Here is a 57671-nt window from a genome sequence, read left to right as displayed (position 1 = left end):
TGCGGGACATCCTGCGCTTCAACAAAGAAGCCCAACGCGACCTCGAAGAACAACGGATCGCCGCCGACACCACCCTCGATCAATACCTGAAGGCCGGCGGCTATGGCGAGCGCTTTATCCTGCATTACATCGTGCCGATGGGCGCGGCGATCTGGTCGATGTCCATGGCCGACATGCTCGGTTTCCCGTTGCAGTTCTTCATCCGGTTTTTCAAAAATCACGGCTTGCTGTCCGTCAGCAATCGTCCGCAATGGAGTGTGATCGAGGGGGGTTCAAGCGCTTATGTCGCACCTCTGACCGCGTCTTTTAAAGACAAGATCCGCCTCAATTGCCCGGTGACCCGCGTTGAACGCGATGAAGACGGCGTCGTTATCCACAGCGCCGCCGGCAGCGAGCGTTTCGACAAAGTGGTGTTCGCCTGCCACAGCGATCAGGCCCTCAAACTGCTGGCCAAACCGAGCGGCGCCGAACAGTCGATCCTCGGTGCCCTGCCCTACGCCGACAACGAAGTGGTGTTGCACACCGACACGCGCTTGCTGCCGGTGCGAAAACTTGCCTGGGCAAGCTGGAATTATCGCCTCGGTGGTCCCGGTCACACGCTGGCCGCCGTCACTTACGACATGAACATTCTGCAAGGCATCCAGAGCGACACCACGTTTTGCGTCAGCCTCAATCAGAGCGCAGGCATCACCCCGAACAAAGTGCTCGCCACATTCACCTACGCCCATCCGCAATACAGCCTGGCTGCCGTCGCCGCGCAAGCGCGTTGGGATGAATTGGACGGCGCGCAGCACACCTGGTTTTGCGGCGCTTATTGGGCCAGTGGTTTCCATGAAGACGGTGTGGTCAGTGCGCTGCGGGTTGCTCGCTCGCTGGGAGAAGTGTTGTGAACAGCGCCCTTTATAGCGGCTGGATCGCCCATCGGCGGTTTGCCCCGCGGCGCCATGAATTCCGTTACCGGATCGGTCTGCTGTACCTGGACCTCGACGAACAGGACGCGGTGCTCGGCTTGTCGCCGCTGTCGGGCACCAGCCGTTTCGCGCCGTTTTCGTTTCGCGAAACCGATTACATGAAAGCCTTCACTGGCAGTGGCATGCGTTTGATCGACGCGGTACGCCAGCAAGTCGCCGAGGTAATCGGCCATGTGCCAAACGGCTCGATCTGCCTCCTGACCCAGGCCCGCAGTTGGGGCTTGTCGTTCAACCCGGTGAGTTTTTTCTACTGCCATGAGGCCGACGGCCAACTGGCGGCGATTCTCTGCGAAGTCACCAATACGCCGTGGCGCGAGCGTTACCACTACGTGTTGCCGGCCAAGGCACCGACGAACGTGCAGGACTTCCACCAGCATTTCGCCGTGGCCAAGGCGTTTCATGTGTCGCCGTTTCTGCCGCGCGATATTGAATACCGCATGAGCTTCAGCCCCGCCGCGCAAAAACTCGGCGTGCACATGGCGGACTGGCAAGGCGAACTGAAACTGTTCGACGCCACGCTCAACCTGCAATGCGAAGCCCTCACCCGCGGCAGCCTGCACCGTTACTTGCGGCGCTTTCCGTGGATGACCGCGAAAACCTGTCTGGCGATTTATTGGCAGGCCGTGCGCTTGCTACTGAAACGCGCACCGATATTTGCTCATCCGGCTGCCGATGGCAGATTTCAGACCACCATTGTTCCCCCCAAGGATCGCCGCCATGAAATCCTCTAGTGTCTCGGCCAAAACCAGCCTGTTAAGTACCAACAGCCTGACCGGATCGTTGCTGCGCCGTGGTGTGTTGCGGCAGATGGCGCAGCTCAAACACGGGCAACTGGTGGTCTTCGAAGACGGCGAACGGCACGTCTTCGGTACCGCCGGCAGCCATCCCTTGGGCGAAATCCATATCCTCGACGCCGCGGCCTGGGGACTGGTGGCGAGTAACGGCTCGATTGGCGCGGGCGAAGCGTTTATCCACGGCTACTGGAGTTCGCCGGATTTGACGGCAGTGGTGCGTGTCTTCGTCAGCAACCTTGACGTGCTGGATGCACTGGAAGGTGGACTGGCAAAACTGAGCCGCCCGTTCGTGCAGAGCCTGCACTGGCTCAATCGCAACACGCGCAAGGGCTCGCAGAAAAACATCGCTGCACATTACGACCTCGGCAATGACTTGTTCGAGCAGTTTCTCGACCCGACCATGATGTATTCCGCCGCGCAGTTCCTCACCCCTGAAGACACCCTGGAACAGGCGCAACTGAACAAGCTCGAACGTATCTGCCAGAAACTCGCGCTGCAACCCAGCGATCACCTGCTGGAAATCGGCACCGGCTGGGGCAGCATGGCGCTTTACGCCGCCCAGAATTACGGCTGCAAAGTCACCACCACCACGCTGTCGAAAAAGCAGTACGCCTTCACCGCGCAACGGATCGAAGCCCTGGGTTTGCAGGACCAGGTCACACTGCTGCTGTCCGATTATCGCGACCTGAGCGGGCAGTACGACAAACTGGTGTCGATCGAGATGATCGAGGCGGTTGGTCATCGCTTCCTGCCGACCTACTTCAAGCAATGCGCGCAGCTGCTCAAGAGCAACGGCTTGATGCTGTTGCAAGCGATCACCATCCGCGAGCAACGCTACGAACAAGCCAAGAGCAATGTCGATTTCATCCAGCGTTACATCTTCCCCGGCGGCGCCCTGCCCTGCGTGCAGAAAATGCTGGAGATTGTCAGCCGTGACACCGACATGAACCTGCTGCACATGGAGGATTTCGGCCTGCACTACGCCCAAACCTTGCGCCTGTGGCATGAGAATTTTCGCCGCGCCCACGGTCGCTTGAGCGAAATGGGCTACGACGACTATTTCCTGCGGCTGTGGGAATTTTATCTGTGCTACTGCGAAGGTGGTTTCCTGGAACGCACCATCGGCACGGCGCAATTGCTGCTGGCCAAACCCGCCGCGATGCCGGCGCCGCTGCTCGGCCGATTCGATGCTTGAACGTTTGGCAAATGCCGCGCTGTTTCAGATCGGCTGGTTTGCCTGCGTGATCGGAGGCAGTGGTCTGTGGTTGCTGGTGGCGTTGGCGGTGCTGGTGATTCATCTGTTGTGGATAAGTCGCTGGGCCGATGAAGGCCGACTGATCCTCAGCGTGGTGCTGCTGGGAACGACGGTCGACAGTTCGTTGCGCTGGCTTGGGGTGTTCGACTTCAACGATGTCTCCCCGCTGATTCCGCCGTGGCTGATGCTGTTGTGGGCGTTGCTGGCAACCACTTTGCGCCATTGCCTGCAATGGACCGCCAATCCCTGGTGGCTCGGCAGCCTACTGGGCGCCGTCGGTGGGCCGCTGTCGTATTACGCGGGAGGACAATTGGCCGGGGTGCAATTTCCCTTCGGGCAATCGCCGACACTGATCGGCATCGGATTACTGTGGGCGCTGCTGTTTCCCACGCTGCATTTCATGGCTCAGCGGCTGGCATCCGACACCCACAGCTGAGCGTCCGTCAGGCCTTTCACACAGCCCCGGCCCAGTGCCTTACACTGCGAGCCATGAAAACCATTCCCCACACGCAAATCGTCGAACCGGTGGTCACTTGCTCGACCTGCGCAGCTTGCTGCTGTCAGCTCGAAGTCATGCTGATCACCGACACAGGCGTGCCCGAACGTTTTATCGATACTGATGACTGGGGTGGGGAAGTCATGTTGCGTCTGGATGACGGTTGGTGTGCTGCGCTGGATCGCAACAGCATGATGTGCACCATCTATGAAAAACGCCCGTTGATTTGCCGGGAGTTCGAGATGGGCGCACCGGAATGCATCGACGAACGCCAGGGTATTACTACGGCGTATCGGTAATTGAAGATGTGTTGTTAGAGCTGACGCCTTCGCGGGCAAGCCTCGCTCCTACAGGTCAGGTGGTTTTCTGTAGGAGCGAGCGGTGCGGCGACCCGACTTGCCCGCGAAGCTTTTGACCTTACAACGGCATCGTGTAATGCAACGCGTAACTTTCTACGCCATCGTTCTTACTGCTAATCCCGGCATTGGAATAGTGCGTTGCACGAATCCCGACGTCATGTCCGCCCGCAAAGCGCAGACCAAACCCGAAACGATCTTCGAACTGAAAGGCATTGCCGAGATTGTTGTTTTCGACTTCGGTATTGGCGAACACCGCCACGCCAACCCCCAACTCCAGGTAGGGTTTGACGGTTTGACCGGCAAACTCGTAAACCAGCACCGGCGAGAACGACAGGCTGTGGTTGCTGGAGGTTTTGTCGCCTTCCCAATAGGTGTAGGCACCGCTCCAGTAACCGGTCAAACGACCGACATCACTCTGCAACCAGCTTTTGTCCCAATCGAATTGCATGCCCAATCGGTAGGTCATGGTCGACTCGCTGGTCTCGCCGACCGCGAACTCCACGCCTGCCGCCTGTGCGGTAAAACTGTGCCCCATCAGTGCGGCCGCAATCGCGGCCAAGCAGAATAGTCGCTTCATTAGAAACATCCTTTTCCGAACGATTTCGTATGGTTTTTTTGTTGCTTGACGCTATAGAAGTCGACGCTTAATCAGAACTTCACCCCAGCTACTCGCTTGCCCCTGGCTTTAACTTACCCTTTGAAGCTTTGCACAACGCCAGCGGTATTCCACAGCATCGGCAAGATATTTCTGAAATGTTCCGGATCGGAACTCGTCCAGAACTTTGCGGCACGAGCAGGCCCTTCGGCGAGCAATTCACGCTTGGCCAACAGACGCTGAAGTTGCCGCGCTACCGCAGCGCCGGTGTCGATCAGGCTGATGCCTTCAGGGATCATCTGCCTAAGCAACGGCTTTAGGAAGGGGTAATGCGTGCAGCCGAGAATTATTGTGTCGCACCCGGCGCCGAGCAGCGGTTCGACATACCTGGCAAGCAATTGGCGCAGGGCAGGACTGTGCAGATCGCCGTTTTCAATCAGCTCCACCAGGCCGGGGCACGGCTGAGTGAGGACGCGCACATCGGTGGCGAAACGGTCGAGCAAAGCGGCGAACTTGGCACTTTGCAAGGTGCCGGTGGTGGCGAGTACGCCGACCACTCCGCTGCGGGTGGCGGCAGCGGCCGGTTTGACCGCCGGCTCCATGCCGACGATGGGCCACTCGGGATAATCGCGCCGCAAGTCTGCAACGCCAGCGACAGTCGCCGTGTTACAGGCCAGCACCAAAGCCTTGGCGCCTTGCAGCTGAAAAAAACCGGCCATCACGCTGCAACGATGACGGATGAATTCCGGAGTTTTCTCACCGTAGGGAATATTCCCGCAATCGGCGACGTACAACAGTGACTCGTTGGGCAGCAAACGCTGGATCTCGGCCAGCACCGAAAGCCCACCGACGCCGGAGTCGAACACGCCAATCGGCGCTTCACGCATGCTTCGAGCCACAGACGCTGCAGCCCGGATCACGCTTGACCCTTAATTCGCGAAAGCGCGAGCCCAAGGCATCGATCAACAACAGGCGCCCCACCAGGGGCTCGCCGAAACCCACCAGCAATTTCATGGCTTCCAGCGCCTGGAGGCTGCCAACCAACCCAACCAAAGGCCCCACGACGCCGGCTTCGCTGCACGTCAGTTCGGCTTCGCTGCCGTGACCGTATAAACAGTGGTAGCACGGACTCTCCGGACGACGCGGGTCGAACACCGACAACTGCCCTTCCAGCCGAATCGCAGCGCCACTGACCAGAGGTTTGCGAGCGGCGACACACGCAGCGTTGACCGCTTCGCGGGTGGAGAAATTATCGGAACAGTCCAGCACCAGATCCACCGCGGCCACGGCGGCGGCCAGGGAATCTTCGTCCAGTGCGGTGCGATGGGCGATCAACTGAATCTGGGGATTGATCGCGCTCAGTCGGCGAATGGCCGAATCAACCTTGCTCAGGCCGACACTGTCGGTGTCGTGAACAATCTGGCGTTGCAGATTGGTCAGGTCGACGGTGTCGAAGTCTGCCAAATGCAGCTCACCGACGCCTGCCGCTGCCAGATACAGCGCAACAGGGGAGCCGAGACCGCCGAGACCGACGATCAACACCCGGCTTTCCTTCAGTCGCAACTGGCCGTCGATGTCGACGTGCTGCAATAGAATCTGCCGACTGTAGCGCAACAATTCCTGATCATTCAGCACGGCAGGCGCCCCAGGCTGATACGTTCGTGACCGCCCAGATCGGTGCGGCTGTGGACTTCTTCAAAGCCGCGGGCCAGTAGCAAATCGCGTACTGCATGGGCTTGATCGTAACCGTGTTCGAGCATCAACCAACCGCCCGCCTCAAGGTAATCGGGCGCCTGGGCGACGATCAGACGCAGATCGTCGAGCCCGTCGACCCCGGCCACCAAGGCACTGGCCGGTTCGAAGCGCACATCACCTTCCACCAGATGCGGGTCGGCGGAGGCGATGTAAGGCGGGTTGCTGATGATCAGTTGAAAACGCTGGCCTTCCAGGGCACTGAACCAATGACTGCTCAGCACGGTGGCGTTGTTCAGGTGCAAGCGCTGGCGATTGCGCTCGGCCAGGGCCACGGCTTCGAGCACGCGATCCACGGCGGTCACCTTCCAGGCCGGACGCTCGCTGGCCAGGGCCAGGGCAATGGCGCCGCTGCCGGTGCCGAGGTCGAGGACCTTGGCAGGTGTGGCTGGCAGGCGTTCAAGCGCCGCTTCCACCAACAGCTCGGTGTCCGGGCGCGGGATCAGTGTGTGTGGCGCAACTTCCAGATCAAGCTTCCAGAAACCTTGCTGGCCGAGGATGTAGGCCACCGGCTCACCGCCACGGCGGCGTTGCAGGTACTCGGCAAACTTCAGCGCCGCTTCGCTCGGAACGATGCGCTCGGGCCAGGTGTGCAGAAAACTGCGGGACTTGCCCAACGCAGCGGCCAGCAACAATTCGGCATCCAGGCGCGCGGAGGGCGAATCCGGCAGGTCGGCGGCGCGTAACAAACTGGCAATGATCGTCATTTACTCACCTATCGCTGCCAATTGGTCAGCCTGGTATTCGGCCAGCAACGGCTCGATCACCGCGTCGACACCTCCCGCGAGGATTTCGTCGAGGGAATACAGCGTCAGGTTGACCCGGTGGTCGGTGACCCGGCCCTGGGCAAAGTTGTAGGTGCGGATCCGCTCGGAGCGATCGCCCGAACCCACCAGCAATTTACGCTCGCTGGCGATGGCATTGGCGGCGGCGCTGGTCTGCTGGTCGTTGAGCTTGGCCGACAGCCAGGACATCGCCCGCGCGCGGTTCTTGTGCTGGGAACGTTCTTCCTGGCACTCGACGACAATACCGGACGGCAAGTGCGTGATGCGGATCGCCGAGTCGGTCTTGTTGACGTGCTGACCACCGGCACCGGAGGATTTGTAGGTATCGATCCGCAAATCCGAAGGGTTGATCTCGATCGCTTCCTGTTCGTCCGGCTCGGGCAACACCGCCACCGTGCAGGCCGAGGTGTGGATACGACCCTGGGACTCAGTGGCCGGAACCCGTTGCACGCGGTGCGCACCGGATTCGAATTTCAGCTTGCCGTAGACACTGTCGCCTTCGACCCGGGCGATGACTTCTTTATAGCCGCCGTGCTCGCCGATGTTCTCCGAGAGGATCTCCACCCGCCAACCGCGACGCTCGGCGTAACGCGAATACATGCGGAACAGGTCGCCGGAGAAAATCGCCGCCTCATCACCGCCGGTGCCGGCGCGGATTTCGAGGAACACGTTGCGCCCGTCATTCGGATCCTTGGGCAGCAGCATGCGTTGCAGGCTGGCTTCGATGTCGATCAGTTGCTCCTTGGCTTCGCGGACTTCTTCCACGGCCATTTCGCGCATGTCCGGATCGCTGTCCTTGAGCAGCGCCTGGGCGCCTTCAAGGTCGCTTTGCACTTTGAGCAACTGTTTATAGGCATCGACAATCGGCTCGACTTCCGCGTATTCCTTGGAATAGGTGCGGAATTTGTTCTGATCGGAAATGACTTCGCCATCGCCAAGCAAGGCAGTCAATTCCTCGAAACGGTCCTGGAGGATGTCCAGCTTATTGAGCAGTGACGCTTTCATTGCGGTTTCTTATCCGAAAAGCTATCCGATGAGCCCTCATTCAGGGCAAAGAGTTCCTGGGCCATGGCCAGCGCATCGAGGCGACCTTCGGCAGAGAGCTTTTTCAACTGCACGCTCGGTGCGTGCAAGAGTTTATTAGTCAGGCCCCGCGCCAGTTGCACCAGCACGTCTTCGGCGCTGCTGCCGTTGGCCAGCATGCGCTGGGCCTTTTGCAATTCTTCGTCGCGCATGCGCTCGCTTTGTTGGCGATAGGCCTTGAGCACATCCACCGCCGCCAGTTCACGCAGGCGGACCATGAAATCTTCGGCACCGATCGAGACCATCTCTTCTGCCGCTTGGGCTGCGCCCTGGCGGCTCTTGAGGTTCTCGGCGACCACTTCGTGGAGATCGTCGACGCTATAGAGATAAACGTCGTCCAGTTCGCCAACTTCCGGCTCGATATCCCGGGGGACGGCGATGTCTACCATGAAGATCGGCTTGTGCTTGCGCAGTTTCAAGGCGCTTTCCACCGCGCCCTTGCCAAGGATCGGCAACTGGCTGGCGGTGGAACTGATAACGATGTCGCTGCGCACCAGCTCGGCCGGGATCTCCGAGAGCAACACCGCATGGGCGCCGAACTGCTCGGCCAGAATGCTCGCGCGCTCCAGGGTGCGGTTCGCGACCACGATGCGCTTCACACCCAATTCGTGCAGATGGCGGGCGACCAGGGTGATGGTCTCACCGGCGCCGATCAGCAAGGCCTGACTGCGTTGCAGGTCACTGAAAATCTGTTTCGCCAGGCTGACCGCGGCAAACGCCACGGACACCGGGTTCTCGCCGATGGCGGTGTCGGTGCGCACCTGTTTCGCGGCATTGAACGTCGCCTGGAACAATCGCCCGAGCAACGGACCGATGGTGCCGGCTTCGCGGGCCACGGCGTACGCCGATTTCATCTGACCGAGAATCTGCGGTTCGCCCAACACCAGCGAATCGAGCCCCGAGGCCACCCGCATCATGTGACGAACTGCCGCATCATCTTCGTGCACATAAGCGCTCGCGCGCAGTTCTTCGAGGCTCAAATGATGATAATCGGCCAGCCAGCGCAGGATGACGTCCGCCGAAAGGTGATCCTGTTCTATATAGAGTTCACTGCGATTGCAGGTGGAGAGGATCGCAGCTTCGCGGCTGTCGGTGAGTCGGCAGAGCTGCTGCAAGGCCTCCACCAGCTGCTCAGGGGTAAAGGCCACGCGCTCGCGGACGTCTACTGAAGCAGTCTTGTGGTTAATACCGAGTGCAAGGAAGGCCATTCATGGTCGCTGATGGTGACGTGAAGCCGGCAATTGTCCTACTTCGACAGAGCCAGAACAACTACTGCTGACTATTGTCCCAATGACCTGCCCCTATAAAGGCATCAACTGAGACTCGGTTATGTTTGGCCGAAGGCTTGTGTCATGATGATCCGACCGCAGGTTAGTCGTCCTCTTCCTATATGAATAGATCTTCCGCGTTGCTCCTCGCTTTTGTCTTCCTCAGCGGCTGCCAGGCCTTGGCACCCGTTTCGTCGGACGGTACGCCGCCGGTCGAAGACAGCACTCCGGCCCCTGAAAAGCCCAAGGTATACAGCTCATTCAGTGAAGAAACCGTCTTCAGCCTGCTGAGCGCCGAACTGGCGGGCCAGCGCAATCGTTTCGACATTGCCCTGGACAACTACGTCACCCAGGCTATTAACACCCAGGATCCGGGCATCTCCGAACGGGCATTTCGCATCGCCGAGTACCTGGGCGCCGATCAGGCCGCCCTGGATACTGCGCTGATCTGGGCGAAAAACGCCCCGGACGACCTCGAGGCGCAACGAGCTGCTGCTGTGCAACTGGCTCGCGCCGGGCGTTATGACGACTCTATGGTTTATATGGAGAAAGTCCTGCAAGGCAAGGGCGACACGCATTTCGACTTCCTCGCCCTGTCTGCGGCCGATACCGACCAGGACACGCGCAACGGTTTGATGAAAAGTTTTGACCGATTGTTGCAGCGCCATCCAAACAACGGCCAACTGATTTTCGGCAAGGCCCTGTTGATGCAACAGGACGGCGACGCCAAAGGCGCACTGACGTTGCTGGAAGACAATCCACCGGACGATGGCGAAATCGCTCCGATCCTGCTGCGCGCACGCTTGCTGCAAACGCTCAACCGTGGCAACGAAGCGTTGCCGCTGCTGCAAAAAAGCATCAAGAAGTACCCGGACGACAAACGCCTGCGCCTGACTTACGCGCGCATGCTGGTTGAACAGGATCGCATGGACGATGCCAAAGTCGAGTTCTCGAGCCTGGTTCAGCAATACCCGGAAGACGACGAACTGCGTTACTCCCTGGCGCTGGTCTGCCTGGAAGCCAAGGCGTGGAATGAGGCCAAGGGCTATCTGGAAGACCTGATCGCCCGTGAAAGCCACGTCGATTCGGCGCACCTGAACCTCGGACGTATCGCTGAAGAACGTAACGACCCCCAAGGCGCACTGATCGAGTACGCCCAGGTCGGCGCGGGCAACGATTACCTGCCGGCGCAATTGCGTCAGGCCGATATCCTGATGAACAACGGCAAGACCGCCGAGGCCCAAAGCCGTCTGGCGGCGGAACGCGACGAGCAGCCCGATTACGCGATTCAGTTGTACCTGATCGAAGCCGAAACCTTGTCCGCCAATAAACAGCCCGACAAGGCCTGGAATGTACTGCAACAAGCCTTGCAGAAGTCCCCGGACGATCTGAATCTGCTATACACCCGCGCCATGCAAGCGGAAAAACGCAATGACCTGGCGCAGATGGAAAAAGACCTGCGGCTGATCATCAAGCGCGACCCGGACAACGCGATGGCGTTGAACGCCCTCGGTTACACCTTGTCCGATCGTACGACGCGCTACGCCGAAGCCAAGACCTTGATCGAACAGGCGCACCAGATCAATCCGGAAGACCCGGCGGTACTCGACAGCCTCGGCTGGGTGAATTTCCGCCTGGGCAATCTCGATGAGGCCGAACGTTACTTGCGCCAGGCCCTGGAGCGCTTCCCCGATCAGGAAGTCGCCGCGCACCTGGGCGAAGTCCTGTGGGCCAATGGCAAGCAACGGGAAGCCAAGAAAATCTGGGGCAAGTTCCTCAAGGAGCAACCCGACAGCCCTATCCTGCGCAGTACCATCAAGCGCCTGACCGGATCAGAGACTCTTTAAGATTATGTTTTTGCGCCACCTCATTGTTTTCAGCTTTATCGCCCTGCTCGCCGGTTGCGCAGGCTTCGGTGCCCGCGAATCGGTCCAGGGTCAAGGCAACCCGGCCCAATGGCGCGAGTACAAACAGCAACTGACCCGTCTCGACGGCTGGCAGATCAACGGCAAGATCGGCATTCGCGCCCCGAAAGACTCGGGCAGCGGCACGTTGTTCTGGCTGCAGCGACAGGATTATTACGACATTCGCCTCTCCGGCCCCCTGGGTCGCGGCGCAGCACGCTTGACCGGTCGCCCCGGCAAAGTCTCGCTGGAAGTCGCAAACCAGGGCCGCTATGAAGCGCCGACGCCTGAAGTGCTGGTCGAAGAACAACTGGGCTGGAAGTTGCCGGTGTCCAATCTGGCCTGGTGGGTTCGCGGGCTCCCGGCCCCGGACAGCAAAAGCCGTCTGACGCTCGATGCCGACAGCCGGCTGGCCAATCTGGAGCAGGATGGCTGGCAAGTCGAATACCTCAGCTATGCCGAGCAAAACGGCTTTTGGCTGCCCGAGCGGATCAAACTGCACGGCACCGACCTTGACGTCACGCTGGTGATCAAGGAATGGCAACCTCGCGAACTGGGGCAGTGAACATGACGGCTCCTCGCTTGACGCTGCCCTCCCCGGCCAAACTCAATCTGATGCTGCACATCCTCGGTCGCCGCGAAGACGGTTACCACGAACTGCAGACGATTTTTCAGTTTCTCGATTACGGCGATGAAATCACCTTCGCCGTTCGTGATGACGGCGTGATTCGATTGCACACTGAATTCGATGGCGTTCCTCACGACAGTAATTTAATCGTCAAGGCCGCAAAAAAACTTCAGGAGCAATCCGGTTGTTCGCTCGGGATTGATATCTGGATCGAAAAAATTCTGCCCATGGGCGGTGGCATCGGTGGTGGCAGCTCAAATGCCGCGACCAGTTTGCTGGGCCTCAATCATCTCTGGCAACTGGGTTGGGATGAGGATCGGCTGGCCACTTTAGGCCTGACGCTTGGCGCGGACGTCCCGGTTTTCGTGCGTGGGCACGCGGCTTTCGCCGAGGGCGTGGGGGAGAAACTGACCCCTGTTTACCCCATCGAGCCGTGGTATCTCGTGCTCGTGCCGCAAGTCTCTGTAAGTACAGCAGAAATTTTTTCAGATCCGTTGTTGACACGTAACTCTTCTCCCATTAAAGTGCGCCCCGTTCCCAAGGGAAACAGTCGAAATGACTGCTTACCGGTGGTAGCAAGGCGCTATCCAGATGTACGTAACGCTTTGAATTTGTTAGGTAAATTTACCGAAGCAAAACTCACCGGAACTGGAAGTTGTGTGTTTGGGGGCTTCCCAAGCAAAGCTGAAGCTGATAAAGTCTCGGCCCTTCTTACAGAGACCCTTACAGGGTTTGTAGCAAAAGGAAGCAACGTTTCGATGTTGCATCGCAAGCTGCAAAGTCTGCTCTAAAAGGAACCGAGTACTGGGTACTCGTTGCAACAGATACAGGGGCGTCGCCAAGCGGTAAGGCAGCAGGTTTTGATCCTGCCATGCGTTGGTTCGAATCCAGCCGCCCCTGCCATTTTCCTATACTCATCCAGGTTACCCTCAGCCTTCAGGTACTGCGCGTGTCCAAGATGATGGTCTTTACGGGGAACGCCAACCCCGATCTGGCTCGGCGTGTTGTACGTCAGCTGCATATCCCTCTCGGTGACATCTCTGTCGGTAAATTTTCCGACGGCGAAATTACTGCCGAGATCAATGAAAACGTCCGCGGTAAAGATGTCTTCATTATTCAGCCGACTTGCGCTCCGACCAACGATAACCTGATGGAACTGGTAGTGATGGCTGATGCCTTCCGCCGCTCCTCGGCTACTCGTATCACTGCTGTAATTCCTTACTTTGGTTATGCCCGTCAGGATCGCCGTCCGCGTTCCGCACGTGTGGCTATCAGCGCGAAAGTCGTGGCTGACATGCTTACCGTAGTCGGCATCGACCGTGTTCTCACGGTTGATCTGCATGCTGACCAAATTCAGGGCTTCTTCGATATTCCGGTAGATAACATCTACGGCTCCCCGGTATTGGTGGATGACATTGAAGATCAGCGCTTCGAAAACCTGATGATCGTGTCCCCGGACATTGGTGGCGTCGTGCGTGCACGTGCTGTTGCCAAATCCCTGGGCGTGGATCTCGGGATCATCGACAAACGCCGTGAGAAAGCCAATCACTCTGAAGTGATGCATATCATCGGTGATGTCGAAGGGCGTACCTGTATTCTGGTCGATGACATGGTCGATACCGCCGGCACTCTGTGCCACGCGGCCAAGGCCCTGAAAGAGCATGGCGCTGCCAAGGTTTTCGCCTACTGCACACACCCGGTGCTGTCCGGTCGGGCGATCGAAAACATTGAAAATTCCATGCTGGACGAACTGGTGGTGACTAACACCATCCCGTTGTCCGCTGCTGCTCAAGCCTGCTCGCGTATCCGCCAACTGGATATCGCGCCGGTAGTTGCCGAAGCGGTTCGCCGCATCAGCAATGAAGAATCGATCAGCGCGATGTTCCGTTAAGGGCCCTGCCCTTCTCGAACATTTCGTTGACGAAAAGCGCCCCGCCCCGGCATTCCTGTCGGGGCGGGGCTTTTTTGCCCATATCGCCTTTAGCGCTGGTCGCAAACGCTGGGGCGAATGTGGTTATTTTGGAGATACAACATGAACGATTTTACTCTGAATGCTGAAGTGCGTTCCGACCTGGGGAAAGGTGCGAGCCGCCGCCTGCGTCGTCTCGCAAGCCTGGTACCTGCTGTAGTTTACGGTGGCGAAAAAGCCCCTGAATCCATCAGCATGCTGGCTAAAGAAGTTGCCAAACTGCTCGAAAACGAAGCGGCTTACAGCCACATCATCGAGCTGAACGTTGGCGGCACCAAGCAAAACGTAATCATCAAAGCTCTGCAGCGTCACCCGGCCAAAGGCCACGTGATGCACGCTGACTTCGTACGCGTTGTAGCTGGCCAGAAACTGACCGCTATCGTGCCTGTACACTTTGTTGGTGAAGAAGCTCCGATCAAGAAAGGCGGCGAAATTTCGCACGTTGTTTCGGACATCGAAGTGACCTGCCTGCCGAAAGACCTGCCTGAATTCATCGAAGTCGACCTGGCTAACGCCGAAATCGGCTCGATCATTCACCTGTCCGACCTCAAAGCCCCTAAAGGCGTTGAGTTTGTTGCTCTGGCACACGGTGATGACAAGGCTGTTGCCAACGTTCACGCTCCACGTGTTGCTCCAGAAGCTACTGAAGAAGAAGGCGCAGCAGAGTAATTTCACTCTGTTCGCCGGAGTGACCGGAAACATCGCGGACTAGAGCGTAGCGAGAAAGCGGGCGAGAACGCGGAGTTTACATAATGGTAAATGAGCACTTGTCGTCCACTTTCGCCGCACTCCCTGAATGCCGCGATGTTATCCACCACTCCAAGGAAGGGCCCCTATCGTGACTGCCATCAAACTGATCGTTGGCCTGGGAAATCCAGGCGCTGAATACGAACAGACCCGGCATAACGCAGGGGCCCTTTTTGTTGAGCGCATCGCGAACGCACAAGGCGTAAACCTTGTGGCGGATCGCAAATATTTCGGCCTGACCGGGCGCTATTCGCATCAGGGTCAGGATGTTCGTCTGCTGATTCCCACCACCTACATGAACCGCAGCGGCCAGGCCGTCGCGGCACTTGCCGGCTTCTTTCGCATCAAGCCGGAAGAAATTCTGGTGGCGCATGACGAACTCGACCTGCCACCGGGCGTTGCCAAACTCAAACAGGGCGGCGGCCATGGCGGTCACAACGGGTTGCGCGACATCATCGCGCAACTGGGCAATCAGAATACCTTCTACCGCTTGCGGCTTGGCATTGGCCACCCGGGCGTTGCCAGTATGGTTTCAAATTTCGTCCTGGGTCGTGCGCCACGCGCCGAACAGGAAAAACTCGATGCAAGCATCGACTTTGCCCTCGGCGTGCTGCCGGATATCCTCGCCGGGGAATGGAACCGCGCGATGAAAAACCTGCACAGCCAGAAGGCCTGACTCTTATCCGAGGGGAAACACAATGGGATTCAATTGCGGCATCGTCGGCCTGCCTAACGTCGGCAAGTCCACCCTGTTCAACGCCCTGACCAAATCCGGGATCGCGGCCGAGAACTTCCCCTTCTGTACCATCGAACCGAACACCGGTATCGTGCCGATGCCGGACAGCCGTCTGGAAGCCCTGGCGGCCATCGTCAATCCCAAGCGCATCCTGCCGACCACCATGGAATTCGTCGACATCGCAGGCCTGGTGGCTGGCGCCTCGAAAGGTGAAGGCCTGGGCAACAAGTTCCTCGCCAACATCCGTGAAACCGATGCCATCGCGCACGTAGTCCGCTGCTTCGAAGACGAGAACGTGATTCACGTCTCCAACAGCGTCGACCCGAAACGCGACATCGAAATCATCGACCTGGAACTGATCTTCGCCGACCTCGACAGCTGCGAGAAGCAACTGCAGAAAGTCGCTCGCAACGCCAAGGGCGGTGACAAGGACGCAGTAGCCCAGAAAGGCCTGCTGGAGCAACTGATCGCTCACTTCACCCTCGGCAAGCCTGCGCGCACCCTGATGAAAACCATGAATGCTGACGAGAAAGCGGTGATTCGTGGCTTCCACCTGCTGACCACCAAGCCGGTCATGTACATCGCCAACGTCGCTGAAGACGGTTTCGAGAACAACCCGCTGCTGGACATCGTCAAGGCCATTGCCGAAGAAGAAGGCGCCATGGTGGTTCCGGTCTGCAACAAGATCGAAGCCGAAATCGCCGAACTGGATGACGGCGAAGAGAAAGACATGTTCCTCGAAGCCCTGGGCCTCGAAGAACCGGGCCTGAACCGTGTGATCCGCGCCGGCTACGAGATGCTGCACCTGCAGACCTACTTCACCGCCGGTGTCGAAGAAGTCCGCGCCTGGACCGTACGCGTCGGTGCTACCGCACCACAAGCCGCTGGTGTGATCCACACCGACTTCGAAAAAGGCTTCATCCGCGCCGAAGTCATCGCCTATGACGACTTTATCCAGTACAAGGGCGAAGCCGGCACCAAAGAAGCAGGTAAATGGCGCCTGGAAGGCAAGGACTACATCGTTAAAGACGGCGACGTGATGCACTTCCGCTTCAACGTCTAACAGTGGCCGTGGATTTCCACGGATCCGATAGACACAAAATCCCCGTAATCACTCGCTGATACGGGGATTTTTGCGTTTTGGGATCACCATCCTCCTCCAATGTGATCCGGGGCCGGCAGCCACAACTTGCTGGTTCGAGATGAAAACTACGCCACATTTCTGCAACAGACCGTGCGCCCATTTCCCACTCAACACCCGAAAGACCAGTCCGACGCTACCCGGTATTACTATCGACTCACTGCCCTATTGGTCTGGAGACGATTAGGGAACGGTCGAGAATTACTGATCTGTCGCTCGAATAGCTGTAGGTAGCCAGCCAGTGGTTAGAGAGTACCGATGCGGGCGAGCGCGGCTTTGAGGTCATCCGCATCCATTTGCCTTACAGGCAGCGCCATGAATGCGCGGACCCGTTCTTCGATCTTGGCTAGCGTCGCTTGGAACGCGGCTTCGATCTCCGCTTCGCTACCGGTCGCAACGGATGGATCAGCCAAGCCCCAATGGGCTTTGAGAGAAGGGCCGAAGAAAATCGGGCAAGCCTCGCCTGAAGCACGATCGCAAACTGTAATGACGATGTCCGGTGGCGAACTTTCAAATGCATCCGAAGCTTTGCTTGATAGGCCTTCGGTAGAAATGCCGGCGGTTTCCAGAGTCTTCAACGCCTGAGCATTGACCTTGCCACTTGGAAAACTTCCCGAGCTCACAGCTTCCATTACCTCGGGCGCCAAGTGATTGAACAATGCTTCAGACAATATGCTGCGGCAGCTGTTGTGGGTGCACATAAACAAGACTTTCATGAAATATCTCCGGTTCAGAAGCTCAGGCGGATTGCCAAAGCGGCCAGGGTGGCAAGCAGAATGGGCAGTGTCAGGACGACACCAGTGGCTCCTTGGGTTGCCAGATAACGAGAACTATCGTCACAAGAAAAATCAAAAACGCGGTCAACATGAGCACAACTCAATCAGCAAAAAAGGGGGTCAAACACAAGCGGCCGTGTTTTGGGGTCTATCCCCCATCTCGGCGAGACGCATGGCATCTGTGTTCAACCAGTCCTGATTAGCATCGACGACGCTTTTCAACATCGTCCCAACCCACTCAGGCAAGGACGGGTGCAGGCGGTAATACACCCACTGTCCCTGGCGGCGATCCATCAAGATTCCGGCTTCGCGCAGCTGAGCGAGATGACGGGAAATTTTCGGCTGGCTTTGATCGAGTGCGCAGGTGAGCTCGCAGACGCAGAGCTCACCCTCTCTTGCAATCAGTAAGGTCATACGTGCTCGAGTTTCGTCAGCCAAGCACTTGAAAACGACGGTGGGCGTCAAGGTTTCCTGCATGTGACCTCCTAGCGTGGCGACCAAAATATCTGAGAAACCGAACCTATACTGAGCGCCAATCAGTCCCTCTTCAGAGCCCCCCCATGAACGAGTCAGATATCTCTGTTCGACTACTTGATGTCGACCAAATCGACGATTTGACGATTCAGCTGAACTGGGCGGGATTACCAACCCAAGACCTGCTGCAGCCCGATCGAATGTTCTATTCCTTCCATCATGGAGATACGACGCTGGGCTACGGTGGAATTGAAGGAAACGGTCCCGACCGACTGTTGCGCTCACTGGTCATTGTTCCGGCTCAAAGGCAGGTCGGTGCAGGAACATTGCTGCTACAAGTACTTGAGCGTATAGCTGCGGCCGATGAAGCCCTGCACCTTCACCTTCTGACAAACTCGGCGGAAGACTTTTTCCAAACTCGAGGGTATGAACGCAGGGAGCGATCCCAAGCACCGGAAGCGATATCCAGTTCGGCGGAGTTCACAGCGCTGTGCCCTGCTTCAGCGGTCTACATGGTGAAAAAACTAGACTCTACTGGCGCTGCTGCCTCTGCATCACCAGATATAACTCGCCTCAACGAACGTTAATGAGTTGGTTCTCAAATGACCAAGGAAGGAATCTTGGGGCCCCCTGAAGATGTCGAACCCGGTGCTCACCCGCCACGAATCCGTTAATGCGTATTTGAGCCTTCCTCGCAGCATCCAGTCGTTGCGAGGCTCAGTCCAAACGGCGAAGAGATCAAGGTCGGCTTTTGAGTCGAACAGCGGCCTGGCATACCTGAGCGTAACGCCATACTGATCACGGTCGAGCTCATTGCTGATCAGCGCCTGTGCCGCTTGTACCTGAGCAAGCAACGGGTCGCTCGACAGACTCGAAACTGACCTCAAGTGCCGCCAAAAGCCCTGGAATGAAACAGTCTCGCGATCGCCGATATACCACTCAGCACCACCAATTGCTGAGGTATAGGGCTGCCGACGGGCAACAGCCGGATCCGATGACTGCTCGAAATTCACCCACGCAATTTCCCCCCTATAGGCCATTTCCCCTCGGACTATTGTGAAGTCGCTACCGATCATGCGCATGCGAGTAGCGTGCTGACCGAGCGTGATACCGTCAGGCGTGGCGCTTCGTACTGCGAAGGTCGGAAACAGATCATGGCCGTCGATAACACTCACCGACCAATCGGCATCAGAGCCCAGCACGTCATACTTCACCGCAACTGTAGGGCGCACATCCGGATCTTGCTCCCTGAAGACAACACCAGGTGTCTTCTCCAGCGGCACATCATTGAACTGGAACCGATCCAATACATGCATCTGCAGCTTTCCCGCGCCCACCTCACAGTCCAGATGCAGTCCCCAGTTTCCCGTGCGCTGATCAGTAGCTTCAGGGGTCAACCTTCGGTAGTTGCTCGGTGAAATCTGATCGGTGGGATTGATCCCATCAGCACGCCCCCACATCACCAGTTTTTTACCCAGGGCAGGGGCACACACCGTCTCGCTGCCTGTCACATACAGCTCATTGACTCCTGCGTCTTCACGCTTCTCATCCAGACGCTCCGGCGACGATATCGCCCAGACCTCACTGTTCAACTGCAGGCTTTCGGACGCCTGCCAATCCAGTTTGAGCTTGGCACGATTGGAGGACACCGCGTGTTTGTCATCCAACATCCGGTTGGATGACCACACGCCTGAAGCGACCTCACCTGTCACTTCCGGAGCGCTGGCATAAGCACACGCGGAGAGAATCAGGGGCGCGACAACACCGGCCCGCCACCAGGGCAAAAAGGACCCGCTCATCTCCTCTCCTTATTTGGAAGCTATGTTGTTCGCGGAGAAGAGGCTGTCGCTCATCGATTCGCCGACCTTGAAGTTGGAGAAAGTAATCGTAGTGGTATGCCCACTCTGTAGGTTCTTGCCCTCGGTTTTCATTGGCTGCCACTTTCCATTCGCTGAATCAACCAACTGGATGTCCGCGAAGGAGAACTGTTTGTAAGGCTGTCCACTGGCATCCGAGGCTTCCACGTAAGTCGTGGCGAAATTGTCCTTGCGCACCCAAGTCACGCGCTTGGCATATCCCGAGTTAGTGCGAACGCTATCCTCAGCGGGTACCGACTCAATGACGTAATGCTCAACACCGTCACGTGCCTGCTGGCTGAGCAAGGTGTGCTTCCAGTCGCCGACCTTGTGCCCCATAACATCGCCATAGCTAAAGTCAGTACCGATGAAGCTGTCTTTTTTGTTCGAGGCCACTAGGCGACGCACACGTTTCATCGCCGGCAGGTATACCCACATATCGTCATCCTGGGCCGAGCGTTCAACGAGCAAAGTCGTGGTCCCGCGAATGTCTGCCGGCGCTTCGAAGCGAACCAGACGCATGGTGTCTTGCCCATTCTCCTGAAGTTTCGACGCCATGTTCGACTTGCGAACGCGCTTACCACCCTCTTTGGTCTGCAGCACAAACTCTGCATCCGCCGTGGAAGTGCTGAAGCGAGTTACAGCAGCATTGCGCTCCATGATTTGCTTCGCCTCCAGCTCTGCAGACCAACCTACCTGTGAGTAAGTCAGGAAGCCGATAGCAGCAAGGATGATCAACAGCACTGCGCCACGATCACCCGAGCGACGCTGGAAAATGAATGCTGGTTTGAAGGTCAGAATGGCGCTCGGAATGAGGGTCAGAGTTGCCAACACGCTTGCCAGCATAGCCAGCACGATGAAAGTAGAAAGCCACATATGAACCTTATAATCGTAGGAGAACATGAGGACGGCATAGCCACCCGCCACAGCAGTGGCAACGAACAGACAGGCTTTACCAGCGGTTTTCATTGCCATTTCGACGGCCTGAGGCAAGGTCTTACCCTGGGCTGTGTACTCACCAATGCGGTAGATGAGATAGATCGCGTAGTCAGCGCCAATCCCCACCGCCATGGCGGAGATCAACGAGTTGGGAATGTTCAGAGGGACACCGAAGTAGCCCATTACGCCGAAGACCAGCGAAAGGACCACCAGTAGCGGCGACAGCACCAGTAGGCCTGCGGTGAACGAACGGAATGCAATAACTGATACCGCAAGAATCACACCGAGAATTTGCGCGATGTTCAGCAGTTTGCTGTGCACCATCACATCGGTTACTGCCAGTGTCTGCGCCACCTCCCCGCCGAACGAAACCGTTACATTTTTGGGGAAGCGCTGGTTCGCAACCTCACGCAGCTCGTTGACCAGGCGATCAATTTCAGCGTTGCTGTTGGTCCGCAACATGATCGAGATCTTCGCTCGCTGGTAGTCATAGTCGACATGCGCCGAGAAGTCTTCCGGGGCGCCAGACATCGAGTAAAGGAACAGGTACTGGGCAATCAGATCTCGATCATCGGGTAGTGGATTAATAGCACCAGTGTCCCCAGATGCAGCGCCGTGCATGCGCTGGAGAAAATCATCGATGGATAGGGTCTTACCCACGATCGAGCGCTTCGCGGCATCAGCCTGGAGCTCCCGAATAGCATTCAGGATCTTTGGATCTTTCACTCCATCGGCCTGCCCAGTGTCGACCATTACATACAGAACGTTGGTGCCGCCAGTCTGTGCGTTCAGCAGGTTATCGTCCCGCTGTAGTGGCAGTGAGTCAGAAAAGAAACTCTTGCTCGAGTTATCGACATGCACCTTGGGCCAGCCAGCAATCGCAACACCTATCAGTACGACGAAAGCCACCAGGATCCACCGACGACTACGCGGCGTAATCACCAAATGAGCAATGCGAGCACTCAGGCGATCCCAAATTCGCGGTTTGGTCTCGGTATCAATCTGTGCCGCCGAAGGTGGTTTCAGACTGGCACGAACTGCCGGAGTGAAAGTGAACTCCAGTAGCACTGCGGCGAGGATGCCGATGCCAGTGAAAATGCCGAAGGCCCGGACGGTTTCAAGCTCGAACACTACCAACGAGAAGAAACCCAAAGCTGCGACACCACCGGCGATCACCAAAACGGGCCCCACTGCCGCAAGCGATTGAATCGTCGCCAGCCGGTTAGCCACTTCTGGGGCCATGTGCTGCCCGTTGACCAATTCGATGAAGTGTTCGTAGTAGCGCTTGAGCAATTGAACGGCGTGCCCAGCCGCAACGGCAAGAATCAGGATTGGCGTGGGCGAGTTAAAGATATCCATCGGCACCTTCATTAATCCCATGATACCGACACCCCAAACCACCGAGAGCAACGCCGTCACCAAGGGAAGAATCAGTCCCTGACGCGTACGGAAGGCCTCGTAGTGCAGCAAGCCAATCACCAGCACCGCGATGGGGAACAACCAGTTGATCCGATCTGCAAAAACTTCAGCCTGCTGCAGGAACACCGGGTTTCCACTCAAAGAAATCTCGACGCCCGGCGTGTTCTCCTGGCTCAGGATCCGGTGAACATCCGAGAGCATCGCCCCGAAACCGTTAGGGTTCTCCTTCAACTCCAGCATGATCGTAGCGGTTCGCCAGTCGCTGGAGATAACCGTGTCTCGATAAACCGGGTTGGCTTCAATGGCCGACCTTAACGCACTAATCTGATCGGTTGTCGTGGGGATCTGGTCATCGAGCAGAGGCTTTACCTCAAACCCTTCGGCGTTACCACGGATACTCTTGGCCTGCCGCGATGAGAGGCTAAGTAGAGTCTGCTTGGTAACCGATGGCGCGGCATACAGCTTGTCCGTAATGCGCTTTACGGCTTCGAGCACTTGCGGCTGCAGTGCATCGCCCTGGGTTGGTGTCAGTCCTATTACCACGAGGTACTTCGATCCGAAGATTCTCTCGATGGTGTTGGTGGCCTTTATGTATGGATGGCTCTGCGGGACAACCGCGGCAGGATTGATGATGACTTGTTGTTTGGCTGCAAAAAAGCCGAAGAACGCTGATAGAGCCAGCACAAGGGCGATAACCCAGCGCCGATGATCGACCACCCAAGTCACATACTGCTCCAAGGGCAATGAGCTCTTGCTAGAGTTTTCGTGAACAGAATCTACCGCTGCGGTTTTCGTTATTTGTGTCATAAGTCAGGCATCAGCAGGAGGAATTAGGAGTTAAAGCTACGTCGTCTTCGTGAAGCCGAGCGATGTGATCTTTGAGAAGGTGTTTCTGGACCTTTGCAGACGCTGTATACGGAAACGCATCCACCACGATGTATTGCGTCGGACGCCACCCGTTGAAGGTCTTGGAAAGGATTTGTTCGAGCTCGACAGTTACTGAAGCGGTATCGACCTCAAGCATGGCCACCCAGGCAAGCACGCTCCGGCCGCTGGCAACATCGGTCACCAGCAATGCTGCATCTGCGACACCTTGAACCAATCGAGCCTGATGCTCCACAAGGGCTGAACTGAGAGGGATGCCATCAGCGATCAACGAATCTTCCATGCGATCGATGACCTCTAATTCTGAGTTTTCGTGCAGCGTCGCGAAGTCCCCGGTTGCCAACCAGTTACTGTTATTTGCTGTGCTGTGGGCAACCCAATGCCCACGGGCCATCAGCTCACCGGTGCCCTCCGCCGAGCAAGCACCGCCTTTGCATTGCACGGCCAACTCGATTCCAAATACAGGCTTACCGTGACGCAGAGATGCCCTGCTGCTATCGAAGCGCTCGATGGTGGCCAATGGTGATGTCTCAGTCATTCCCCAGGCATGACATACCTCGACACCAAGCTCTTCTTGGATGAACTGAGCAACATCAAACGGTAGTCGAGTACCACCGACAACCGTGCGGCGCAGGGTACTGAAGCTCAATCCGCTGGTTCGCATGTACCGAACAAGCGCTAGCCAATGTGCAGAGACTGCCCCCAAGACCGTGATGCGGTGTTCCTCGATCCATTGGAACCACTGCGCAGGATCGCGATGCGGTGGTACAAGCACCAACGACGCACCAACCAGCGGGCAAACAAAAGGAGCGCCCCATGCACTAGCGTGGAAATTCTGCATGAGAGGCATAACCCGATCGGCACTGTTCAACCCCATCGCGTCGGGCAAGGCACAGGCCCAGGCATGCAACACTGTTGAACGGTGCGTGTACTCAACGATCTTCGGAACCCCTGTGGTCCCGGATGAGTAGCAGACATGGGATAAGGTATCTTCCGCAAACTCAGTAATGGTGTATTCCCTTCCACTTCCAGTGCCAAGCTGGGCCATAGCGCGTAGCGGAGTACCAGGAACCAATGCTGCGAATGCCTGGCCAGCACTCGCTGTAGCCGCATCATGCAGCAACATGCCGGGTCGCACCTGCTGAAGAAAAAGACCTAGATCTTCCGCACGATGCTGAGGGTTCAGAAAATGAGTTACCACGCCTTGGCTTAGCGCTGCGTATAGCCAAGCCATTTGATCGAGTGAACTAAAGCCAAAACTGACAACTGCATCTCTGGACCGAAGCCCCATGGCGTGAAGCTCTGTAGCGCAGTTATTCGCAGCTTTTGCCAACTGAGCATAGGTTTGAGTTTCAACCGCGCCTTCTAGAGATACAGAAGTTACCGTTGCCGCTGCATGCACCTGTGCGGCATGTTTGAGCAGGTCATGGACATGAAGCGAGAGCATTTGCACTCTCGCGGTTGGGTACTGCACGGTATTAGAAGAGTATTTGTTCATGCGGCCATAGTAGAAATCGCCGCACTCCCCCCACAATGGAACCGATGTACCATGGCGCTACAACGTGCCTGTCGCTCAACTCAAGCAAACTGCAAATAGGTCTGAGTCAACTCATGGCGCGGCCGATCAAACACATCCCTTGCTTTGCCACATTCAATCAGCTTGCCCACCCCCTCTAGCTTCCAAAAAACTGCTACCTGGTCTGCTACACGTCGTGCCTGACTTAGGCTATGGGTCACAAGAATGATCGTTCGTCGCTGAGCCAGGCTCAGAATCAACGTCTCAATTTTTTGAGTCGAGATCGGATCTAGAGCACTGCATGGTTCGTCCATCAGCAAAACATCTGGATCCAAAACCAGCGCCCGAGCAAGGCACAGTCGTTGTTGCTGCCCACCGGACAACGCGATGGCCGAACTGTCGAGACGATCATGAACCTCGTCCCACAACCCCACTTCCCGTAATGACGACTCAATACGGCTATTGATATCGGCCTGCGCTTTAATGCCGTGCTGCCTGAGCGCGAACTCAAGATTCTTGCGAATCGAAAATGGAAATGGATTGGGACGTTGAAACAGCATCCCAACCTGACGCCGCAACTGGGTCGAGTTTTTTGCCAGATGCTTATTGTCCATCCAGCTGAAGTTGATCGAGCCTTCTACCGAGCAGCCCGGCACGAGATCGTTCAGGCGGTTGATGCAATACAACAAACTCGACTTCCCACACCCTGATGGGCCGATGAGTGCGGTGACTGAATTGCGCGGAACGCGCAACGTCACTCCCTCAACGACTGTGTGCTTGCCATAACTCACGGAGAGGTCTTGGATATCGATGTGCCCTTGCGCAGCAGTACTCAAGTGAGTAACCGTCCCGTGCACGCTTGATGCAGCTCGTACAAACGGTTCAAGCGATATAGCTCTGTCGTTGATCATCATTCAGAGACTCCGTGTCGTGTTGCCAGTCATGCGTCGCTGCATCCAACGAGTTAGGGCATGCACAGTGAAGCTGAGCAAGGCCAAAAGCAGCAGCAGCGCAAGGGCCGAGCCATAAGCGTTAGGGGTACCGCCCGGCACATTGGTCGATAGGTCATAAATATGAACAGAGACGCTACGCCCGGAATCGAGAACCGATTCGGGCATCCTGTCGGAATAGCCGCTGGTGAAGAGCAGTACAGCAGTTTCCGCCAGGGCTCTGGTCAACGCGAGCACAACACCTGCGCATATGCCAGGCAGTGCTACCGGTACCATCACATGCCATAAAACTGACTGTTTCGAGAGGCCGAGCGCTGCTCCGCCAGCGCGATGGGCAATACCCGCGGACTCCAGGGAGAATGCCAGTGAACGCGCCAAAGTGGGCAGGATCATGCAGGCCAAGGTCAGCCCGCCGGCCAGAATTGAATATCCCAATTCCAATTGCCGACAGAACAGGCTGAGTCCAAATAATCCAAACACGACCGAAGGAATGCCCGCCAGTATGTCGAGGCTGCAGCGCAGTACCGTAGCCGGCCAACCTGCGGGATTAAAACCTTCAGTCAACATTACTGCGACGCCAAACGCTAAGGGCAAGGCGGCCGTCAAGCTGACCAACACAATTCCCAGGGTGGACACGAGAATCGGTGCAATCCCCCCGCTGCGGCCTGCGTCTTCCGGGCTCCCCGCCAGAAAGTCCCAGCTCAGCACCTGAAGTCCGTTACCGAACACCGTTAGCAGCGGCCACAGGAGCATCGCAACTGCAGTCAACGTCAGACCATACATCACGAAAGTCCAGACGAAATCCCGGAAGTCGAAACCGGAGACCTGGAAGCGCCTCATGAGGTCATCTTCCTCTGACGCATACCGACCCACTCGCCCACAGCAACCAACGCGCTGACCAACAGCAACATCAGCAGCCCGGCAACGAACAGGGAGGCGCGGTGATCCCCCATCGCGTAGGGCATTTCCAAGGCAATGTTCGCAGTCAACGCCCGTACTGGATCAAACAGCGAAGTCGGTACCTGCACAATGTTGCCACAGACCATCAACACCACCATTGTCTCGCCGACTGCTCGGGCAGCACCGAGTACCATTGCGGAAAAAATGCCCTGCCTGGCAGCAGGGATAACAATACGAAGTAATGTCTGGCTGGTTGAAACGCCCAGCGCTGTAGCTCCCTGGACATAAGCTGTCGGCACCGTCTGAAGGGCCGACTGGGTCAACACCGTGATCGTTGGGATGATCATCAGTGCAACAATGAGGACACCGGCCAATAAACTCGCACCTGGCGGGCTCCAGATGTTCACTATCGGAACGATCGAACTGACGCCCCAAAGTCCGTAGACCACGGTAGGCACTGCAGCACTGAGCTCCACAATATTGCGCAGCACGCGAGCAAGCCGTGCGGGCGCTTTGAATGTCGTGACCAGCGAAATGGCCAGGCTCAGTGGTGTTGCAATGACAAGCGCACCAATGGTCAGGTAAAGGCTCGCCAATACCATTGGGGTCATGTTGTAGCTAGCGTCCCGCGGCCACCACCCCTCGTCCGTAAAGAATCTTATAGGCCCTCCCTGCGCGATCAGTGGGAAACCTTCACTCAACAAGAAAGCGACAATCAAAAACACGATTGCCGCCCCTAGCAGAGCGAGCATGGACATGGCCGACCAGAACGCCCATCCACGCAGCTTCGTGGGATGGGCCTTCGCGACCACCTCATCTGTCAATAAAGTCATGGAGAGAGCCTGATCAGCAGCGCCTGGCCGTCATTTCGTCACCGGAATGAAGTACATGCGAGTAACAAAGGCTGCTGCTTCATTTGAGCGGGCAAACTCCAGGAAGTCCTGAACCGGCTCTGTGAGAGGCGCTTTGTAAACCAAATTCAGGTCCCGGCTGATCGCGTACTCGCCCGACGCAACCGCTGCTGTCGATGGAATCTGATCTCCTAAAGGGATTAGCCGAATTGCGGCGCCCTGATCGGCTTCATACTCAGCCGAACCAATGGACACGTAGCCGACTGCAGCGGGAGAGCCAGCAACAGTCTGAATACCCTGCTGGTTGTCTCCAATAATCACGTGGGCGCGGATATCTTTGTAGGGAATACCAAAGAAACCACTGAAAATTTCCAGGGTAGATCGCCCCTCTGCCTTGCTCACGACGGTGATAGGCGAATCGTCTCCCCCCACGTCTTTCCAATTGGTGATCCGGCCTGTGTAGATTCCGACAACCTGCTCTTTTGTCAGACCAGTGATCGGGTTGCTTTTATTGACGATCATGCCGATGCCATCTTTGGCAATCAGCGCATGCTGCAGATCCCGCTCTTCAGGCTTGAGTTCACGGGAGACCATGCCAAGCACAGCCGTGCCGCTGCGCACATCCATAATCCCCCGAGCACTACCGCCTGCCTGGACCTCGATTCTAATGCCCAGATGCTCTCGCTCGTAAGCTTTGGCCAGTTCACTTATCAGCGGTGCGATAGTACTAGCCCCCACAACGCTGACACGCACGGCTTTGGCTTCAGTCTTTTGATCCGTCTCACGATTGCAGCCTGACAGGCAGAGCAACGCACCCAGCATCCACAGCGCAGGCACGCCAACGTGCCGGGCCGTCCAGGTTCTTGTATTCATTTCTTCCCCGATTTCCATGGGACACATCGAGTGACCGATGCGTCAATATCTGACTAATCGTAAGGCGGAACGGACCGAACTTTGAATAGAAGCTATGTACTATGGCAGTACGCCAGCAGCCTCCCGACAATTGCCGCGGCAAGGGAATGTCCTTGAGCCTAATGGGAGGATATAAAAATGAACGAAGTTTCTGCCGGCACACAGCCAAATCAACGCGTACCAGTCGACTTACGTGCTGTAAACCGCCGAGAAGAACTGAGCACTGAGCACAATAAAAGCGACGGTTATTTCAACCTGATCGCGTACATCGCTTCCAACGCAATCGCTGGAGAGGTGATGGCGGTAGAGAACTATTCGGAAATGGTGCCGTTGATGCCAGATACCGAAAGTAAGATCGAAACCGTCAAACAAGCCTACGAAGAATCAAAACATATTCTGATGCTGGCCAGCTTGGGCAAACGCCACGACTACATCGTGATGCGTGAGATCGTCGAGCCGCAGTGGTTCAATATCCGCCGCCACTTCAGTACTGCTGTTCAAAACAAGGACCTGGCTGCGTGCCTGATCATTCAGGACCTGATGACCGAAACCATGGCCATCGTGTTGTACCGCACCCTGCAGCGCCAGGGCGATCCGGACACTTCAGCACTGGCTGGAAAGATCCTGGAAGACGAATTGGAACATTTGGAGATCGGCCTGGCGCGTATTCGTAGCCTGATCGCCAAAGACCCTGAAGGTGTTCATGAGAGCCTTAAATGGGCCCACCACCGTGTAATGCCAGAGCTGTTCAGCATGGTGAGCACCAGTTGCCACTTCCTCTGCGACCGACTGAACATTGACTGCGGTGCTCTTTCACTGGGTGAACTGAAGACCGACATCGACGAAATTCGCATCGAAGCTTTGGACACCTACGTAGAAACCCTCGATAAGGCGGACTTCGATCCGGTTGTCACAGCGGCACTGATCGAGTCGATGCAAACCTATGGCGGCACCCCGTCAATGAACGCTGGCCTGGCCAACGCCTGACGCGTTGCATCAGCCCGCTCTCATCAGTACCGGCGGAGCTCATATGTCCGATAACACAACCTTAACGCAGGGTATTCAAGCGTTCTTCGAGTTTCTACTCATGGACGGTGCCCTGCTCATTGGGCTTTTCCTGCTGGTCACCTGGCTTGTGGTGATGCTGCAACAACGTATGCCCTTTCAAGCGACACAAGGCTCGCTGCTTGGGTCCTCAGGCTGGCGGTCGGCATTTGTCGCCAGTGTTGGGGGCGTCATCACGCCCTTTTGCTCCTGCTCCACGATTCCCGTGCTGAGCGGCATGCTCAGGGCAGGCGTTGGCTTCGTGCCCAGTTTCGCTTTTCTGGTGGCCTCGCCAGTAGTGAACGAGGGTGTGTTTATTCTGCTGTTCCTCACTGTGGGTTTTGTCCCTGGCGCTGTTTTCATCATCGGCGGCCTGGCCCTGACTTCCGCTGCTGGTGTGGTAGCAGGAAGGCTCGGCCTGGCAAGGCACGTGACCATAACACCTGCCCCCAAGAGCAGTGCCGCCTTCCTGGGCCAGGGGATTCGAACTTGGCCCGGTTGGCAACCTGCGAGTCGATTCGCTTGGCTTGCAGCGAAGCAGGAGTTGCGGACGGTCGCGCCGTACCTGCTGATCGGTTTGTGCATCGGAGGTTTGATCTACGGTGCCGTACCGAAAGACACACTGATGAGCCTCGTCGATCGACTACCGGCCGGCTGGCTGTATCTGGCATGCGCCTTAGTCGGCGTACCGCTGTACATCTCTCCCATAGCAGCACTGCCAATCGGATTTGCCCTAATCGAGAAAGGGTTTCCAGTCGGACCGCTTGTGACCTTTCTGGTGGCGGCAATCGGCACAAGCCCTCCCGAGATCATGCTGCTGTTCAGGCTTTTCAAACTCCCACTGGTGATAGCCCACACGCTAACAGTCATTGTTTGCGCTCTGGTCCTTGGCCTGGCTGTCGCACTCGTGCTGTAACCATCTAAATAAAGAGGGCAAGACATGCTCAATTTTTTCAAAAAGACTTCGGACGCAGATATCACCCAAGTCAAACGCGCATTGGGGCCCGAAGCTATCGTGGTGCTCTCTGCAAGTTGCTGTATGCCAGGCACTACGCAGGTTGACGAACAGATCGAAGCGGCAGCACGTAACGCATTGACGCAGGCCAAGCTGGACTGGCCGGTCCTCACGATTACCGTGACTACTGCGCAATCGATCCTTCCGAAGCTATCCGCAGAGCTGAACGCAAAAGAAGGCGCGGTAGCCCAGCAAGTCACGGAGCTGTTCATGGCTCATGGTCTGAGTGCATTCCCGATCATCATTGTTGACCAGACTCTGGTCTCCTACGGTGGAGTGCCAGACCAAGCGATGATTCATAACGCACTGGTTGCAGCTTCTGAAACTAACCTTGGTCTCACGAGTGGAGAGGTCCGATGAAAACGCCTCTCCAGACCCCACGCCACGGAAAACGAGTCTTCCTAACAGGAGGTACGGGATTCCTCGGGGCACTCATGGCCGCTCAAGTGCTTAGCGATGGCTGGGCAGATCACTTGGTCATCCCGACCAGGCGAGGTGACCATAAGATTGGTATTCCAGAAGAAGTGCAGCGTGAGCTTCTGGCATTGGGAAGAAGTGCTGACGAATTCGAGAAAAAGGTGACCACTGTTCACTGGCAGGGTGCTGAAACGGCATCGGTAGAGCTGCTGGAGAATATGCTTCGCTCAGGAAAAGTGGACACGGTAGTTCACTGCGCAGGTTGCCTCGACTACTTCGATAATGAGGCGCTGCAAGCTCTGAACGTCGATTTCACTGCAAGGCTTACTATCGCTGCCAAACAAGCAGGAGTGAACTTCTTTATCTTCGTTTCTACGGCCTACTCCGCTGGCTACTCTGGAGGTGTAGTGCCAGAAACGGCGCTGATTGAGCCGCCGAGCGATCCTACCAACTACACGCTGACCAAGCGGGCAGCTGAGCGCGTAGTTGCTGAATGTGGCATTCCATTCCTTGTTGTCAGACCATCAATCGTGATTGGTAGCTCTGCTGATGGTCGCTACAGCGGTAAGCGCTATGGCCTCTATCAACAATGGATGGGTATCGAAAGGCTGCTCTCCGATCGCCATCATGCCGAACTGCATACAGTCGCTACGGACCAAGCGCTCAATCTCCTGCATCAGGACGTTTTCCAAGCCAGCATCGCAAGCGTATTTCGGTGGGTGCCCGAAGGTGAATACGTCAATCTGGTCGTTGACGATCAGACCAGTCCGTCGATGAAAGACCTATGGCGGCTGTTCTGCGAAGTCACGCGCCCCAAGACCGTAATTTTTTACGACAGCCTCCAAGCGATTGATCTAAAGGCCATCAACATTCGCCAGCGAGGCTACCTGACGTTCGCTCAGACCAACCTCGAAATCGGTGCCTACCCTTGGCAGTTCGACCGTCAGTGGCTCAATGCTTTGAGCCAGCGTGGCCTGAACTTCACTGAAACGACATTGAGCACACTGCAAATCTGCCAAGACCGATTTATACGTTCCTCTCAGCCCATCCAACGGTACCTTGAGCGCTTCGGCGCGGACCTGCCTGCTCGCACTGAGTACCGTGATCACCTCGATGCCTGGGACGTTTCCGCCAATGAACATGCTTGATACCGCGGCCATTCGACTGGAGCCTTGGCAACGTGAATTGATCCACACCGCTGCTATAGTGAACGGCGGTCTCGAGACAGATGAGCACTCTGACTCCACTCCTCATATCCTTTGGTGGGGAGGTGCGTATTCAGAGTTGCTGTCTATGTGTGTAGATAAGATGCGCGGCGAATTGATCATCGCTGATAGCGATCCGCGACGACTACGCAAAAGCGCCGCGATGATGGACAACGCTCGCAGCGTGCGCCTAATGGCGCTTTCTGATTTGTCACGTGATGCCAACGTTATTGAGCCACTACTCCAGGGCGCATTACTTCGTGACATCGATGGTTACATCGCATTGGAGGAGAAACTGCGATTTGGTGTTGAGCGTTCGCCCGCTGTTTCTGATGGCTGGGCCAGTCGAATCCTGATGGACTTCACCCTCAATCGTGTGGATGCTGAGGATGAAAAACAGGTATTGGGGGAAGCATTCCGCGCTTTGAACGTAACCGGTTGCGTAGTCTGCGCAGTACTTGTAAGCGATGAACCTTTAACCTCTCACCACACCGTCAGGTCCGCACCTGCCGGACCGCCCCTTCGGTTACCTTCAGAAACTGCTGTGATAGCTGCGTTCGAACAAGCCGGCTTCCATGGCATCACCTTCCATTGGTCGCCAACAGCAGCAAGCGCTATCGACAGAATTGGCGATGCTGAAGTACGCATGTGCACCGTCAAGGCATACAAAGGTAAACAAGGCCCATGCTGGGAGTTAGGACAAGCTGTTATCTATCGCGGTCCTTGGCTTGAAGTGCACGATGATGATGGACATGCGTATCGCCGTGGTGAGCGGGTCGCTGTATGTGCAAAAACATATGACCTGATGATGCGTGCTCCTTACCAAGGAGCCTTCCTCGGACTTCGCAGCATGAACGAACCACCGCTGGGTCAGGCCGCGCCTTTCGATTGCAACACTCCTGCTCTTCGAGATCCGAAGGTGACCAAAGGGCTGGCTCCTTTTCAAGGGGCTCAGGCAGCAGCTTGCTGCTCCACAGAAAGCGGATGTTGCTAGACAAGTACCAATCGGCCGACACCTGTCGCGAGGGATACCATTTGGCCATATAATCGAAATCAAAATTGCATCAGGTGCCTGAAACTGGGCACCTGATGTGCTTACATCGGGCAGGGAGAGCGAATATGGAAAGCGTCAGGAACAGTTGGCAAATGCTTCAAACAAGCATCAGAACGCCATCCTTTCTAGACCTGGACGTGGACTGCACTGCCATTGGTATCGCCTCTGTGAATGGCCCCGCCGTTCACTTCAAGAAAATCCTCTTTCTCGAAGGCGAAATTCACGAAGAGCCCGAAACTCTGCAGAGCCACTGTGCTTCGCTGCTCGCCCTATGGGCTGCAGTGAGAGCGCCTTCCTTGATAGACCTCGGCAAATGCACTTGCATAGGACGTCGCTTGCTCCTACAGGAGCCGACCCTTGGTAGAAGGTTTGCCGTCCACGCCACCCAACTCGACGAGAACAACCTTCTCTTTGCTGTCGTTAGTTCGACTAAGCGCTGGAACAACGTTGAAACTGCCAAAAGCCTAGTGACAGTACTAGTTCAACATGCTGCTCAAATTCACGCAGCTGACGATTTCCAACCTTGTATACCACTTGAGCAGATAGGCGCAGGGCTGGATTGGTATCAGTTTACGACCAGGGAGGTTGAAATTCTGAAGCTAGTAGCCAGCGGAATCAGCAACAAGCAGATCGCCCGGGAATTAGGCTCAAGCCCAAATACGGTCCGAAATCAGATCCATACGTTGTTCCGCAAGGCAGAAGTGACAAACCGAACAGAGTTGGCACTTAGAGTTGCCGCAACGATTTGATACAGGTGTTTACGATTTGCCGTCAGACGCTGCGAATGGCATTGCCGTTATCTTTGCGAAAGTAGGCAATGGTTCTGCGTTCCTGTGCGAATTTCAGGTCCGCTGATTGACCAAGGACTGGCAGACCTTACGTACAGCGCAGACTTCAAAATGGCACCTGCGTTTTTACACAGCCAGGGTCGACTCCGGCCGGTCGCGATCTAGTCGCTTCAAGTAGGGTCCTATTAGCAAAAGAACTTCGATGCTTGGTCAGGTATCCCAGCGTACCGAGAGCAACGCAATCGCGGTGAAAGCCAAGTCATACTCAGCTTCCAAAACCGGGCGCTAAACCGGGTATAAAGCTTGTTTAACCGTACTGAAATCTAGACTTTATAAGGCCTATACCCTGTGACTTCTGGTTTAACGTGTAACAGTGGCCGTGGATTTCCGCGGATCCGATAGACACAAAATCCCCGTAATCACTCGCTGATACGGGGATTTTTGCGTCTTAGGCTCACCATATTCCTCCATTGTGATCTGGGTTGTTGATGGGTACGGCTACCGGCGTATGACGCCTGATGCCAACTCAAGCACATCAAACGAGAGCAGGAAAATGCCACCCTCTTCGAAGTTGTGGCGAAAGATGGTTGCGGCTTCATTCCGCCAGATGCTCAAAGCTCTGGGGTGGAGCACCTTCTGTCAGGTCGCTTCGGGTAAAGGGTGCGCTTTCTCAGGCGGTTTGATTGAGCCGATGTAAACCGCAAAGACAGTCACCAGCGCGCCGCAAATCTGCAGCGTGGAGCTGGCCTTGCCGAGAAAGGTTACATCAATGAAATACGTGATCACCGGCTCCAGTAACAGGATCAGTCCGGCCAACCCCAAGCTGATGGCTCCGATCGAACGATTGACCAGCAACCAGCCGACAAACTGCACCAGTACCCCGTATATGATCAGCATCAGCCAGGTTTGCCCATCCACGATGGCCAAGCTTTCTCCAGTTGCCAGCGCGTATGTCAGCAGAACCAGTGCCGCCCAAAGACTCAAATTGAGCATCTGTGCGATCTTGTCACCCCCGCCGTCAGGCAACTGAGTGTTGATCTTCAGGAAGTACACGCAGATGGCATACGCCAGCCCCGACAGCACGCCATACACCACGCCCTTGATCCCTACCGCACTGGTCATCTCGGGTAGCAACAACAGATAGAGCCCAACAAATGCCAAGGTAATGGATACCAGGAAGTAGATCGAAGGTTTTTCCTTCAACAGGTACAACCCCAGTAGGGTCATGAAGAACACCTGGCAGTTGGTCAGGATCGACCCGATGCCCGGGCCGACGATATAGATGCTCTGGTGCCAGAGCACCAGGTCAATGGCCAAAAACACCCCAGCCAACGCGGTGTACAGTTGCGCCTTGGCGTTTTTGAGCAGCACCGGTGTTTTGCGCACCTTGAGCAGCAGGAAGAACAGGATCGAGGCGAACACCATCCGATAGAACCCTGCGCCACCCGCGCCGATATGGGCGAAAGCGACGGCTAGAGCAGACAGACTGAGCATCAGTCCACCGATGGTCAACTCAATGATTGCCCGATTGTTATTAGTCGACATGAGAAACCTCAGCGATAAAGACCGGTATTATTTTTATGAACACTCACAACTCCCCCGGGCAACAAACATCAGACTCGACAAAGCAGAAAAGCCCCAAAGGTCTTTTCTGCCACGCGCCCAAAAAAACAACTAACTTCTAATTGGCTTTAATAGTTAGCAGCAACACAACTCTTTAAACTTCTTGCGCGGCCAACTTCAACCATTGTTGTACCGGTGCATAACCCAGGATGTTTTCGACATAGCCCTGCAGTTGCGTAGGGATGGCAATACCATAACGACGGAAGCGGAACACCACCGGAACAAACATCGCATCAACAATGCCGAAGTCACCGCAGAGGAACTGTGTTGAACCACTCACCTCACGGAGCTGATTCCAGATAGCGAATACCCGCATGATTTCCTCTCGGGTCTCGGCGGTTAGGCTTTCTGGGATGTCACCGGTGTTCAGTCCAAACGACATCTGCGTGCGCAGGTGGGTGAAACCGGAGTGCATCTCTGCCGCAGCGGCTCGTGCCAGGGCCTTGACCCGTGAATCTTGGGGCCAAAGATTGGCGGCCGGATAGGTGCCGGCAATGTATTCGCTGATGGCTAGGCTGTCGTTGATGACGACATCATCAAGCAGCAGCGCCGGCACCTTGCCGGAAGGCGAGTGCTCCAGAATGCGCTGGCGGGTGTCGCTTTGTTCCAGTTTGATCTGAAGGGTTTCAAATGCAACATCCGCTGTCACAAGAACCAGCCACGCACGAAATGACCATGAAGACTTATTAAAATCCCCAACTACCAGTTTTGTAGACATCGCATCCCCTAGCTTGTGTGATGAAATAGGTGCTAAATTTAGCGACCTTTTTTTCATACGTATTGCACAAAACTGGACAATTCATGGACGAAAATCGCCGTCACAAAGCCCCTCAAAAAGACAAGGACTTTGTTCAATTCTGGCGTATACCCGAAGGCGACTGTGAGTTGCTATCAGCGCGTTACAGCACTCAATCTTTCGGCCGACATTCACATGACCGATACGCTATCGGCGTTATAAGTAGCGGTGTTGAAAAACTTTTTTATCGCGGCAGTTACTACATGGGGGTCGCTGGCAGTGTGGTCACCATTACCCCCGGGGAGATCCACGACGGCTTGCCAGGCCATGATGAGGGCTGGATGTATCGAATGCTCTATATCGACCCCGAATGGGTCAATCGGATAGTGTTTCAAGGGCGTTTTTCAGACGATCATATTCATCTTTTTCAAACAGCTCTGAGCCAGGCCCCCGACTTCGCCCGGACCTTTTTGCATCAACATCAAATCATTGAAAAATCCCCCTCCAGCCTTGAACGGGAAACTATCCTGCTGGATCTGGTGACGCAGCTCTTCGAGCGCAGCGGAGCGCCCATCGAACCCGTCAGTGCGGCTGAGCAGCACGCAGTGCAAAAGATCAAGAGGAAGCTCGAAGACGAGTTCGACAAACATCTGTCTCTGGAAGAACTGGCGCAATGGGTGAACCTTGACCCTCTTTACCTGATCCGGGTGTTCAAAAAAAGCGTTGGCGTCTCCCCCCACAGCTTTCAAATCCAGAAAAGAATCGCCCAGGTCCAAAAACTGCTGCGCACCGGATCCAGTCTCGCAGAAGCGTCATTCACTTGCGGCTTCTTCGATCAAAGCCACATGACCCGAGCCTTCAAAAAAGTAGTCGGCATCACACCCGGCAGTTTCCGCAAAAGCAGTACCTGAGCCTGTAACACAGCTCAACAAAAAGCCGCGTTTAGACACGGCTTTTTTGTGCCTGTTTTTTCGTGGATAAAACCAGCACAACAAATGCTATGGCGGCTCCTCTATCTCACACTCGGTACTTACTCCGATTGAAGAACATCGAAGACCCCGCCCCCACTACCGCGATTGCAGCATCATCATCCCCACGCAGGCCAACGCATACTGACTGTAGAGACTCATGGGCCTATGCTCCTTGGGACTTGATGATCATGGAAGACACCGAGCGCTGCGGTCCGATGTCGCCGCTGACTAGAGCGTCCAGACTGACGATGACATCGCCAGCGTGATAAGCCGGTAACTTGCACTGCTGACCTCAAAATGGGCCGATTTCACTTCCCCGAAATGGAGCGTCCTGAGACCGACCCGGTTACTGGGTGTGACGCTGAAACGCTGAAGACAATGCCGTGATGGGCGGTAAATTGATTCCTGTCAAACGCCACTGCTCGCATCGTTAACGAGTCTGGAAAGGCGCGAAGTGTCCACCAGGATAGTGATTTGCGCGAATAGCAATCACGGCTGTTGACGCCCGTTTCAACATTACTCGTTTCTATACCGGTCGGTCCGGGTCAGACTTTTTTGGTCCGTGGCAAGAAGATCGCCAACACCCCGAACAACGGCAAGAACGAACACAGGAAGTACACGTATTCGATGCCGTGGATATCCGCCAAATGCCCGAGCAACGCTGCGCCAATCCCACCGAAGCCGAACATCAGGCCAAAGAACACCCCGGCAATCATCCCGACGTTACCCGGCACCAGTTCCTGGGCGTAGACCACAATGGCAGAGAACGCCGACGCCAGAATGAAACCGATCACCACGCTCAACACACTGGTCCAGAACAGGTCCACGTGGGGCAGCAACAGGGTGAACGGTGCGACGCCGAGGATCGAGAACCAGATCACCGCCTTGCGCCCAATCTTGTCGCCGATCGGCCCGCCGAAGAAAGTCCCCGCCGCTACCGCACCGAGAAACAGGAACAGATGCAGCTGCGAGCTGGCCACCGTCAGGTCGAATTTCTCGATCAGATAGAACGTGAAATAACTGGTGAAACTGGCCATGTAGAAATACTTGGAGAACACCAGCAATCCGAGTACCACTAATGCGCTGATCACCCGACGTTTCGATAAGCCGTGAGTGGCCGCCTGACCTTGCTTAAGCTTGAACAGGCTCAAGTGATTGGCGTACCAGCGGCTGATGCGGTAGAGCACGAACAGCGCGAACACGGCGAACAACCCGAACCAGGCCACCTGGCCCTGACCGCAAGGAATAATGATCGCTGCGGCGAGCAACGGCCCAAAAGCCGAACCCGCATTACCTCCCACTTGAAAGGTCGATTGCGCCAAACCGAATCGCCCGCCCGAGGCCAGCCGCGCCACGCGAGAAGCTTCCGGGTGAAAGGTCGAGGAGCCGATACCGATCAACCCGGCCGCCAGCAGAATCATCGGGAAACTGCCCACCATTGACATCATCAGAATGCCGATCAACGTGCAGACTGTCCCGGCCGGTAGTAGCCAGGGTTTAGGGTGTCGATCGGTGTGATAACCCACCCATGGCTGCAACAGCGAAGCCGTCAGCTGGAACGTCAAAGTAATCAACCCAACCTGGGTGAAGGTCAGGCCATAGTTGGTCTTGAGCATCGGATAAATCGACGGCAGCACCGACTGGATCAGGTCGTTGATCAAATGCGCCAGCGCCACGGCGCCAATGATGCGCATGACCAATGGGCTGCTTTGTGAAGTCGCGGACGCAGACAGAGTTTCGGTCTGGACATTGCTGATAGCCATAAGAGTTTCCGTACAACAGATGGGTGCACACAGGCAGGTGCGTCAATGTGCCATTTTTCAGTGCATCAGCGCCATCCCCTTAGCCTGCTAACGACCTCGACTTTCATCGCCGAAAAGGTGATAGCGCAACGCCATGGTCTGAATCTTGCCTCTGTAATCCGCTTCACCGCGGCCCCTTACAAAGGGGACCGAGAATGGGAAGTTTCGCCACAGAGTCGGCCTACAGAGCTGACGAGGGTGAACTTTCGAGGCCTTTTAAAAGGGCACACGTCGCGGCCGCAACGGTCTCGACGCACGCCGATGGTGCGTGGTGTCCAGAGGAGTTTTGGGGCATGCAGGCTTTTTTATCACCGGGGATCGGGTTGCTGGGCCGTTTTGGTTTCGCACGCAAATTTCAGCTGTTGTTTCTGCTGTTTATCCTGCCGCTGACGGGCAGTCTGTGGATGATCGGTCAGGACTATCGCGACAAACTGAACCTGATCTCCGGCGAACGCGCCGGGGTTCGGCAACTGCTTGCCCTGGATGCTCTCGACAACCTGCTCGCCGCCCAGCGTGACCGCGCGGCTCGCTGGCGCGCCACAGAAACCAATCGCCAGCCGACGCCAGCGACGATCGCGGCGATGGCTGCTTTCGATACGGTTCAGCCCGCCGTCACCCAAGCCACTTCGGACCTCGGCAACGCACTGCAAACCGAAGGCGCCGAGGGCGAAACCCTGGCCCGTTATCAAACCCTGCAAACAGCCCTCAACGGCCTGGACTCGAAAAGCCTGAGCAGCGTCGGTTGGTGGCCGGACGGTTACGATCGTTTCACCAATGCCTTGAGTGCCCTGCAAGCCTTGCGCGAGCAGATCGCCATGGATAATCGCCTGACCCTCGCACCGTGGCTGGAAACTTACCTGCTGACCCAGATCTCCACGCAGCACGCGCCAGACCTGATCGAACGAGTCGGCCGCCTCGCCAGCGTCGGCCAGGCATCAGTGGTATCAGGACAGTTCACCCTGCAAAGCCGTCTGCAATTGCGCGACTTGCGCAGCCGCATCGGCGATGCCCGGGAGCAGCTTGTCAAAACCGCGAGCCTGCTGGAGGCGCGGCTGCCCAGTGCGTTGCAAGCCTGGTCCGGGCAATACCATGACAGCCTCAAGCACCTGGATGCAGCGTTGAAAGCCCTCGATGACGGCGTGTTCGGCGGCAGCATCAAGCTCAAGCCGGAAGAGTTCGAACGCAATCTCGACGCCCTGCTCTCCGATTTCGCTGCGTTGCGTCAGCAGTCGCTGGTGTCGCTGGATCAGCGTCTGGATTACTACCACGGTTCGGCCATTCGCCAGTTCATCCTCGTCGCGACAATTTTTGGCTGCCTGCTGCTGGCCGCTCTGTACCTGTTCATCTGCTTGCAAGCCTCGATCCGTCGCAGCGCCAGCGGCATCACCCTGCTGGCCGAAGCATTGCGTGACGGCAATCTGAGCCTTCAAGTACCGGTGCAGGGGCGCGACGAACTGGCCGCCATCAGCACCGCCCTCAATGTCGCGGTAGTGCAGCTGCGCAACAGTCTGCTGGGGGTTGATCATGAAACCTTGCAGCTGAGCAACGCGGTGCGCACCCTCAACCATCATTCCAGCGGTGCCTTGGGGGAAGTCGAAGCTCAGCAGCTGCAGATCAGCCAGATCGCCGCGGCCGCCACACAATTGGCCGCCACCTCGCAAGGGGTTGCCCAGAGTTGTGAACAGGCCTCCGGCAGCGCTCAGCACACCCAGCGCATCGCCGCCGACAGCAGCCGTGACAGCCAGCGCACGACGGCAAGCATTCAGCAACTCAATCAGCGCTTGAACGACACCGCTGCAGCACTGGGCCGGGTCAGTGAGCAGGGGCAGCAGATTCAATTGGTGGTGGACACCATTCGCGGGGTTGCCGAGCAGACGAACCTGTTGGCACTTAACGCCGCCATCGAGGCCGCTCGCGCGGGTGAGCAAGGTCGCGGTTTTGCGGTGGTGGCCGACGAAGTGCGCAGCCTGTCGCAACGCACCCAGTCCTCCACCGCGCAGATTGCCGGCACAGTCGACAGCCTGCGCAACACGGTGAACGAAGCGGTAAGTTTGATGGAAGCCGCGTGCGGGCAGGCTCAATCCGACGCCCAAGCCGTCACTGGCCTGGGCGAACGGTTGGGGGAAATTGCCAGTGCCGTGCAAAGCGTCACCGACACGCTGGCGCAGATCGCCACTGCGGTCGACGAGCAAGCGACCACCGCCGACGAAGTCAGCGGCAACATCCAGCAAGTCGATCAGGCGGCGGTACGCTTGCTCGAAGGCGCGCGGGCGGTGAACCTGGCGGCGGACACCTTGAGCCAGGGCAGCAAGGCATTGAGTGCCAATACCGGGAGATTTCAGCTCAGTTGACGCCCTCCCCTCGCCCGGTTTTTCGGGTCAGCTGGATAAGCGGTTGAAAGCGTAGAGAAATATTTTAGATTTACGCTTGACACATCATCGTTACGAGCCAATAATGCGCGCCACTTGGCTACATAGCTCAGTTGGTTAGAGCATAGCATTCATAATGCTGGGGTCCGGGGTTCAAGTCCCTGTGTAGCCACCAAGTACCTGTTTACAGATGTCTCCATGAGTCTCTAAACAACCTCAAGAAGCCCGCCTAGTGCGGGCTTTCTTGTTTCTGGCTATCTCTCCCTGTCTCTCTCTATACCTTCCCTCCGTGTATCCCCTGCGTATCCTCGACAAATAATTGAACCGAGGGGATACAAGCCCAAATAAAGCGATCCGAGATAAAACGCCGCCCCCTTTCCGATACCGCATTGGCGCGAAGGGAGCCTAAGAGTAGGGCGCTGAGCTTCTACTCAGGGTAAAAATGTCCCATGAACGTAAGCGCTTCAATCGCCTGGGCGTAAGGGGCAAATCTCGGATCTCCACCCTCGAATGCCTGTGCGACTTTCTGAGCATTTTCAAGGTTGTCCCATTTAGCCAAGTCAGCGAAAACACGGCCTTGTGGTTCGGGACAATAACCTGAGAACTCAATCAACCCATCAAACCCTTTGAGGGTTTCCCGAAGCATCAGCCGCAACTCAGGCATTTGGCTTTCGAAGCCTTCCTTGACGGTAAAGATTGCTAGCTCGAGTACATGGCTGTTCTGCGTCATATGTCACTCCAATTGTGTGGTGAGGAGCGACCAGTATCTTGGGGTCGTACTGACACCGTACTGTCAGTGCTTGAGAGGTTGTTGGGCCGCCCATTGATCAGACTGAAACTGCATGTATGACCGCAGGTTCCATTGCGCCTCAAGCTTCTGTCCATCCTTCATGATCTGCAGGCTTCGTATCCGGTCAACTCGAAAGTCTCTGTATGCCTTTCTGGACGTACACCATGTTCCGACAGTCCACTTTCCTCCCCAGTAGAAAAGGCCCAAGGGGAACACCGTCCTGTGCGAGATCTCTTCACTCAAGCTGAAATATGAAAAGTGGACGGCTCTCGCCTGCTGAATAGCGCGGTGGAGATCGTCCAAATATCGTTGGTCTGGTGTGACGGGCTTAGCCCTCAACGCGCGGATATTGGAGAGTGATGGTTCTGTATTGCGAAACGGCAATACCGCAGCAACTTTGCTCAACAGCGTCCTTGCAGAAGAAGCGAGTTCAGTGCCTGCTGAATTTGAAAGCATCTCAACGCCCAACATCAGCGCGTCGAGTTCATCCTGGGTGAGTGTCAGAGGCGGTAACTCAAACCCTTCGTGCAGAGCATACCCAACGCCAGCGACGCCATAGAGAGGAATACCGCTCACAGACAGGTCGTCGATATACCGATAAATCGTGCGGACTGAGACCCCGATACGCCCTGCCAAGTCTTCCGCTGTAATCGGCTGATGTACCCGGATCAGGTTTACTACCTGGAATAGCCGATCTGATTTACGCATGTACTGAAGGACCAATGTGCTCGAGTTTAGGAAGGGCGTTGCCATCGCCTCCGACGCATCCCATGTGTCGGGCGCATCTCGTCTGCGGGGCACTGGAGTGAATCAAAACCTGCTCTACTCAGAGCTGAAGTGTTCATTCTCCCCCATTTGGGGAAACAACCCCATGGAAGGCTCGCGTCAAGTACCGGCCGGCATGTTTTCGCGGTTTCACGCACACCCTTCACGCACCTTGAAGTGCGCGAACTTTCCGTAGGAGCGAACTGTGGGGCGTGCCCCTACGCCGAGCCACTCAAGAAGTCGCATCAGGAACAAATCGCCGGCAACGCTGACAACGCCCGCTCCCATATCTGCCAGGTACGCAGCCAGGCCATCGCCTGCCAGTCGCTGTCAGCGGGATAGAACTGCTCAAGCAGATTCAGTTTTATCGCGCGCCCCACGCCATCATTTGGATTGCCGTGCAGGTGCAGCCAGTGATCGTCGCGCAGATGACGATGAACCTCGGCGCCGGGATACGTCCCGCACTCAATCACAAACGGCATCAACCGCACGTGCGGGAGCGCATTGATCAACGCCTGCGAGGTGTAGCCGGTGGCGGTGGCCGCAACACCGGTTTCGCTCAGCGTGTCGGCGCCGGTCAGCAGCGTGTAGAGCCACGGGCCGTAAATGGCCTGCGCATCTGCAAGCGCTGGATAGGCTGCCTCGGTAATGGTCAGCAACATCGGATGACCATACTCCCCGGCGCCGGTGTGCAAGTCGAAACACATGGCCACTTCGGCATGGGAGACATGCTTTTGAAGGATCTGATGCAACGTGCGGTTCGACCAGCTCGGTGCCCGTCCGCCGTAAAACAAACCATCGGGATGACAGTGCTGGCCGCCCTCGACAATCGACATCACCGCTGGCCAGCCGTGTTCGCCGATCTGCGCATTGAGCAACGCATCGGCGCGATCACGCTCAGGGCCTTGCAACTCCGTGCAGGCATAGATTTCATGCAGCGCTGCATAGGCTTGGTTATCCGGCAATGCGTGGTCGAAATTCAGGTGATTGCGATTCAGGTCGATGTTGTCTTCGTTGACTCGACGCAGCCACGCAGTGCCCCAGGGATTGATCAGGTGGATCATCACCACCGCGACATCGGCCGGCAACGAACGCTTGCCCAACGCCTGCAACCACTTGATCTGACATCCCGAACCATAGAAACCTTCAACGCCGTGAGTGCCGCTCAGCGCAATCAGCAAACGCTTCGCGCCCGGATCACCAAGCACCGCCACACCGGTGCTCAGTGACTCACCGAACGGCCCGTTGAGTGGATGCGGGTACTCGGTCAGCGCCGCACCGGCTGCGGTCGCAGCGGCCAGGAATTGATCACGCTGAGTGCGGTAACTTGGCTGCGTGGGGAACTCGGTCTGCATGTCTGCCTCTTGTTGATCTTCTGGCCAGTCTGTTGCCTCGACCCTACAGAAAATCCTCCACTTCACGAAGGACGAAAGTGTCTTTGCTGTAGGCCTTGGTTTGCGTCGCTCCCTGTCGGCCGATAAAGTCCCCTGATCTTTCCCACGGACGGAGTGCCCCCCACGTGTTCTCAGCCTTCCACTCGAGCCACTATCGCCTGTCAGCCCTTTCGCTGATCGCTGCTGCTTTAACCCTCGCAGCCTGTAGCGCCCCGACCACTTCGACGTTGCCTGTTGCGCCGGAAATCGCTTCGGGTTATCGCGCCGATCTGCAGACCCAACACGCCTCAAAACACATGGCAGCCGCCGCCAATCCGCTGGCGGCCGAGGCCGGACGGGAGATGTTGCGTCAGGGCGGTTCGGCAATCGATGCCGCGATTGCGATGCAGGCCGTGCTGACGCTGGTCGAGCCGCAATCCTCGGGCATTGGCGGTGGCGCGTTGATCGTGCTGTGGGATGGCAAGGCCGTGCGCGCTTATGACGGTCGCGAAACCGCCCCGGCCGGCGCCACCGAGAAGCTTTTCCTGCAAGCCGATGGCAAACCGATGCCCTTCACCCAGGCGCAGATTGGCGGTCGTTCGGTGGGGACACCGGGCGTGTTGCGGGCACTTGAGTTGGCCCATCAGAAACACGGTCGCCTGCCGTGGGCGCAGCTGTTCGAACCGGCCATCAAACTCGCGGAGCAAGGCTTCGCCATCTCGCCACGCCTTCACCAGCTGATCGCCTCGGACTCGTCCGTGCGAAGCTCGCCGGACATGGCGGCCTACTTCTTGAATGCCGATGGCAGTCCGAAAGCCGTCGGCACCGCGCTGAAAAACCCGGCACTGGCCGCTGTGTTCAAACGCATCGCCAAGGAAGGACCGGATGCGTTGTACAAAGGCCCCATCGCACAAGAGATCGTCGCCAAGGTTCAGGGCCACGCCAACCCTGGCAGCCTGTCGCTGAACGACCTCAACGGCTACAACGCCAAGGAGCGCGCGCCCCTGTGCACCGACTATAAACGCTGGCAGGTCTGCGGCATGCCGCCACCGTCGTCGGGCGGGATCGCCGTGGCGCAGATCCTCGGCACCTTGCAGGCCCTGGAAACCCATGACCCGAGTTTTGCCCTGGCGCCACTAAAGCCGGTCAAGACAAACAAAGCTGCGGGCATCGAACCGGCGCCTGAAGCCGTGCACCTGATCTCTGAGGCCGAGCGCCTGGCCTACGCCGACCGCGCGCTGTACGTGGCCGACGCAGACTTCGTGCCCGTCCCCGTCAAAGGTCTGGTGGACCCGACATACCTGGCCAGCCGCGCCGCGCTGATCGGGGATCGCAGCATGGGCACGGCCAAACCCGGCACCCCGCCGGGCATTCAGGTCGCCTACGCGCCGGATCGCTCGCCGCTACGCATCTCCACCTCGCAAGTGGTGGCGGTGGATGACGAAGGCGGCGCCGTGTCCATGACCACCACCGTGGAATCGGCTTTCGGCTCACACCTGATGGTCCAGGGCTTCCTGCTCAACAACCAGATGACCGACTTCTCGTTCATCCCCGAAGAGAACGGCCAGAAGGTCGCCAACCGCGTCGAACCCGGCAAACGCCCGCGCTCGTCCATGGCACCGACCCTGATTTTCGACCGCCAGAGCGGCGAATTCCTCGCCAGCGTCGGCTCCCCCGGCGGCTCGCAGATCATCGAGTACGTCGCCAAATCCGCCATCGGCCTGCTCGACTGGAACCTCGACCCACAAGCCGCCATCAGCCTGCCCAACTTCGGCAGCCGCAACGGCCCGACGGAACTGGAACAGGGGCAGTTCAGCCCGGCGCTGATTCAGGCGCTGAAGGACAAAGGGCACAGCGTCAACGAGATCGACATGACCAGCGGGACCCAGGCGATTGTTCGGGTGAAGGATGCGCAGGGGAAAACGTCGTTGGCGGGAGGGGCCGACCCGCGGCGTGAGGGAGCAGCGTTGGGGGATTGAGTCTTACGCAGGAATGAGTAAGGGCTTACCGGGAGGTAGGCCTTTTTTTATGCCTGACTAATCCTGATCGGCCACTTCGCGCAGCCTTTTCCTACCCACAAATGACTGCTTCTTAGATAAAGTTTGAAGATCAGTTTTTCCCAATTCTGCGTCTGCCCCAACTCATCAAATCAGCTGTCGGCAGTGCTTGATTACCGAAGTCGAACTCACTCCTCCGCACATCGGATGCGCCTCCAAAGACTTGTATCAGTCCCACGACGGGACTAGGATCACTCCATGAGAATCATCGCTATCAGTCAGCTAAAAAGATTTTGGGAGAAACACCCGGATTCGGAGCAATCTTTTCTGGCCTGGATTGATGAGGCAAAAAATGCTGAGTGGAAAGCGCCAACGGACATAAGGGCGCACTTTGCTACCGCCAGTATTCTCAAAAGCCGCAGAGTCGTGTTCAACATCAAGGGCAATGACTTTCGGTTGGTAGTCGCTGTGGCCTATCGCTTCGGCGCCGTGTACATAAAATTTGTCGGCACTCACAAGCAGTACGACACGGTCGACGCTAATACCGTCGAGATGGAGTAACCCATGAACATTCGCCCCATTCACACCGACGAGGACTACCGTGCAGCCCTCAAAAACGTGTCAGCGTTGTTCGACAACGAACCAGAGCCTGGCACCCCCGAGGGTGATTACTTCGACATTATGATCACGCTGATCGAAGCCTATGAATCGAAGCGGTTTCCCGTGGACCTGCCCAATCCAATCGATGCGATTAAGTTTCGTATGGAGCAGTCCGGCCTGTCTGCTGCAGACCTCGCACCCGCCATTGGTCGCACAAACCGAGTGTACGAAGTACTCAATGGCAAACGTGCATTGACACTTCCGATGATCTGGAAACTTCACGATCTATTCGGGATACCCGCGCAGAGCCTGATCAAGCCGGTAAAGCAGGCTTGATCAGGTGCCAGTCGACTCTTGAAAATGCATCAACATGACCCACGGTGCCTTCACCAGCGCGATTGCGCCCCTGCCGACAGCCAGACGTTACGTGCACTGACCTTCATGACGTGTCTCCTCGAATAATTATTGTTGTATTCAGCCTAGCGAGAGATCTTCAGCGCCTGCCGCGCCTTATGCTTCTCCAGCGCCAGTTCGATCAATCGGCTGACCAGCTCGCTGTAAGACATACCGGTGGCCTGCCATAGCTTGGGGTACATGCTGATGCGGGTGAAGCCGGGCAACGAGTTGATCTCATTGATCAGCACTTCGCCGCTCTCGGTCAGGAACACGTCCACACGCGCCAGCCCCGAACAGCCCAACACCTGAAACGCCTCGACGGCCAGGGCACGAATGCGTTCGCTGGCCTCGATGCTGATGTTGGCGGGCACCACGACTTCCGCTGCTTGAGCGTCGATGTATTTGCTGTCATAGGAATAGAACCCGCTGCGCACCACAATCTCGCCACAACCGCTGGCGATGGCGTCTTCATTGCCGAGCACCGCGCATTCAATCTCGCGGCCACTGACGGCGGACTCGACCAAGACTTTCTCATCGAAACCCAGTGCCAGCTCTACCGCTGCCGCGTACTCGGCTTCGTCATTCACCTTGCTCACGCCCACGGAAGATCCCTGGTTCGCCGGTTTGACGAACAACGGCAAACCGAGTTTGCCTTGCACCTCGGCAAACCCGGTGCGCGTCGCGGTGGCGCGGGTCAGAGTGACGAAGGGCGTGACCGCCAACCCGGCGTCACGCAACAGGCGTTTGCTGATGTCCTTGTCCATGCAGACGGCCGAACCGAGCACGTCGGAACCGACAAACGGCAGATCGGCCATGCGCAGCAGTCCTTGCAGGCAACCGTCTTCGCCCAAGGTGCCGTGGACGATCGGGAAAATCACATCGACGTGACCCAGCAGTTCCTGACTGGAAGTTTCCACCAATTGCTGACTGACCTTGCCCGGCACGACGGCCAGCTCGCGGTTGGACCGGTTGAGGGCGATCAGCGCCGGGTTTTCCTGATTGAGCAGGAAGTTTGAAGGGTCGTTAAGGTGCCAGTGGCCTTGCTTGTCGATGCCGATCAACACCGGCTCGAAGCGCGAACGATCCAGCGCGTCGACGATGTTTTTCGCCGATTGCAACGACACTTCGTGTTCAGCCGAACGGCCGCCAAAAATAATGCCTACCCGCAGTTTGCTCATTCAGAACTCCTCAACGATTGGCTAACAGATGCGTCCCGAACAGTAAGTAGCAACTGCCGGCAAAGCGATCCAGCCATTGACGCGAACGATCATAAGCACCCGCGAACCGACGGCTGGCAAACAGCAGTGCCACGCTGCAATACCAACTGAATGACAAGGTCGCCATGGTCAACACGGCTAGCGCCAGCAACATCGGTGGCGGTGAAGCCGGCATGGCAGTGGCGAAAATCGTTGCGACGAATAGCGCTGCCTTGGGATTGGTCATGTTGCCCACAAAGCCCCGGCCATAAGCCGATAACAGCGTGCGACCTGCCCCATTCAGCGAGCGGCTGTCGCCCGGCACACTCGGTGGTTTTCGCTTGAACTGCTTCAAACCCAGATAGATCAGGTAACAACCGCCCGCAATTTTGAAACTCAGATAGAGCGTCGGCGCAGCGCTGAACAGCGACTTGATACCCAAACTACCCGCCACCCCCCAAAGCACGGCCCCCGTGGCCACGCCCAGTGCGGCGACAACGCCATGGCGTCTGGAGCAACTGGCGGCCAGTTGTGCGGTGTTGAAGAAGTTCGGCCCCGGCGTCACCACCGCGACCGTCCATAACAGCGCCAACGACAACAACGGAGCAGCGTAGCTCAGGTGGGATAATTCCATGATGTGGGGCGCCTTCGTGGCTTAAAAAATATGCAACACCTTGCAACATTAGTCCGGGATTTTCTACCCGCCGGGAGATTCTATGGGCAGCAGACAGGCGGCTGGTCAGTGGGGTAACGTATTGCGCAACGAGCACAAGGCAACAACACCATGGCCAAGCACATGCCTCCCATCGACTGGTTCCACCGCGCGCCCGACGTCGGCGGGCTTCAGCGTTTCGAAGCGTTTTTTGCAGGCCACGGTTACGACCTTCACCGCCACGACACCTATGCCATCGGCCATACCCTGGCCGGTGTGCAGAGTTTTCAGTACCGCGGTGGCTGGCGCCACAGTCTGCCGGGCGGGACCATGGTGCTGCACCCGGACGAAGTTCATGATGGCGAAGCCGGCACCGAGACCGGTTTCCAATACCGAATGATGTACATCGAACCGGCGCTGATCCAGCAGATACTCGGCGGTCAGCCGTTGCCGTTCATCAAGACCGGACTGTCGACCGATCCACGTTTATTCGCCTCCACCGCCGTGCTGCTGCGAAGCCTCGATTGCCCCCTCGATCCACTGGAAGAACAGGATGCGCTGTTCGATCTGGCTCAAGCCTTGAACAGCGTTTGCGGAGTGCCTGCCACCCGCCAGAGCTTCGACTACGTGGCAGCCGAACGCGCGCGGGAATTCATTCACGGCGCCCTGGATCGCAGCGTGACGCTGGAAGAACTGGCGCAACACAGCGGTCGCGATCGCTGGAGTCTGTCGCGGGATTTTCGCCTGTTGTTCGGTACCAGCCCTTATCGATACCTGACCATGCGCCGCCTCGACCTGGTCCGCTCGCTGCTGATCCAGGGCGAGTCACTGGTCAGCGCCGCGCTAATCGCCGGCTTTACCGATCAAAGCCACATGACCCGGCAGTTCAGCAAAACCTACGGCCTGTCGCCGGCCCGCTGGATGAAAATGCACCGCCGCTGAGCCACGCACAATCGTTCAAGAAGCACGCCGATGCGCGGGCTATCGTGGATTTACAATCAACCACGAGAGCTGCTTCATGAAAGCTTACGAAAGCCTGAATTTCGCTGAAAAAATCGCCAAGATCGGCCCGCACTGGACACCTCGGGTCATCGCCGAGATGAACGACTACCAGTTCAAGGTGGTGAAACTGCTGGGGGATTTCATCTGGCACGATCACCTTGATACCGACGAAACCTTCATCGTGCTCGAAGGGCAATTACGCATCGACTTTCGCGATGGCCACGTGTTGGTGAACGCCGGCGAAATGTATGTGGTGTCAAAAGGTGTCGAGCACAAACCGTTTGCCGAGCAGGAGGTAAAACTCCTGCTGATCGAACCCAAGGGTGTGCTGAACACTGGCAACGAAGGTGGCGAGCGCACTGCCCATAATGACGTTTGGGTGTGACAGGCTGCTTACGGCTGCAAGGCCTTGCCGTCCACCGGATCGCCGATCTTCAGGAAATGTCCACCCGCCACATGGTGCAAGGTGCGCAACGCGTCTTGCCCTTCGAAGTGCCAGCGACCTTCACTGAACACCCGCTCGTCTGCCTGAGCGGCAATCACTTCGGCCAGGAACAGATCGTACTGCTGGTGATTGTCGGGTTCAGGCAGCAGTCGGCATTCCAGCCAGGCGACGCAACCTTTGAGCATCGGCGCATCAATCAATTCAGCGCTGAAGGTCGGCAAGCTATAGACCTGGAACTTGTCCCGGCCTTGGTCCCGGGTTATTTCCAGGCCGGACGTCGAACCCACGGTCTGGACGATATCGGCCTGGGCGGCGCAGGGAACATTCAGCACAAACGTACCCGAAGCCTCCAGCAATTGCCGGGTCCAGGTGGACTTGTCCAGCACCACGGCAATTTTCGGCGGCTCGAAATCCAGCGGCATGGCCCAGGCCGCCGCCATGATGTTGCGCTGGCCGTCATGGGCCGCGCTGACCAGCACGGTCGGGCCGTGGTTGAGCAGACGATAAGCCTTGGCCAAGGGAACCGGACGGCGGTGAGAAACGCTCATGATGGCTGCTCCTGGGGAAAACGCCGATTGTAGCGATTTCCACCGGGATGGCAGGTATCAAGTCGCCAGCTGATTGGCAAACTGCCCGACCGCGTTCACCACTTTCTGTGCACCGTCCTGAATCTCGACAATCACCGTACCCGCCTCTGCCGCCAGCGCCAGCCCCTGCTCCGCCTGGAGTTTGCCTTCGGTCATCAGCGCCACGGCGTTGCGCGCCATGTCCTGGTTCTGACGCACCACGCCGACGATTTCATCGGTTGCCTGGCTGGTACGCGAAGCCAATTGCCGGACCTCATCCGCCACCACCGCGAAACCACGACCCTGCTCGCCCGCCCGAGCGGCTTCGATTGCCGCGTTGAGCGCCAGCAGGTTGGTCTGTTCGGCAATCCCGCTGATGGTTTTGACAATGGTGCCAATCACCAGCGATTGCTCGTTCAGCGCTTCGATGCCTTCGCCGGCGGTCTGCATGTGTTTGGCCAAATCACGCATCACGCTCACTGCTTGAGTCACCACGGCGTTACCGCGCTGCGCGCTGCTGTCGGTTTGCTGCGAGGTGCTGTAGGCAATGTTGGCCGCTTCGGCGACGGCTTGCTCCTGATTGACTTGATCAGTAATTACCGTGGCGAACTTCACCACTTTGTAGAGTTTGTTGTTGGCATCGACCACCGGGTTGTAGGAAGCCTCCAGCCAGACCGCGCGGCCGTGGCTGTCGACGCGTTTGAAACGGTCGGCGATGAACTCGCCTGCATTCAGGCGGCGCCAGAATTCCTGGTACGCGGCGCTGTTGTAATCCTCCGGTTGGCAGAAGGTGCGGTGATGTTTGCCCTTGATCTGCGCCAGGCTGTAGCCCATGCCGCTGAGGAACCGGTCGTTGGCTGCCAGCACGTTGCCATTGAGGTCGAACTCGATCACCGCCGTGGAGCGCACGAGCGCGCCGATCAGGTTCTCATGATCACGGGACGCCTCGATGGTGCGGGTCAGGTCACTGGAGTAAATCGAGAAGAGCTTGATCCGGCCGTCCGCCGACCGAACCGGCTGCACGATCGAGCGCAGCCAGGCTTCCTGGCCATTGCCGCGCAACAAGCGCACCGCGCCGGCAAAGTGCTCGCCACGGGTCAGCGCGGCTTTGAAACGGTGGTGAAATTCGTCCGATTTCACATGGGCCGGGACGATGTCTTCGATGTGTCGACCCATCAGGTCGTTGCTGTTGTAGAGCATCTCGCCGATGAAGTTCTGGTTGACCGATTGAATCCGCCCATCGGCATTGAGGGTCAGGACCAGCATCTCCCTTTCCAGACTTTCCTTCACTTGCTGGAGGCTGGAGAGTTCTTCGCGAAGAGCCGACAGCTCCTGCTTCAAGCGTTTGTTGAACATGGGGGATACACCGATGGACAGGGGTAGAAAGCGATATGCAGCCTAGCCATCGGCCTTGGGGTTATTTTCTGAAGAGTGTTTCAGAGTTGCCCTACAAAAATAGTTGCTACACGAACGGTCCTGCCTTCGATTACATCGCGCCAGCAGTCGAACAGCTTCCAACTTTTGGCATCCGCGTCCCGAAATACGCGGCACTGCTCACACCCACAGCCCCCATCACCGCGCAGAAGATCACGCAGATCCATGGGCTCCACGGCATCAGACCGATCAGCAACAACGGTGTGATACTCGCCCAAACGGCGTAGGCAATGTTGTATGTGAAGGAAATCCCCGAGACACGAATCCGCGCCGGGAACAGGCTGACCATCACCGACGGCACTGCGCCGACCACCCCACAACTGAGACCGGCCACCGCGTACGCCAGACCGATCCAGTTGCCACCGATGATCAGGCAGGTATAGAGAACGCCGATGCCCAGTGGCAGCAGCAGGCTGTAGAGCATCACCGTGCGCCAGGCGCCAATGCGGTCGACCAGCAGCCCGGCGAATACGCAGCCGATATTCAGGAAGACAATGCCCAAGGCACTCAAGGCGAATGTGTGGCGGGCGGTCATACCGAAGGTTTTCTGCATCATGGTCGGGGTGATCACCACGAACACCACCACCGCCGAAGTCAGTACGCAGGTGAGGATCATCGCCGGCAACATGGCCAGGCGATGCTCACGCAAGACCGTGCGCAGCGGCAGTTCGACGGCTGCATCGCGTTGCGCCTGCATGGCCATAAACACCGGGGTTTCGCTAAGCCAGCGGCGTAGCCAGACGCCGATTACACCGAACACGCCGCCCAGCAGAAACGGGTAACGCCAAGCGTAATCAAGGATTTCTGCCGGGGTGAACGCCTGCGCCAGAAACGTCGCTGTCAGGGCGCCGATCAGGTAGCCAAAGGTCAGCCCGGCCTGCAGGAAACCGAGGGCATAACCGCGATGCCCTGCCGGTGCATGCTCGGCGACGAACACCCAGGCGCTCGGCACTTCACCACCCACCGCCGCGCCCTGAAGGATTCGCAGGGCCAACAGCAGCAGCGGTGCGAAATATCCGATCTGGGCGTAGGTCGGCATGATGCCGATCAACAGGCACGGCAGCGCCATCATCAGGATGCTCAGGCTGAAGACCTTCTTGCGGCCCAGTCGGTCGGCGAAATGCGCCATCAGAATCCCGCCCAACGGCCGCGCCAGATAACCGGTGGCGAAGATCCCGAAGCTCTGCAGCAGTCGCAGCCATTCGGGCATTTCCGGCGGGAAGAACAGCTGGCTGAGGGTCAGGGCGAAAAATACGAAAATGATGAAATCGTAGATTTCCAGCGCGCCACCTAACGCCGCAAGGCCCAGGGTCTTGTAGTCCGAACGGTTGAACGGCGCCGGGCGCGAATCGGTATTGGCAGTCATGAAAAGAACTCTGGCATAGGCAAAAAACCAAGGCGCTCATGGTCTACGCAAACGCGCCAACGGACAACCCGTTAGACCAAAGTCTCAGACTCGTAAAACTTCGTCACAAAAAAGGACCGATTGAATTACTGTTGGCGCCTGTCTGGACGGGCCTTTGCGGCCCTGAAGACCACAACAAACATAAAAATTCGAGGTATACCCGTGGCCGCTGATATCGAAGATACCCGCTCTGCCCGCTTTGCCCTGCGCTGCGCTAGCTTTGCCGAACGCTGGTTTCCCGATTCCTGGGTGTTTGCCGCACTGGCGGTGATTATCGTCGCCGTGGCCACCCTGTTCATGGGCGCCAAGCCCACCGACGCCGCCATGGCCTTCGGTGACGGTTTCTGGAGCCTGATCCCATTCACCATGCAGATGGCTTTCGTGGTTATTGGCGGTTATGTGGTCGCCAGCTCGCCACCGGCGGTGAAACTGATCGACCGGTTGGCGCGGATTCCGAAAAACGGCCGCTCGGCCGTGGCTTGGGTTGCGTTGATCTCCATGGTCGCTTCGCTGCTGAACTGGGGGCTGTCGCTGGTGTTTGGCGGCTTGCTGGTGCGCGCCCTCGCCCGCCGTACCGATCTGAAAATGGATTACCGTGCCGCCGGTGCCGCCGCCTATCTGGGCCTCGGAGCAGTGTGGGCCTTGGGCCTGTCCTCGTCCGCCGCGCAATTGCAGGCCAACCCGGCCAGCCTGCCGCCGTCGATACTGTCGATCACCGGCGTAATTCCTTTCACACAAACGATCTTTCTCTGGCAGTCCGGCGTGATGTTGCTGGCACTGATCGTGATTTCGCTGATCATTGCCTACGCCACTGCACCCGGCCCGAACTCGGCCCGTGATGCCAAGGCCTGCGGAATCGATCCGAGCTTTAATCTGCCGCCATTGCAACCGCGCACCCGCCCCGGCGAATGGCTGGAGCACAGCCCGCTGCTGACGATTTTGCTGGTGCTGCTGGCGGCCGGGTGGCTGTTCCATGAGTTCTCGACCAAACCGGCGATCAGTGCGATTTCCGGGCTGAACACCTACAACTTCCTGTTCATCATGCTCGGCGCCCTGCTGCACTGGCGGCCGCGCAGCTTCCTTGACGCGGTGTCCCGCGCGGTACCGACCACCACGGGTGTCCTGATTCAGTTCCCGTTGTACGGCTCAATCGCCGCGCTGATGACCACCGTCAAAGGTACTGACGCTCAGACGCTGGCTCACCACATCTCGACGTTTTTCGTACAAATCGCGTCCCACGACACCTACGCGCTGCTGATGGGCGTGTACTCAGCGATCCTCGGTTTCTTCATCCCATCCGGCGGTGGCAAGTGGATCATCGAAGCGCCGTACGTCATGCAAGTGGCCACCGACCTGAACTACCACCTGGGCTGGGCCGTACAGATCTACAACGCCGCCGAAGCCCTGCCGAACCTGATCAACCCGTTCTACATGCTGCCGCTGCTGGGAGTGCTCGGGTTGAAGGCGCGGGACTTGATCGGGTTTTCGTTCGTGCAACTGCTGGTGCACACACCGCTGGTGCTGTTTCTGCTGTGGGCGCTGGGGACGACGCTGACGTATACGGCGCCGGTGATGCCGTAGCCCGGATCTACAAATCATGGGAGTGGGCTTGCTCACTCCCGCATCAGAACTTGTTGTCTGTCGAACTGTTGCTATAACCCTTCTGTCACATTTCACTGCTAGCGTCCCGCCGAAACATATCGCAACAGTTTTGCAAAACAGGAGCCGGAATGAACGACGAAGAAGATGGAAGTGACGTCCCCTCCCCTGAAGCCGATCAACCCACCGATACCAGCCGCCGCCGTTTCCTCGGTAGTGTTGCAGTATTGGGTGTCGGTGCCACCCTAAGCGCCTGCGGCAGTCATGGAGATGAGCCAGGCAAACCGGTCGAGCGGCCGCTGACGCCCGTCGAACTGGACAAGGCCTTACGCGACCAAGTGAAAAACGTCGTGGTGATCTACGGCGAAAACCGCAGCTTCAATAACCTTTTTGCGGATTTCCCCGGCGTCGAAAAACCGCTGTCCGCGCTCAAACCGGACGACTACCTTCAACGGGACCGCGACGGCAGTGTGCTGTCGAGCCTGCCGCCAGTCTGGGGTGGCTTGAATCAGGTCGGCCCGCAAACCCTCGATGGCGTGACGTACCCCAGCGGTACGCAATTTCAGGAACATCTCCCCAACGCACCCTTCGCCCTCAAAGGCCCCCAAGGCGAAGACTTGCCGCTGGGCCTGGTGACTCGCGACCTGTGGCATGTGTTCTATCAAAACCAGATGCAAATCAACGGCGGCAAAAACGACCGCTTTGTAGCGTGGGCAGACTCGGGTGGCCTGACGTTCGGCCACTACACCCAGACCCGCTATTCATTGCGCCTGTGGGATGTCGCCAAAGAATTCGTGCTCTGCGATAACTTTTTCCAGGGCGCTTTCGGCGGTTCGTACTTGAACCATCAATTCCTGATCAGCGCCCAGGTTCCTTTTTATCCGGATGCCGCCAACTCGGTGGCCAAGACACAGATCGCCACGCTGCTGAGTGATGACCCGACGGACACTCGCCTCAAACCCCTTGACCAGTCACCCGTCAGCGCCATGACCGGCCCGCCGCAATTCGGCCCCAGCCTGCTGACACCCGATGGCTATGCCGTGAACACCATGGCTCCGCCCTACTGGCCGACCTGGATCCGCGATCCGCAGCGCCCGGATTACGCAAAAGCCGACTTGCCCAGCGTGCTTGTCCCACAGACCCACGAGCACATCGGCGACAAGCTCTCGAAGAAAAACGTCGACTGGGCCTGGTACGGCGGTGCTTGGCAAGCAACGATCGATGAGTACAAGGATTCGGGTGCCATTCCGAAAATTCCGAATTTCCAGTACCACCATCAGCCGTTCAACTATTTCAAGCGCCAGGGTCCGCAAAACCCCGTGGAACGCAGCAAGCGTCTGCGCGATGGCGGTTTGGGCGATGAGTCGAGCACCAACAAGTTCCTGGCCGATGCTGAAGCCGGCAAGCTGCCAGCGGTGACCTTTTACAAACCTCAGGGCAACCTGAACATGCACGCGGGTTACGCCGACGTGGCATCGGGCGACCGGCATATCGTCCGGACGCTGAAAGTGCTGCAGCAAAGCCCGCAATGGAAAAACATGGTGGTGGTGATCACCGTCGATGAAAACGGCGGCTGGTGGGACCACGTTGCTCCGCCTAAAGGCGATCGCTGGGGGCCTGGAACACGCATACCGGCGTTGGTGATTTCACCGTTCTCGCGCAAGGGCACGGTGGATCACACGGTCTATGACACGGCTTCGATCCTGCGGCTGATCACCAGGGTGTTTCAACTGGAGACCCTCGACGGGATCAAACTGCGGGATGAATCGATGATCGCCCGCGGCCAACAGCCCATGGGGGATTTGACCAATGCGCTGCATTTTTCTGTTTGATTGATTGAAGATCAAAAGATCGCAGTCTTCGGCAGCTCCAGGGTGTACGCCATCCCTATGTAAGGAGCTGCCGAAGGCTGCGATCTTTTTTGCATCGACACTGGACCACCTGACACATCTGGTTCCAGTATGTACACGCCCCGCCTACGAGGGCCCACACGCTGAAAAGGATCTGAGCATGTTCAAATTCGCAGGACTCACCTTCGCGGCCCTCACCTTGAGTGCCGCCGCCCATGCCGATGTCGACCTGAAACTGGGCAACACCGAACGCGTCACCCGCCTGTTCGCTTACCCCAACAATTGCAATGTGATCTGCTTTCGCAACTGGACGCTGGAGCAAACTGTCGAACATTACCTGACCCAAAGCGTGCAGCGCGATGGCTACAACGCGGCGAAAGTGCTGGTCAAAACCGATAACGATCAGCTCTACGCCGAAATCAGCGGCGTACCCAATGGCTATGAAAAACCGTTGGCGGCATTGCTCGATACCGGCGATCTGGCCTACACCGGCGCCAGCAAGCTGAATGCCGATGGCAAGTGGGCTTATAGCTGGTATCTGTTCCTGCCACTGGGCATGGCCCTGGAAAACCGCAAAAGCGTCGAGTTGCTGCACTTCCCACCGGATTACTCGTTG

Annotated in this window: 54 protein-coding genes, 2 tRNA genes and 2 pseudogenes (2 of these 58 only partly in view); 31 read left to right on the top strand and 27 right to left on the bottom strand. The window is 57.3% G+C overall.

Features of this window, described 5'->3' with window-relative positions:
- The 5 genes in view from ACYZT0_RS01135 to ACYZT0_RS01115 are tightly spaced (at most 53 nt apart) and all read left to right on the top strand, a layout consistent with a single transcriptional unit that may run on beyond the window.
- Positions 1–890: the 3' portion of an NAD(P)/FAD-dependent oxidoreductase gene (locus tag ACYZT0_RS01135; protein ID WP_462044285.1), read on the top strand. Its footprint begins 358 nt before the window's first position; 890 of the gene's 1248 nt are visible here — the last part of the coding sequence; the start codon falls outside the window, past its left edge; the stop codon is at positions 888–890.
- Positions 887–1702 (top strand): DUF1365 domain-containing protein, encoded by an 816-nt coding sequence (locus tag ACYZT0_RS01130; RefSeq protein WP_462044284.1) that lies wholly within the window; start codon positions 887–889, stop codon positions 1700–1702. The genes ACYZT0_RS01135 and ACYZT0_RS01130 overlap by 4 nt, the downstream gene beginning before the upstream one ends.
- Complete coding sequence (locus ACYZT0_RS01125) at positions 1689–2960, top strand: class I SAM-dependent methyltransferase (protein WP_462044283.1); 1272 nt, start codon at positions 1689–1691, stop codon at positions 2958–2960. The genes ACYZT0_RS01130 and ACYZT0_RS01125 overlap by 14 nt, the downstream gene beginning before the upstream one ends.
- The gene (locus ACYZT0_RS01120) at positions 2953–3456 is read left to right on the top strand and encodes a DUF2878 domain-containing protein (protein ID WP_462044282.1); all 504 of its coding nucleotides are present in this window, start codon (positions 2953–2955) and stop codon (positions 3454–3456) included. Before ACYZT0_RS01125 ends, ACYZT0_RS01120 begins: the two co-directional genes overlap by 8 nt.
- Positions 3457–3509: 53 nt before the next feature.
- Positions 3510–3815, top strand: coding sequence for a YkgJ family cysteine cluster protein (locus ACYZT0_RS01115; RefSeq protein WP_462044281.1), 306 nt, complete (start codon positions 3510–3512; stop codon positions 3813–3815).
- A 118-nt stretch (positions 3816–3933) separates the two neighbouring features.
- Here ACYZT0_RS01115 and ACYZT0_RS01110 read toward each other — a convergent pair whose 3' ends face one another.
- The 6 genes from ACYZT0_RS01110 to hemA all read right to left on the bottom strand — a co-directional run bounded on the left by ACYZT0_RS01110 (position 3934) and on the right by hemA (position 9298).
- Complete coding sequence (locus ACYZT0_RS01110) at positions 3934–4452, bottom strand: acyloxyacyl hydrolase (RefSeq protein WP_462044280.1); 519 nt, start codon at positions 4450–4452, stop codon at positions 3934–3936.
- Positions 4453–4565: 113 nt separating this feature from the next.
- Positions 4566–5357, bottom strand: coding sequence for a glutamate racemase (gene murI / locus ACYZT0_RS01105; RefSeq protein ID WP_462044279.1), 792 nt, complete (start codon positions 5355–5357; stop codon positions 4566–4568).
- Positions 5350–6105 (bottom strand): molybdopterin-synthase adenylyltransferase MoeB, encoded by a 756-nt coding sequence (locus tag ACYZT0_RS01100; protein ID WP_462044278.1) that lies wholly within the window; start codon positions 6103–6105, stop codon positions 5350–5352. The genes murI and ACYZT0_RS01100 overlap by 8 nt, the downstream gene beginning before the upstream one ends.
- Complete coding sequence (gene prmC / locus ACYZT0_RS01095) at positions 6099–6929, bottom strand: peptide chain release factor N(5)-glutamine methyltransferase (protein ID WP_462044277.1); 831 nt, start codon at positions 6927–6929, stop codon at positions 6099–6101. Before prmC ends, ACYZT0_RS01100 begins: the two co-directional genes overlap by 7 nt.
- Positions 6930–8012 (bottom strand): peptide chain release factor 1, encoded by a 1083-nt coding sequence (gene prfA / locus ACYZT0_RS01090; protein WP_461966113.1) that lies wholly within the window; start codon positions 8010–8012, stop codon positions 6930–6932. It lies immediately after the preceding gene.
- A complete protein-coding gene (gene hemA / locus ACYZT0_RS01085; RefSeq protein ID WP_282481460.1) occupies positions 8009–9298 on the bottom strand; it encodes a glutamyl-tRNA reductase in 1290 nt (429 codons plus the stop codon). The genes prfA and hemA overlap by 4 nt, the downstream gene beginning before the upstream one ends.
- A 182-nt stretch (positions 9299–9480) precedes the next feature.
- Here hemA and ACYZT0_RS01080 point away from each other — a divergent pair, with 182 nt between their 5' ends.
- From ACYZT0_RS01080 to ychF, 8 genes are all read left to right on the top strand, one after another.
- Positions 9481–11205 carry a tetratricopeptide repeat protein gene (locus tag ACYZT0_RS01080; RefSeq protein WP_462044276.1) on the top strand — a complete coding sequence of 575 codons (1725 nt, stop codon included), beginning with the start codon at positions 9481–9483 and terminating at the stop codon, positions 11203–11205.
- A gap of 4 nt (positions 11206–11209) precedes the next feature.
- Positions 11210–11827 carry a lipoprotein insertase outer membrane protein LolB gene (gene lolB, locus ACYZT0_RS01075; RefSeq protein ID WP_462044275.1) on the top strand — a complete coding sequence of 206 codons (618 nt, stop codon included), beginning with the start codon at positions 11210–11212 and terminating at the stop codon, positions 11825–11827.
- A 2-nt stretch (positions 11828–11829) separates the two neighbouring features.
- A complete protein-coding gene (gene ispE / locus ACYZT0_RS01070) occupies positions 11830–12681 on the top strand; it encodes a 4-(cytidine 5'-diphospho)-2-C-methyl-D-erythritol kinase (protein ID WP_462044274.1) in 852 nt (283 codons plus the stop codon).
- 37 nt (positions 12682–12718) lie between these two features.
- Positions 12719–12793: transfer RNA gene (locus ACYZT0_RS01065), tRNA-Gln, on the top strand.
- A 46-nt stretch (positions 12794–12839) separates the two neighbouring features.
- Positions 12840–13781: a ribose-phosphate pyrophosphokinase gene (locus tag ACYZT0_RS01060; RefSeq protein WP_003208392.1), complete on the top strand. Its 942-nt coding sequence runs from the start codon at positions 12840–12842 to the stop codon at positions 13779–13781.
- A 141-nt stretch (positions 13782–13922) separates the two neighbouring features.
- Complete coding sequence (locus tag ACYZT0_RS01055) at positions 13923–14528, top strand: 50S ribosomal protein L25/general stress protein Ctc (protein ID WP_462046483.1); 606 nt, start codon at positions 13923–13925, stop codon at positions 14526–14528.
- Between the two features lie 169 nt (positions 14529–14697).
- The gene (gene pth / locus ACYZT0_RS01050; RefSeq protein ID WP_008037207.1) at positions 14698–15282 is read left to right on the top strand and encodes an aminoacyl-tRNA hydrolase; all 585 of its coding nucleotides are present in this window, start codon (positions 14698–14700) and stop codon (positions 15280–15282) included.
- A gap of 22 nt (positions 15283–15304) precedes the next feature.
- Entirely contained in the window at positions 15305–16405 is a 1101-nt protein-coding gene (gene ychF, locus ACYZT0_RS01045) for a redox-regulated ATPase YchF (protein WP_462044273.1), read from the top strand.
- A 323-nt stretch (positions 16406–16728) separates the two neighbouring features.
- Here ychF and ACYZT0_RS01040 read toward each other — a convergent pair whose 3' ends face one another.
- Positions 16729–17199 carry an arsenate reductase ArsC gene (locus tag ACYZT0_RS01040; protein WP_462044272.1) on the bottom strand — a complete coding sequence of 157 codons (471 nt, stop codon included), beginning with the start codon at positions 17197–17199 and terminating at the stop codon, positions 16729–16731.
- 180 nt (positions 17200–17379) lie between these two features.
- A complete protein-coding gene (locus ACYZT0_RS01035) occupies positions 17380–17736 on the bottom strand; it encodes a metalloregulator ArsR/SmtB family transcription factor (protein ID WP_462044271.1) in 357 nt (118 codons plus the stop codon).
- Between the two features lie 83 nt (positions 17737–17819).
- Here ACYZT0_RS01035 and arsN2 point away from each other — a divergent pair, with 83 nt between their 5' ends.
- Complete coding sequence (arsN2, locus tag ACYZT0_RS01030; RefSeq protein ID WP_462044270.1) at positions 17820–18320, top strand: arsenic resistance N-acetyltransferase ArsN2; 501 nt, start codon at positions 17820–17822, stop codon at positions 18318–18320.
- On the opposite strand, the gene ACYZT0_RS01025 is transcribed toward arsN2, so the two are convergent.
- The 7 genes from ACYZT0_RS01025 to ACYZT0_RS00995 form a co-directional block, all read right to left on the bottom strand.
- Positions 18288–19532 carry a hypothetical protein gene (locus ACYZT0_RS01025; protein ID WP_462044269.1) on the bottom strand — a complete coding sequence of 415 codons (1245 nt, stop codon included), beginning with the start codon at positions 19530–19532 and terminating at the stop codon, positions 18288–18290. The two genes, arsN2 and ACYZT0_RS01025, sit on opposite strands and share 33 nt — an antisense overlap.
- Before the next feature lie 9 nt (positions 19533–19541).
- Positions 19542–22673, bottom strand: coding sequence for an outer membrane lipoprotein-sorting protein (locus tag ACYZT0_RS01020; RefSeq protein WP_462044268.1), 3132 nt, complete (start codon positions 22671–22673; stop codon positions 19542–19544).
- 91 nt (positions 22674–22764) lie between these two features.
- Positions 22765–24279, bottom strand: a complete 1515-nt coding sequence (locus tag ACYZT0_RS01015) for an AMP-binding protein (RefSeq protein ID WP_462044267.1) — start codon at positions 24277–24279, stop codon at positions 22765–22767.
- A gap of 131 nt (positions 24280–24410) precedes the next feature.
- Positions 24411–25262: a phosphate ABC transporter ATP-binding protein gene (locus ACYZT0_RS01010; protein WP_462044266.1), complete on the bottom strand. Its 852-nt coding sequence runs from the start codon at positions 25260–25262 to the stop codon at positions 24411–24413.
- Positions 25263–26138 carry a phosphate ABC transporter permease PstA gene (pstA, locus tag ACYZT0_RS01005; protein ID WP_462044265.1) on the bottom strand — a complete coding sequence of 292 codons (876 nt, stop codon included), beginning with the start codon at positions 26136–26138 and terminating at the stop codon, positions 25263–25265.
- Entirely contained in the window at positions 26135–27031 is an 897-nt protein-coding gene (gene pstC, locus ACYZT0_RS01000; RefSeq protein WP_462044264.1) for a phosphate ABC transporter permease subunit PstC, read from the bottom strand. The genes pstA and pstC overlap by 4 nt, the downstream gene beginning before the upstream one ends.
- A gap of 30 nt (positions 27032–27061) precedes the next feature.
- On the bottom strand, positions 27062–27940 hold the full coding sequence (locus ACYZT0_RS00995; RefSeq protein WP_462044263.1) for a phosphate ABC transporter substrate-binding protein: 879 nt from the start codon (positions 27938–27940) through the stop codon (positions 27062–27064).
- A gap of 159 nt (positions 27941–28099) precedes the next feature.
- Between ACYZT0_RS00995 and ACYZT0_RS00990 the strand changes: the two genes are divergently transcribed.
- The 6 genes from ACYZT0_RS00990 (at position 28100) to ACYZT0_RS00965 (ending at position 33445) form a co-directional block, all read left to right on the top strand.
- Complete coding sequence (locus tag ACYZT0_RS00990; RefSeq protein ID WP_462044262.1) at positions 28100–28948, top strand: long-chain fatty aldehyde decarbonylase; 849 nt, start codon at positions 28100–28102, stop codon at positions 28946–28948.
- 43 nt (positions 28949–28991) lie between these two features.
- A complete protein-coding gene (locus ACYZT0_RS00985) occupies positions 28992–29921 on the top strand; it encodes a permease (protein ID WP_462044261.1) in 930 nt (309 codons plus the stop codon).
- 24 nt (positions 29922–29945) lie between these two features.
- Positions 29946–30380 (top strand): hypothetical protein, encoded by a 435-nt coding sequence (locus tag ACYZT0_RS00980; protein WP_462044260.1) that lies wholly within the window; start codon positions 29946–29948, stop codon positions 30378–30380.
- The gene (locus tag ACYZT0_RS00975) at positions 30377–31585 is read left to right on the top strand and encodes an SDR family oxidoreductase (protein ID WP_462044259.1); all 1209 of its coding nucleotides are present in this window, start codon (positions 30377–30379) and stop codon (positions 31583–31585) included. The genes ACYZT0_RS00980 and ACYZT0_RS00975 overlap by 4 nt, the downstream gene beginning before the upstream one ends.
- Positions 31572–32636 (top strand): hypothetical protein, encoded by a 1065-nt coding sequence (locus ACYZT0_RS00970; RefSeq protein ID WP_462044258.1) that lies wholly within the window; start codon positions 31572–31574, stop codon positions 32634–32636. Before ACYZT0_RS00975 ends, ACYZT0_RS00970 begins: the two co-directional genes overlap by 14 nt.
- Before the next feature lie 125 nt (positions 32637–32761).
- Positions 32762–33445: a response regulator transcription factor gene (locus tag ACYZT0_RS00965; protein WP_462044257.1), complete on the top strand. Its 684-nt coding sequence runs from the start codon at positions 32762–32764 to the stop codon at positions 33443–33445.
- Positions 33446–34123: 678 nt separating this feature from the next.
- Here the strand turns inward: ACYZT0_RS00965 and ACYZT0_RS00960 are convergent.
- Together ACYZT0_RS00960 and ACYZT0_RS00955 are read right to left on the bottom strand one after the other, a co-directional pair.
- Entirely contained in the window at positions 34124–35029 is a 906-nt protein-coding gene (locus tag ACYZT0_RS00960; RefSeq protein ID WP_462044256.1) for a DMT family transporter, read from the bottom strand.
- Positions 35030–35201: 172 nt separating this feature from the next.
- On the bottom strand, positions 35202–35825 hold the full coding sequence (locus tag ACYZT0_RS00955; protein WP_462044255.1) for a glutathione S-transferase family protein: 624 nt from the start codon (positions 35823–35825) through the stop codon (positions 35202–35204).
- Positions 35826–35908: 83 nt separating this feature from the next.
- Between ACYZT0_RS00955 and ACYZT0_RS00950 the strand changes: the two genes are divergently transcribed.
- Positions 35909–36754, top strand: a complete 846-nt coding sequence (locus ACYZT0_RS00950) for a helix-turn-helix domain-containing protein (RefSeq protein ID WP_462044254.1) — start codon at positions 35909–35911, stop codon at positions 36752–36754.
- Between the two features lie 605 nt (positions 36755–37359).
- Here the strand turns inward: ACYZT0_RS00950 and ACYZT0_RS00945 are convergent.
- A complete protein-coding gene (locus ACYZT0_RS00945) occupies positions 37360–38577 on the bottom strand; it encodes an MFS transporter (RefSeq protein ID WP_462044253.1) in 1218 nt (405 codons plus the stop codon).
- 332 nt (positions 38578–38909) lie between these two features.
- On the opposite strand from ACYZT0_RS00945, the gene ACYZT0_RS00940 reads away from it, so the two are divergent.
- Together ACYZT0_RS00940 and ACYZT0_RS00935 are read left to right on the top strand one after the other, a co-directional pair.
- Positions 38910–40967 (top strand): methyl-accepting chemotaxis protein, encoded by a 2058-nt coding sequence (locus ACYZT0_RS00940; protein WP_462044252.1) that lies wholly within the window; start codon positions 38910–38912, stop codon positions 40965–40967.
- A gap of 116 nt (positions 40968–41083) precedes the next feature.
- A tRNA-Met gene (locus ACYZT0_RS00935) sits at positions 41084–41160 on the top strand.
- Between the two features lie 252 nt (positions 41161–41412).
- Here ACYZT0_RS00935 and ACYZT0_RS00930 read toward each other — a convergent pair.
- From ACYZT0_RS00930 to ACYZT0_RS00920, 3 genes are all read right to left on the bottom strand, one after another.
- On the bottom strand, positions 41413–41715 hold the full coding sequence (locus ACYZT0_RS00930) for a hypothetical protein (RefSeq protein WP_129441252.1): 303 nt from the start codon (positions 41713–41715) through the stop codon (positions 41413–41415).
- A 63-nt stretch (positions 41716–41778) separates the two neighbouring features.
- On the bottom strand, positions 41779–42483 hold the full coding sequence (locus tag ACYZT0_RS00925) for a helix-turn-helix transcriptional regulator (protein WP_462044251.1): 705 nt from the start codon (positions 42481–42483) through the stop codon (positions 41779–41781).
- A 302-nt stretch (positions 42484–42785) separates the two neighbouring features.
- Complete coding sequence (locus tag ACYZT0_RS00920; protein WP_462044250.1) at positions 42786–43895, bottom strand: DUF2817 domain-containing protein; 1110 nt, start codon at positions 43893–43895, stop codon at positions 42786–42788.
- Between the two features lie 164 nt (positions 43896–44059).
- Here ACYZT0_RS00920 and ggt point away from each other — a divergent pair, with 164 nt between their 5' ends.
- The 3 genes from ggt to ACYZT0_RS00905 all read left to right on the top strand — a co-directional run bounded on the left by ggt (position 44060) and on the right by ACYZT0_RS00905 (position 46846).
- Entirely contained in the window at positions 44060–45892 is a 1833-nt protein-coding gene (ggt, locus tag ACYZT0_RS00915) for a gamma-glutamyltransferase (RefSeq protein ID WP_462044249.1), read from the top strand.
- Between the two features lie 276 nt (positions 45893–46168).
- Positions 46169–46471 (top strand): type II toxin-antitoxin system HigB family toxin, encoded by a 303-nt coding sequence (locus tag ACYZT0_RS00910; RefSeq protein ID WP_462044248.1) that lies wholly within the window; start codon positions 46169–46171, stop codon positions 46469–46471.
- 3 nt (positions 46472–46474) lie between these two features.
- The gene (locus tag ACYZT0_RS00905; protein ID WP_449643099.1) at positions 46475–46846 is read left to right on the top strand and encodes a helix-turn-helix domain-containing protein; all 372 of its coding nucleotides are present in this window, start codon (positions 46475–46477) and stop codon (positions 46844–46846) included.
- A 143-nt stretch (positions 46847–46989) separates the two neighbouring features.
- On the opposite strand, the gene ddlA is transcribed toward ACYZT0_RS00905, so the two are convergent.
- Positions 46990–48084: a D-alanine--D-alanine ligase gene (gene ddlA / locus ACYZT0_RS00900; RefSeq protein WP_462044247.1), complete on the bottom strand. Its 1095-nt coding sequence runs from the start codon at positions 48082–48084 to the stop codon at positions 46990–46992.
- A gap of 10 nt (positions 48085–48094) precedes the next feature.
- Positions 48095–48736: a LysE family translocator gene (locus ACYZT0_RS00895; protein ID WP_462044246.1), complete on the bottom strand. Its 642-nt coding sequence runs from the start codon at positions 48734–48736 to the stop codon at positions 48095–48097.
- 150 nt (positions 48737–48886) lie between these two features.
- Here ACYZT0_RS00895 and ACYZT0_RS00890 point away from each other — a divergent pair, with 150 nt between their 5' ends.
- A complete protein-coding gene (locus ACYZT0_RS00890) occupies positions 48887–49696 on the top strand; it encodes an AraC family transcriptional regulator (RefSeq protein WP_462044245.1) in 810 nt (269 codons plus the stop codon).
- Between the two features lie 76 nt (positions 49697–49772).
- Positions 49773–50141 (top strand): cupin domain-containing protein, encoded by a 369-nt coding sequence (locus ACYZT0_RS00885; RefSeq protein WP_462044244.1) that lies wholly within the window; start codon positions 49773–49775, stop codon positions 50139–50141.
- Between the two features lie 8 nt (positions 50142–50149).
- Here the strand turns inward: ACYZT0_RS00885 and ACYZT0_RS00880 are convergent, their stop codons facing one another.
- From ACYZT0_RS00880 to ACYZT0_RS00865, 4 genes and pseudogenes are all read right to left on the bottom strand, one after another.
- Complete coding sequence (locus ACYZT0_RS00880; RefSeq protein WP_462044243.1) at positions 50150–50749, bottom strand: flavin reductase family protein; 600 nt, start codon at positions 50747–50749, stop codon at positions 50150–50152.
- Positions 50750–50806: 57 nt separating this feature from the next.
- Positions 50807–51244 (bottom strand): annotated as a pseudogene (locus ACYZT0_RS00875) (methyl-accepting chemotaxis protein); the annotation flags it as partial.
- Positions 51245–51394: 150 nt separating this feature from the next.
- Positions 51395–52033, bottom strand: a pseudogene (locus tag ACYZT0_RS00870) (PAS domain-containing protein); the annotation flags it as partial.
- Positions 52034–52253: 220 nt separating this feature from the next.
- On the bottom strand, positions 52254–53567 hold the full coding sequence (locus ACYZT0_RS00865; RefSeq protein WP_462044242.1) for an MFS transporter: 1314 nt from the start codon (positions 53565–53567) through the stop codon (positions 52254–52256).
- A gap of 201 nt (positions 53568–53768) precedes the next feature.
- On the opposite strand from ACYZT0_RS00865, the gene ACYZT0_RS00860 reads away from it, so the two are divergent.
- From ACYZT0_RS00860 to ACYZT0_RS00850, 3 genes are all read left to right on the top strand, one after another.
- On the top strand, positions 53769–55187 hold the full coding sequence (locus ACYZT0_RS00860) for a short-chain fatty acid transporter (protein WP_462044241.1): 1419 nt from the start codon (positions 53769–53771) through the stop codon (positions 55185–55187).
- A 149-nt stretch (positions 55188–55336) separates the two neighbouring features.
- Positions 55337–57037 (top strand): acid phosphatase, encoded by a 1701-nt coding sequence (locus tag ACYZT0_RS00855; RefSeq protein ID WP_462044240.1) that lies wholly within the window; start codon positions 55337–55339, stop codon positions 57035–57037.
- A gap of 178 nt (positions 57038–57215) precedes the next feature.
- Positions 57216–57671: the beginning of a hypothetical protein gene (locus ACYZT0_RS00850; RefSeq protein WP_462044239.1), read on the top strand. 717 nt of this gene lie beyond the right edge of the window; only the first 456 of its 1173 coding nucleotides appear in the window; it begins with the start codon at positions 57216–57218; the stop codon falls past the right edge of the window.

The organism is Pseudomonas sp. ZS1P83, from assembly GCF_054897825.1.
The sequence above is the reverse complement of the archived record's forward strand: the minus strand, read 5'-3'. Positions and strand labels throughout refer to the sequence as shown.

Coding starts and splice junctions, on each gene's coding strand:
- ACYZT0_RS01125 (WP_462044283.1), top strand. CDS start 1,689: ATGAAATCCTCTAGTGTCTCGGCCAAAACCAGCCTGTTAAGTACCAAC.
- ACYZT0_RS01120 (WP_462044282.1), top strand. CDS start 2,953: ATGCTTGAACGTTTGGCAAATGCCGCGCTGTTTCAGATCGGCTGGTTT.
- ACYZT0_RS01115 (WP_462044281.1), top strand. CDS start 3,510: ATGAAAACCATTCCCCACACGCAAATCGTCGAACCGGTGGTCACTTGC.
- ACYZT0_RS01110 (WP_462044280.1), bottom strand. CDS start 4,452: ATGAAGCGACTATTCTGCTTGGCCGCGATTGCGGCCGCACTGATGGGG.
- murI (WP_462044279.1), bottom strand. CDS start 5,357: ATGCGTGAAGCGCCGATTGGCGTGTTCGACTCCGGCGTCGGTGGGCTT.
- prmC (WP_462044277.1), bottom strand. CDS start 6,929: ATGACGATCATTGCCAGTTTGTTACGCGCCGCCGACCTGCCGGATTCG.
- prfA (WP_461966113.1), bottom strand. CDS start 8,012: ATGAAAGCGTCACTGCTCAATAAGCTGGACATCCTCCAGGACCGTTTC.
- hemA (WP_282481460.1), bottom strand. CDS start 9,298: ATGGCCTTCCTTGCACTCGGTATTAACCACAAGACTGCTTCAGTAGAC.
- ACYZT0_RS01080 (WP_462044276.1), top strand. CDS start 9,481: ATGAATAGATCTTCCGCGTTGCTCCTCGCTTTTGTCTTCCTCAGCGGC.
- lolB (WP_462044275.1), top strand. CDS start 11,210: ATGTTTTTGCGCCACCTCATTGTTTTCAGCTTTATCGCCCTGCTCGCC.
- ispE (WP_462044274.1), top strand. CDS start 11,830: ATGACGGCTCCTCGCTTGACGCTGCCCTCCCCGGCCAAACTCAATCTG.
- ACYZT0_RS01055 (WP_462046483.1), top strand. CDS start 13,923: ATGAACGATTTTACTCTGAATGCTGAAGTGCGTTCCGACCTGGGGAAA.
- ychF (WP_462044273.1), top strand. CDS start 15,305: ATGGGATTCAATTGCGGCATCGTCGGCCTGCCTAACGTCGGCAAGTCC.
- ACYZT0_RS01040 (WP_462044272.1), bottom strand. CDS start 17,199: ATGAAAGTCTTGTTTATGTGCACCCACAACAGCTGCCGCAGCATATTG.
- ACYZT0_RS01035 (WP_462044271.1), bottom strand. CDS start 17,736: ATGCAGGAAACCTTGACGCCCACCGTCGTTTTCAAGTGCTTGGCTGAC.
- arsN2 (WP_462044270.1), top strand. CDS start 17,820: ATGAACGAGTCAGATATCTCTGTTCGACTACTTGATGTCGACCAAATC.
- ACYZT0_RS01025 (WP_462044269.1), bottom strand. CDS start 19,532: ATGAGCGGGTCCTTTTTGCCCTGGTGGCGGGCCGGTGTTGTCGCGCCC.
- ACYZT0_RS01015 (WP_462044267.1), bottom strand. CDS start 24,279: ATGCTCTCGCTTCATGTCCATGACCTGCTCAAACATGCCGCACAGGTG.
- ACYZT0_RS01010 (WP_462044266.1), bottom strand. CDS start 25,262: ATGATGATCAACGACAGAGCTATATCGCTTGAACCGTTTGTACGAGCT.
- pstA (WP_462044265.1), bottom strand. CDS start 26,138: ATGAGGCGCTTCCAGGTCTCCGGTTTCGACTTCCGGGATTTCGTCTGG.
- pstC (WP_462044264.1), bottom strand. CDS start 27,031: ATGACTTTATTGACAGATGAGGTGGTCGCGAAGGCCCATCCCACGAAG.
- ACYZT0_RS00995 (WP_462044263.1), bottom strand. CDS start 27,940: ATGGAAATCGGGGAAGAAATGAATACAAGAACCTGGACGGCCCGGCAC.
- ACYZT0_RS00990 (WP_462044262.1), top strand. CDS start 28,100: ATGAACGAAGTTTCTGCCGGCACACAGCCAAATCAACGCGTACCAGTC.
- ACYZT0_RS00985 (WP_462044261.1), top strand. CDS start 28,992: ATGTCCGATAACACAACCTTAACGCAGGGTATTCAAGCGTTCTTCGAG.
- ACYZT0_RS00980 (WP_462044260.1), top strand. CDS start 29,946: ATGCTCAATTTTTTCAAAAAGACTTCGGACGCAGATATCACCCAAGTC.
- ACYZT0_RS00975 (WP_462044259.1), top strand. CDS start 30,377: ATGAAAACGCCTCTCCAGACCCCACGCCACGGAAAACGAGTCTTCCTA.
- ACYZT0_RS00970 (WP_462044258.1), top strand. CDS start 31,572: ATGAACATGCTTGATACCGCGGCCATTCGACTGGAGCCTTGGCAACGT.
- ACYZT0_RS00965 (WP_462044257.1), top strand. CDS start 32,762: ATGGAAAGCGTCAGGAACAGTTGGCAAATGCTTCAAACAAGCATCAGA.
- ACYZT0_RS00960 (WP_462044256.1), bottom strand. CDS start 35,029: ATGTCGACTAATAACAATCGGGCAATCATTGAGTTGACCATCGGTGGA.
- ACYZT0_RS00955 (WP_462044255.1), bottom strand. CDS start 35,825: ATGTCTACAAAACTGGTAGTTGGGGATTTTAATAAGTCTTCATGGTCA.
- ACYZT0_RS00950 (WP_462044254.1), top strand. CDS start 35,909: ATGGACGAAAATCGCCGTCACAAAGCCCCTCAAAAAGACAAGGACTTT.
- ACYZT0_RS00945 (WP_462044253.1), bottom strand. CDS start 38,577: ATGGCTATCAGCAATGTCCAGACCGAAACTCTGTCTGCGTCCGCGACT.
- ACYZT0_RS00940 (WP_462044252.1), top strand. CDS start 38,910: ATGCAGGCTTTTTTATCACCGGGGATCGGGTTGCTGGGCCGTTTTGGT.
- ACYZT0_RS00930 (WP_129441252.1), bottom strand. CDS start 41,715: ATGACGCAGAACAGCCATGTACTCGAGCTAGCAATCTTTACCGTCAAG.
- ACYZT0_RS00925 (WP_462044251.1), bottom strand. CDS start 42,483: ATGCGTAAATCAGATCGGCTATTCCAGGTAGTAAACCTGATCCGGGTA.
- ACYZT0_RS00920 (WP_462044250.1), bottom strand. CDS start 43,895: ATGCAGACCGAGTTCCCCACGCAGCCAAGTTACCGCACTCAGCGTGAT.
- ACYZT0_RS00910 (WP_462044248.1), top strand. CDS start 46,169: ATGAGAATCATCGCTATCAGTCAGCTAAAAAGATTTTGGGAGAAACAC.
- ACYZT0_RS00905 (WP_449643099.1), top strand. CDS start 46,475: ATGAACATTCGCCCCATTCACACCGACGAGGACTACCGTGCAGCCCTC.
- ddlA (WP_462044247.1), bottom strand. CDS start 48,084: ATGAGCAAACTGCGGGTAGGCATTATTTTTGGCGGCCGTTCGGCTGAA.
- ACYZT0_RS00895 (WP_462044246.1), bottom strand. CDS start 48,736: ATGGAATTATCCCACCTGAGCTACGCTGCTCCGTTGTTGTCGTTGGCG.
- ACYZT0_RS00890 (WP_462044245.1), top strand. CDS start 48,887: ATGGCCAAGCACATGCCTCCCATCGACTGGTTCCACCGCGCGCCCGAC.
- ACYZT0_RS00885 (WP_462044244.1), top strand. CDS start 49,773: ATGAAAGCTTACGAAAGCCTGAATTTCGCTGAAAAAATCGCCAAGATC.
- ACYZT0_RS00880 (WP_462044243.1), bottom strand. CDS start 50,749: ATGAGCGTTTCTCACCGCCGTCCGGTTCCCTTGGCCAAGGCTTATCGT.
- ACYZT0_RS00865 (WP_462044242.1), bottom strand. CDS start 53,567: ATGACTGCCAATACCGATTCGCGCCCGGCGCCGTTCAACCGTTCGGAC.
- ACYZT0_RS00855 (WP_462044240.1), top strand. CDS start 55,337: ATGAACGACGAAGAAGATGGAAGTGACGTCCCCTCCCCTGAAGCCGAT.